Raw genomic sequence first — 56,701 nt, 5'->3', positions numbered from 1 at the left:
CCTGGGAACTGCTGGGTCACCAGTGACTTCCTTTCCGAAGGATCCTCCCGCGTATATCGGCGGTTGTTGCTGAGCTCGCGAGGGCTCCGCACTGGTCGATGCAGAATCGTGACTCGAGAGCCGATCCCTGCTTTCACGCTTCCGGCGCCACGGCCCGCGACACCCGGCGGGCCGCTGTCGGGTGACAACCAAGACTGGACGGTGACCGGCCGCGCTCTGGGCGGATCGCGGCTCGGCCACACTCCTACACCCATTCACGCCGTGTTGCTGGGGAGACCGCCGTGACTGGTGATGCTGTCGACGAGCACCTTCGCGAGGTGTGAGGTCGCGTCAAGTGAGGATCGCCCGGACACGACGGAGGCGGGTCGAGCTTTCGACGCGAAGGTGACTCGCGGGCGCGCAGTGTGCTGGCCTTGCGGTCTCCGGTGGATCCGAGCGCACGGGCGTCGACGAGCACCCAACCCGAGGCGAGCGATCGGGCGATGCCCGGCCAGCCGGCGACAGCGTGGGAGAGCGTGGTGGCGCCGAGGTTCACGCCCGCCGATCAGGCGAACTCGCGATGCGCCTTACGCGCACTTGTCGGTCTTGGCAAGAGCAACGATTGAGGTGACGGTCACCGCTCGGTCGAGCGGAGGGAATTGCCGAACAGTTCCCTTTCCGCGATCAGTGTCATCTCGGTGACATCATCGACGTCCAGCGTGTCGCCGGCGGATGCGTAGGCAGCGCAGAGCTCGTCGCCCAGGGCGCTCAGTTGATCGTCGCTGACGTCGACCAATTCGGGAAATTCCTCCCGTACGGCGACGACGAAAGGGTCTGGTCTCAGCTGGGTGATCGAGACGGTGGCACCGACTCCTAGGAGTGCGCCACCTGCGATGACGCCGGCAATTACACGTGAGCGTCGTGCCTGACGCGCCCGAGAGTCAGGCGCCGCTTTTCCAGATCCGCCGGCACGGACGAGTTCGGTTTCGGGTGTCTCGGCAGCAGTACCTCTCCGCGTGTGCGGCTCTATGGCGGAGACGACCGCGGCGGCCGCTTCGGCACCTGGCGTCGGCGCCACCCGTTCCGTCCAGCCGCCGCCGTCCCACCATCGCAATGCGCCGTCCGGATCGGGGTACCACCCCGCAGGTACGGACCGAGGGATTGAGCTCTCGTTGTTCTCCACATCGCATCAATCGGCGGGCGGGAACGACCGCTGAGTGCTTGGCATGGTCGATTGCAGCAAACCCTCGTGATGGATACCTCGCGGCACCGGATGCTGGTGTAGCAGGGGAACCGTAGAGCGAACCCGGGCCATACCTCCGGGAGCCGCCTGAGGAAGGCTCACGCCCGCAGTGTGCGGCGGGGTACCGACATCGACGGGGGCAGCATCCTCAGCCCATGGCCTCGGCGACCGATGCGAACGACGTGTCGAGCTGGATAGGCCCCGTGTTAGCGGCTGTCTTCACCGGAGTGGTCAGCATCGCGCTGGCCCGAGGAGGAGTGGACGACCGCCTCATGCGGCGCGCGTCGCGATCGCTCGAGCTCGCCGGGCGCGAGCTGCCGCGAGCAGTCCGCTAGCGCTTGCGAGAGTCAGCCACGAAGGACGTCGAGCGTGCACTCCAGCTGCGGGAGGCGAGTCGGGGGTTCAAGGTGCTCGCGTTGGCGACCGGGGGTTCGTGGTCGGCGGTCACCTTTATCCCCTGGTACGTGCAGACGGATGTTGTCGAAGCGGTCCCGTGGCAGGTTCGAAGCCCGTAGATGACGTCGGCGTCGTTGACGCCGTGCGAGAGAAACACATCGAACGAGCCGGCGGCGGACTTGGACTCGCGCAGCAATGTCATTTTCGCGGCACTCGTGGTGAGCGTCGAACGGTTCCGCAGTTCCTGCGTCAGGTAGGTGGCCGGCATCAGCGTGCTCCGAATTCTGCTTCGGGATTGTGCGTGCCGTCGTCGCCTCAGGCGGGGTGGAGGACCAGGGTGATGATCGCGCCGCCCGCGAGGACAATCGGGAGGTACACGAGGTTGGGCCGGTAGTCCGCCTTGCCCTCCGGTGCCGCGAGTGCAGGGGTCATGCCAAACGGTCGGATGTCCGCACCGGCCGTCACAGAACCGTGCGTCACCGCGCTTCGACCAAACCAACCGAGCGGCGCAACTTTCACGGCTCCGACCCGCTCGAGCTCCCACCCACCCCATACAACCACCACCCCGCGCGACCACACCGGCCACACACGCCGCGGTGAGCTCGCCGACTCCGCCGGGTCCCTCGCCGCATCTCGGCCCAAGCACCGGATCACAACGCCCGCGTGCCCCAGCCGTCCAGGCCCACCACCGCGCGACCGTGCCATACCTCACCAACACGCCTAACCAACGTTTCCGCAGGTCAAGGGCGCAGGAATTGCGCGAAGCATGGACACTTAATTTCGCGAAGCACTCGCTCATCCGCTCCCCGGTATCGAACCCGCTGCGCGCGTGCAGCAGGATCGAGGCGTCCAGGGCGTCGCTGCCGGGGTGCATGACGTACGCGCCGCGCTCCGGCGACCAGCAGTTCTGCTCGACCCAGGCGCGGATCCGCTCCGCCTCCGCGCGCCAGCGGTCGGCGTCGCCGGGGATCTGCCCGGCCTCCGCCAGGTGCACGGCGCACTGCAGCGCCTGCCAGCACCCCAGCTTCGAGGTGGTGTGGTGCTGGTCGTCCGGGAGCTCCCACATGCCCGCGTCCGGGCGCTGCCACGCGTCGCACGCCTCGTCCGCCACGGCCGCGAGCAGCCGCGCCGTGTCGGCGTCCAGCAGGTTCCCGGCGTCGACGTAGCCCCGCACGACGGCCAGCACGTCCCCGTACACCCCGAGCTGCCGCTGCCCGTCCGCGCGGTTGCCGGTCACCACCGGGCCGATCCCCCGCCAGCCCGGCACGTCGGTCCGCTCCCGCTCGGGCGGCAGCCCGCCGCCGAGCGTGAAGAACACCTGCAGCCCGTGCTCCCGCACGGTCCGGAGCACCCACGAGATCGAGGCGTGCACCTCCTCCCGGAGCCCGAAGCCGATCCAGGCGTCGAGCGTGTACGCGGCGTCCCGGACCCACGCGTACCGGTAGTCCCAGTTCTTCCCGCCCGCGCGGCTCTCCGGCAGCGACGTCGTCCCCGCGGCGGCGATCGCCCCGGTCGGGGAGTACAGCAGGAGCTTCAGCGCGAGGGCGCTGCGCTGCACGGCCTTGCCCCACGGCCCGTCGTAGTGGAACTCCCGCGTCCAGGCCCGCCAGTTCTCGATCGTGCGGTCGACGCCGCGGTCCACGTCCGCGGGGTCGGGCAGCAGCACCGGCTCACGCTCGGTACCCACGACGGCGACGAGGTGCCGGGAGCCGGCCGTCGCCTCGAAGACGCCGGTGCACGCGCGGTCGTCGGACGTCGTGGTCATCTCGCCGAGCGTCCGCACGGACAGGGTCAGGCCGTCGGCCCGGAGCACCGGCCCGTGCAGCGTCGTCTGCACCCAGGGGGAGGCGGTCCCGAGCACCGTCCCGGGCGCGACGCGCCACGCCATCGGGACGGACCCGGACAGGCCGTCCACGCGGCGGGCGAGCTCCGTCCACGGCAGCCGCCCCGCCACGCCCGTGTTCATCGCGTCGGTCACCCGCACCGAGCCGCCGTCCGTCACGTACGTGGTGACGAGCACGTTCGTGCCGACCACGTACTGGCGCCGCAGCCGGAACGGGACCGTGGGGGCGAGCTCGACCCGCCCGCCCCCGTCCGCGTCGAGCAGCGCGGCGAACACCGGCGGCGTGTCGAGGTCGGGCAGGGGGAACCAGTCGACCCGGCCGTCGTCGGCGACCAGGGCCAGGGTGCGCCCGTCCCCCAGCGCCGCGTACGCGCGCAGGTCCGCGTACCCGTCGGTGCGGGGGGTCGGGTCGCGCAGGTCCTCCGCGGCGGCGTGCCCGGAGCCCTCGGTCGCGTGCCCCGCGTCGCCGTCGAGGTTCTGCAGCCCCGGCTGCTCGGTCACGCGCGCGCCCGGTCCGCCGTCACGGGGTCGGCGTCCCCCCGTTGACGTTCAGCGTCTCGCCGCTGACGTAGCTCGACTCCGGCGACGCGAGGAACACGTACGCGGGCGCCAGCTCGGCGGGCTGCCCGGCACGCTCGAACGGCGTCTGCTTCCCGAAGTCCGGCAGCTTCTCCGGCGGCTGGCCGCCCGCGGTCTGCAGCGGGGTCCAGATCGGGCCCGGGGCGACCACGTTGACGCGGATGCCCTTCGGGGCGAGCTGCTGCGCGAGCGCCTTCGACATCGTGTTGATCGCGGCCTTCGTGGTCGCGTAGTCCACGAGGATCGGCGACGGGTTGTACGCCTGGATCGACGACGTGTTGATGATGCTCGCGCCCTGAGGCAGGTGCGGCAGCGCCTCCTGGATGATCCAGAACATCGCGTGCACGTTGGTCCGGAACGTGAGGTCGAACGACTCCGACGTCAGGTCCGCGAGGTCCTCGACGTACTGCTGCCGCCCCGCGATGTTCGCGACGACGTCCAGCCCGCCCAGCTCGTCGACGGCGGTCCGCACCAGCGAGCGGGCGTACGACTCGTCCGCGATGTCACCCGGGGCCAGGACGATCGTCCGGCCGGCCGCACGCACGACCTCGGCGACGTGGTCCGCGTCCTCCTGCTCCTCGGGCAGGTAGCTGAGCACGATGTCCGCGCCCTCCCGCGCGAACGCGATCGCCACCGCGCGCCCGATGCCCGAGTCACCGCCCGTGACCAGCGCCTTGCGGCCCGTCAGCCGGCCGGTCCCCCGGTAGGTGTCCTCGCCGTGGTCGGCCTGCGGGCGGAGGTCCGCGTCGAGCCCCGGTCCGTCCTGGCTCTGCGCGGGCGGCTCCGGCATCCGGTACTGGGTGATCGGGTCCTGGAAGGTGAACTGGTCGGCCATGCGAGGTCCTCCGTGCTCGGACGGGTGCGAACGCGCCACGCCCGCCGCAGTCGTGCTCGGCGGGCGTGCGCCGCCATCGTCGGACGGGGCCCAGCGGGCCGCAACCGCGGGCGGAGAGCGTCAGAGGTCGACCGGGTCGACCAGGAACCCGGCCATGTCGGCGATCTCCCCGCCGACGTCGGCGTGCACCTCCCGGGCGACCCCGCGGACCACCCGGGCGGCGCGGCCGCGGGCGACGCGGTGCGGCAGCGACGGCCGCTCGGACTCCAGCTGCTCGACGTCCGGGGGCTCCCACCGCACGCGGTACGCGACGACCTCGCCCTGGGCCCAGTCCAGCGCGGACAGCACGACCGGGACGTCCAGCTCCGCGGCGACCTCGACGACGACGATCCCGTCGACCCCGAGGTCGATCTGGACGCCGAACGCCTCGGACGGCGGCGGGTTCGCGCGCATGTGCGCGTCGTAGGCGTCGGCCTCCGCGTGCAGCCGGCGCCGCTCCTCGGGGTCCGCGACGCCCGCACCGGCCCGGTCCCGGGCGACGAGGGCCGCACCCGCCTCCTCGGGCGTGGCGCGCACGGGGACGTCCACGTCCGTCGCGACGCCGGGTCCGTCGAGCCGGGCCCGGGGCGCGACGCGGCGCACCGCGGTGAGGACGACCCTCGGCTCCACCCAACGGTCGGTGAGCACGGCGAGGTCGAGCGCCGCGTCCATCTCGGGCTCCAGGACCACGCCGGACTCGACCCGGAGGGCGCCGCCCAGGCGGCGGGCGGCGGCGACGAGCCACTGGACCACCCGCTGCTCCTCACGGACCGGCCCCGCGGTGCCGAACGCGCGGCGCAGGCCGTCGCGGTCACCGCCGAACGCCGGGCCCTCCGCGCGCTCGCGCGGGCAGTCCACCACCCAGGCGGTCCGGCTGCCGGTCGGCAGCCCCCAGCGCGCGACCTGCGCCGGTTCCAGCGCGTACGGGCCGGTGAGCGTCGAGAGCCTGCCCAGCCGCAGCACCCCCGGCGTCGCGAGCGGCACGGCGCCCCGGGCGGCGCCGGAGGCACGTCGGCCGGACGGCACCCGCGGGGGCCGTTCCCACCGCGCGGACGGGAACCGGCTGGTGGCGAGCACCTCGACCTCGTCCGGAGCGACGCCCTCGGGCAGGACCAGGAGGTGCCGGCCGGGCGGCGGCGTCACGGCGGTACGCGCACCGGCCGCGACCTCGGGCAGCGGGGGGAGCAGGCTGGTCACGTCCGCGACCGTCAGACCTGCGTGCGGTGGAAGTTCTGCCAGGAGCGCGAGGCGGTCGGGCCGCGCTGACCCTGGTAGCGCGAGCCGGTCGCCCCGGAGCCGTACGGCTGCAGCGCCGGCGACGACAGCCGGAAGAAGCACATCTGCCCGATCTTCATCCCCGGCCAGAGCGTGATGGGCAGCGTCGCCACGTTCGACAGCTCGAGCGTCACGTGCCCCGTGAAGCCCGGGTCGATGAACCCCGCCGTCGAGTGGGTGAGCAGCCCCAGCCGGCCGAGGGACGACTTCCCCTCCAGGCGGGCCGCGATGTCGTCGGGCAGGGTGACCTGCTCGTACGTCGCCCCGAGCACGAACTCCCCGGGGTGCAGCACGAACGGCTCGTCGGGGTCGACCTCGACCAGGCGGGTGAGGTCGGGCTGGTCCTGCGAGGGGTCGATGACCGGGTACTTGTGGTTGTCGAACAGCCGGAAGAACCGGTCCAGGCGCACGTCGATGCTCGACGGCTGCAGCATCGCGGGGTCGTAGGGGTCGAGGACCACCCGTCCGGAGTCGAGCTCGGCGGTGATGTCGCGGTCGGAGAGCAGCACGGGACCACGGTACCGACCCGGTGCGGGCCGGAGGGCCTTCCCGGAGGGAGCGCGACTCCGGTAGCGTCGTGACATCGCCCAGGGAGCTGATCCCTGTGGAAGTCGAGGGCCCGGGACCATGTCCGGAGGACATGGCGCTCGGGCCCTACGCACGCCTAGACGTCGACGACCGCGCTGATGATGCCGGACGCACGCCGCCGCCACTCCCCGCCACGCGCCCACGACCAGCCGACGACGTCCGGCACGGACAGCAACGGCTCCTGACCCGCACGCAGGTGCTCGTACCGGAGCGTGTCACGGCACCCCGCGGCGCGGGTGAGCTCGATCAGGTCGCGGCGGTCGCGGGCGTCCTGGGTCTCGTCGGACTCGATCACGAGCCTGTCGCTCCGCCCTGCGATGTCGGCGACGAGCCGGGCGAGGCATGCCCGTCGGCGCTCGATCTGGGTCGACCCCCTGAGGCGGGCGCGCGGTAGAGCGTCGTGGTGACGTCGAGCCGCCCGAGCGCGGACAGGATCGCCCGCCGGCGGCGATCCGGTTCGTGGCGCATGTGCAGGCGGTTCTGCCTCGGGGGCACGAGCGCGCGGACCGCGGACCGCGACGCCGGGACGCGTCCGGGCTCCACCATCGTCGCCGCCAGCAGGTAGTCGGCGGCCTTCGACTCGTCGACGTACACGTGGACCGTCACGGTCGGCAGCCGCGGGTGGGGGCATGCCGGGACGCTAGGCGCCGCCGGACGCGGCTGAGTGGGACCTCTGCTCCGACCGGCCTGCCGTTCCGCCCTGCGCCGGAGGCCCCGAGAGTCCTGGCGGAGCGCCCTCCGACGGGCGCTATGCTGACCGGCGTCGCGGGTGTGGGAGCGCTCCCGCGCGGCAGAGCACCCGACACCGAGAGGCGCAACGATGCGGTACGGCCACTTCGACGACGAGGCACGCGAGTACGTCATCACGACGCCGCACACGCCCTACCCGTGGATCAACTACCTCGGCTCGGAGGAGTTCTTCTCCCTGCTCTCGCACACGGGCGGCGGCTACTCGTTCTACCGCGACGCGAAGATGCGCCGGCTCACGCGCTACCGGTACAACAACATCCCCACCGACGAGGGCGGCCGCTACTTCTACGTCAACGACGGCGGCGACGTCTGGACCCCCGGCTGGCTGCCCGTGAAGGCCGACCTCGACCACTTCGAGACGCGGCACGGCCTCGGCTACTCCCGGATCACCGGTGAGCGCGGCGGCCTGCGCGTCGAGACGCTCTTCTTCGTGCCGCTGGGCGAGACCGCCGAGGTGCAGCACGTGACGCTCACCAACACCTCCGACGCCGAGAAGTCCGTCAGCCTCTTCTCGTTCGTCGAGTTCTGCCTGTGGAACGCCCAGGACGACCAGACGAACTACCAGCGCAACCTGTCGCTGGCCGAGGTCGAGGTCGAGCTGGACGGCCCGAGCGGATCCGCGATCTACCACAAGACCGAGTACCGCGAGCGCCGCGACCACTACGCCGTGTACGGCGTGAACACCCGGGCCGACGGGTTCGACACGGACCGCGACACGTTCGTGGGCGCCTGGAACGGGCTCGGCGAGGCGGCCGTCCCCCGCGCCGGCAGGTCGGCCGGCTCGGTGGCCTCCGGCTGGTACCCGATCGGGTCCCACCAGGTCGACGTCACGCTCGCGCCCGGCGAGAGCCGCTCCCTCACCTACGTGCTCGGCTACGTCGAGAACCCGCACGAGGAGAAGTGGGCGCCGGCCGACGAGGCCGCGGGCGTCAAGGCGCTGCAGGTCGTGAACAAGGAGCGGGCGCACGCGCTGCTCGCCCGGTTCGCGACCACCGAGCAGACGCTGGCGGCGTTCGAGGCGCTCCGCGCGTCCTGGACGGACCTGCTGTCCACCTACTCGGTGCGCTCCACCGACGAGAAGCTGGACCGGATGGTCAACATCTGGAACCAGTACCAGTGCATGGTCACGTTCAACATGTCGCGCTCGGCGTCGTACTTCGAGACCGGCATCGGCCGCGGCATGGGCTTCCGCGACTCGAACCAGGACCTGCTGGGCTTCGTGCACCTGGTCCCGGAGCGCGCGCGGCAGCGCATCATCGACATCGCGTCGACGCAGTTCCCCGACGGCTCCGCCTACCACCAGTACCAGCCGCTGACGAAGCGCGGGAACAACGACATCGGGTCGGGCTTCAACGACGACCCGCTGTGGCTGATCCTCGGCGTGGCGGCCTACATCAAGGAGACCGGTGACACCGGGATCCTCGACGAGCCCGTGCCGTTCGACAACGAGCCCGGCTCCGAGGTCCCGCTGTTCGAGCACCTGACCCGCTCGTTCCGGTTCACCGTCGAGAACCGCGGCCCGCACGGGCTGCCACTGATCGGGCGCGCCGACTGGAACGACTGCCTCAATCTCAACTGCTTCTCGACCGAGCCCGGCGAGTCCTTCCAGACGACCGAGAACCAGGCGGGCGGCGTCGCCGAGTCGGTGTTCATCGCCGCGATGTTCGTGCACATCGGCCCGGAGTACGCGGAGCTCGCGGAGCGCCGCGGGCTCACCGAGCTGGCCGCGAGCGCCCGCGCCGACGTCGAGGCCATGCGCGCCGCGGTGCTGGAGCACGGCTGGGACGGCGAGTGGTTCCTGCGCGCGTACGACTTCTACGGCAACCCGATCGGCACGGACGCGAAGCCCGAGGGCAAGATCTGGATCGAGCCGCAGGGCTTCGCCGTCATGGCGGGCATCGGCGTCGACTCCACCGACCCCGCCGCCCCGGAGCACGCCGCCAGCCCGGCCGTCCGCGCGCTGGACTCGGTCGAGGAGCACCTCGCGACCCCGCACGGCATGGTCCTGCAGCACCCCGCCTACACGAGCTACCAGATCGAGCTCGGCGAGGTCTCCACCTACCCGCCCGGGTACAAGGAGAACGGCGGCATCTTCTGCCACAACAACCCGTGGGTGATCATCGGCGAGACCGTCGTCGGCCGCGGCGAGAAGGCGTTCGACTACTACCGCCGGATCACCCCCGCGTACCGCGAGGAGATCTCCGACGTCCACAAGCTCGAGCCCTACGTGTACGCGCAGATGATCGCGGGCAAGGAGGCGGTCCGGCACGGCGAGGCGAAGAACTCGTGGCTCACCGGCACCGCGGCGTGGAACTTCGTGGCCGTCTCGCAGCACCTCCTCGGCGTGCGGCCGGGGTACGACGGCCTGGTCGTCGACCCGCAGATCGGCCCCGACGTACCGTCGTTCACCGTGACCCGTGTGGCCCGCGGTGCCCGGTACGAGATCACGGTGACCAACTCCGGGACCCCGGGCGCGCGCGGCCGGCTGGTCGTGGACGGCGCGCCGGTCGAGGGCTCGACGGTCCCCTACGCCCCCGCGGGCAGCACCGTGCGGGTCGAGGTCACCGTCTGACGCGCTCGTCCCGCACGCGCTCGTCCCGCACGCGCTCGTCCCGCACCGAGGTCGTCACCCGCGCACGAGGTCGCCACTCCCCCGTGGCGGCCTCGTGCCGAGGTGACGACCTCGGTGCGGGACCGGAGGCGACCTCGGCGGGACGGCGGGACCGGGGCGGCGGACCCGCTATGCTGGACGCGCGTTCCCCCGGCGACGGGGGTCACGCGGGTGTAGTTCAATGGTAGAACTTCAGCTTCCCAAGCTGATAGCGCGGGTTCGATTCCCGTCACCCGCTCCACCGAGGGCCAGGCCGGCAGCGTCCGGACCTGGCCTTCGTCGTCCCCGCCCCCACGCGGCTGAGTGGTCCCCCTACGCAGGCCGGAGCGGGCTGCGGCCGTCGCTACGGTTCCGTCGCCAGCGCCGACGGAAGGGCAGCCATGAACCCCCGCCACATCTCCCGGATCGACCTGCGCCTGCCTCGACGCTGGTGCGGGTGGCGGCCCGGCGACGGCCTCCGGGTCGCGCACCGGGCGGCGGACGCGCTCACCGCCGGACCGGTCGCGGCGGCGCGGCTGCGGTCCGCCCTGGAGGCCGTCGACCGGGTCGTCGCGGGGCACGGCGGCCGGACGGTCCGGGCGGGCGCGTGGGTCCCCGAGCCGAGCGGCGACGTCGTGGCGGGGCTGGCGTGCGAGCTGCTGGCGGACGTGCCCGCGGGACCCGAGGCCGCGGGCACCTACCTGGACCTGGTGCGGCGCCGGGTCCGCCGCTCGCACCGCACGTCGACGCGGGTGGAGTACCACGCGGTCACCCGGCGCGACCTCCCGGCGGGACCGGCGGTCGTCGCGCTGCGGAGCCACGGAGTCCACCGGCGCGAGGTCGTGTGGACCGTGTTCCCGCCGGGCGCCGCGGAGGCCGTCGAGCTGCGGTTCGACACGCTCGACCAGGACCGCTACCCGCACCTCGTCGACGCCGCGCACGGCATCGCCCAGGAGCTCCGCGTCACCCTCACCGCGCCGTGGGCCGCCGGCGTGGCGGGGGGTCGCCCTGGGGAGCACGGCCCGCGCTGACCACGGGGTCGACCCGCCGCTTGCGCAGGTGCTCGTAGACCACGGACGTGCGGACGTCGGCGATCTCGGGGCGTTCGGTCAGCCGGTCGATCACGAACGCGTAGAGGCTCTCGTTGTCCGGGACGGCCACGTGCACCAGGAAGTCCTCGGTCCCGCTCGTGACGAACACCCCGAGCGTCTCGGGCAGGCCCACCACCCACGACCGGAAGCCCTCGATGTTGCGTCGCGACGGCGGCCGGATGCGGACGGCGACGAGGGCCTGCACGGGCCGGCCGATCTCCGCGAGGTCCACCTCGAGCGTCGCGCCCCGGATCACGCCGCGGTCGCGGAGCGCGCGGGTGCGGTCGAGCGCGGTCGTCGGCGCGACCCCCACGGCGGCCGCCACGTCCCGGTTGGTGCGCCGTGCATCGTCCTGCAGCTCCCGCAGGATCGCCGTGTCCAGTGCGTCGAGATCGGCCATGCGGCGAGCGTATCCGTACGACGTACGGGCTCGTTGCGGGGCGTCCGGTGACCTGCCTAGCGTCTCTCGCTGTCAGCGCACGACGGACGCCCGCACCGGCGTCCGGCCGCACCCGAGAGGCCCGCCCATGACCGCCGTCCCCGCCACTTCCGCCGTCCCCGCCGCCACCGTGGGGTTCGACCCCGACGAGATCCGCACCGGCGAACCGACCCGCGCCGCCCGGCTCAAGTGGGTCGTCGTCGTCGACGAGGAGCTGGCGCCCGGCCAGGCCGCCAACGCGGTCGTCTGCGTCACGGCGGCCACCGCGTCGGGCGTCACCGGCCTGCTCGGCCCCGACGCCGCCGACGCGGACGGCACCGTGCACCCCGGGCTCCCGTGGGCGGGCTGCACCGTGCTGGGCGCCTCCCGCGCCGAGCTGGCGGCGGTGCGGGCGAAGGCGCACGCGGCCCCCGGCGTCCACGTGAGCGACATGCCCGCCGCCGCCCAGCGCACGCGCGTGTACGACGAGTACCTGGCGGAGGTCGCCGCCCGCCCCGCCGGGGGGCAGGAGTACCTCGCGGTCAGCCTCGTCGGGCCGCGCAACCGGGTGGACAAGGTGGTGGGGCGGCTGCGCCTGCTCGGCTGAGCGCACCCGCGGCTGCCACACTGGACCCCGCGCCGCCCACGCGGCGATCCCGCGGGCTCGACGCGCCGGGAAGGCGACGGACGCGCGGAGGCGGCGGATGACGGACGTGCTGTCCACCGGCGGCGTCGGCCTGCGCCCGGCCGCCGTGGACCCGCCGGGCGCCGGCCCCGACCGCCTCCCCGCGCTGCGGGAGGCCGCCGACCGGCTGCTCGCGGACCACGGCGTCACCTACGGCGCCCCGGCGGACGACGACGGGGACGGGGACGCCGCCGCGGGCGCCTGGCGCCTCGACCCGCTCCCGGTCGTGCTCGACGACGCGGACTGGGCGCCCCTGGAGGCGGCGCTCGTGCAGCGGGCGGAGCTGCTCGACGCCGTGCTGGCCGACCTCTACGGCCCGCGGCTGCTGCTCCGGGACGACGTGCTGCCGCCCGAGCTCGTCCTCGGGCACCCGGGGTTCCTGCGGGCGGTCGACGGCCTGCACCTGCCGGGCGGGCGCGACCTGGTGCTCACCGCGACGGACCTGTGCCGCGCACCCGACGGCTCGTGGGTCGCGGTGTCGGACCGCACGCAGGCGCCGTCCGGCGCGGGCTACGCGATGGAGGACCGCCGCGTCGTCGCCCAGGTGCTGGCCGACGTGTACCGGCAGACCCCCATCGCCCGGATCGGCCCGTTCTTCCACGCCCTGCGCCAGGGGCTCGCGCACGCCGCCCCGCCCGGGGACCGGGAGCCGCGGGTCGTGCTGCTCACGTCCGGCGCGTCCTCCGCGACGGCGTTCGACCAGGCGTACCTCGCGTCGATGCTGGGGCTGCCGCTCGTCGAGGGCAGCGACCTGGTGGTCCGCGACGGGCGCCTCTGGCTGCGGGGGCTCGGCGGGCGGGAGCCGGTGGACGTGGTGCTGCGCCGCGTCGACGCGGACTGGTGCGACCCGCTGGACCTGCGCGCCGGGAGCCGCCTCGGGGTGCCCGGGCTCGTGCGCGCGGTGCAGGCGGGCACGGTGAGCGTCGTGAACCCGCTGGGCGCCTCGGTGCTGGAGAACGCCGGCCTGCTGGCGCACCTGCCGGCCCTCGCCCGGACGGTCCTCGGGCGGGACCTGCTGCTGCCGCAGGCCGCCACCACGTGGTGCGGGCGCCCCGAGGGGCTCGCGTACGTGCTCGCGCACCTGGACCGCCTCGTGCTCGAGCCGGTCGCCCGCGGGACCGACCCGGTGCCGGGCTGGACGCTCGACGCCGCCGCCCGCGAGCGCCTGCGCGACCGCATCGCCGCCGAGCCCGCCGCGTGGGTCGGGCAGGAGCCCGTCGGGGGCGCCCCGCGGGACCGGGCGGCGGCGCGTTCGCGGTCCGCGGTGCTGCGGACGTTCGCGGTCGCGGCACCCGACGGCTACCGCGTCATGGCCGGCGGGCTGGCGCGGCTGGCGCCCGACGGCGACCACCCCGTCGTGTCGCACGCGCACGGCGCCGTGGCGCGGGACGTGTGGGTGCTGTCCGGCGGTGCCGACCCGGCGCCGGACGAGGCGGCGGGCGACGCGCCGGACGAGGCGCCGGACGGCGCCGGCACGGCCGCCCGGGCGGGCAGGGCCCCCGGGAGCGGCATCGCGCCGCGCTCGGCGGAGAGCCTGTTCTGGCTGGGCCGGTACACCGAGCGGGCCGACGGCACCGTCCGCGTCCTGCGCGCCGTCGCCGACCGCTGGGACGACTTCCACCGCACGCCCGCCAGCCCCGGCGGCCGCGCGCTCGCGGTGCTGCTCGACGCGGTCGGCGCCCGCGCGCCGGGGTCGTCCGACGACGACCGCCCGGACCTGCACGCCCTGCTCGTGGACCGCGCCCTGCCGGGCAGCGTCGCGTTCGCGGTCCGCCGGCTGGCCGAGGCGCAGGCCGTGGTCCGGGACCAGATGTCGGCGGACCTCTGGCTGCCGCTGGCCAGCATGGCCCGCACGCTGGCCGCCCAGCGGCGCACCGCTGCCGCCGGCACCCCCCGGCCGACCGACCTGCGCGCGGCCCTCGACCGCATGCTGGAGGCGCTGCTCGCGGTCGCGGGGATCGAGGGCGAGGGGCTGGTCCGGGACGTCGGGTGGCGCCTGCTCGACGCCGGCCGCCGGCTCGAGCGCGCGCAGGCCCTCGTCGCCGCACTCGCCGCCACGGTCACCGCGCCGCGACCGCCGGACGTCGAGGCGCTCGTGCTGGAGTCGGTGCTCCTCGCGCACGAGTCGGCCATCACCTACCGGCGGCGCTACCAGACCCGACCCGCAGTCCCGGGCGTGCTGGACCTGCTGCTGCTGGACGCGGACAACCCGCGGTCGCTCGCCTACCAGCTCGACCGGCTGCGGGACGACCTGGCCCGGGTGCCGGCCCCCGCGGGCGCGACGGAGCAGCAGGACCGGCTGCTCGCCGACGTCCGGGACCTGCTCGCGGAGCTGGACCCCGTGGCGGTGGGCGCGACCGCGGTCGTCCCCACGGCCGCCACGGCGGCACCAGCCACCGGGCGCGAGCGGCTCGCCGAGATCCTGGACTCGCTCGCGTGGCGGCTGCGTGCGGTCGCCGACGAGGTCGCCCGGGTGCACTTCGCGCAGCCCGCCCCGGCGCGGTCCGTGGCCGAGGAGTGGGGCGTCGGCGTCTCCCCGCAGGACCGGCCGGGGACGGGCGCGTGACCGGCCGCCGGTACGAGCTCGTCCACACGACGACCTACCGCTACCCCGGTCCCGTGACCACCTCCTACGGCCGGGCGCTCCTGCTGCCGCGCGACCTGCCCGACCAGCGGCGCCACACCGCCGCCGTCACCGTCGACCCCGCCCCCGCCGACGCCGCCGAGCACCGGGACTGGTTCGGCAACACCTCGTCGTACTTCGCCGTCACCACCCCGCACACCACGCTCACCGTCACCGCCGCCGCGACGCTCACCGTGACCCGCCGGCGCGCCGAGGCGGCCACGCTCCCGGGGCTCGCGTGGGAGGCGGTGGCGCGCCTGGTGGCGGACGGCGGGACGGGCCCGGACGGCGTGCCGCTCGTGGACCGGCGGGAGGCGGTGCTGCCGTCGCGGCACGTCCTGCCGTCGGACCCGGTGCGCGCGTGGGCGGCGGCGTCGTTCACGCCCGGGCGCGCGTACCCCGAGGTGCTCGCGGACCTCGCGCACCGCATCCGCACGGAGCTGACGTACCGGTCCGGGTCCACGACGATCGCCACGACGCAGGCGGAGCTGCTGGACTCGCGCGCCGGCGTCTGCCAGGACTTCGCGCACCTCATGCTCGCCGCGCTGCGGGCGCACGGGCTGCCCGCTCGCTACACGAGCGGCTACGTCGAGACCCTGCCGCCCCCGGGCCGGCCGAAGATCCGCGGCGCCGACGCGTCGCACGCCTGGGTGTCGGCGTGGGTGCCGGGCGCAGGGTGGGTGGAGGTCGACCCGACCAACGACCAGTTCGTCGGGGACCGGTACGTCGTGCTGGGCTGGGGGCGGGACTACGGCGACGTGCCGCCGCTGCGGGGGGTCATCTTCACGGAGGGCGGCGGCGCCCGCCCGGAGGTGTCGGTGGACCTGCACCCCCTCGACGCGGACCCCGGCGCGTCGTCCGACCCCGCGGCCGTCCCCAGGCCCTGAGCGGTCTCCGGCCGGCGTCCACCGGGCGTGCACACGGCGTCCACAGGCCGCGCCCTCCTGTCACGCTCGGCCCGTGACCCCGTGCACAAGCTGGGGACAACTCCTGTGGACTGAACCGGACATATCGCCCTATGGGGTGGTCGGGAGGGCCATTCGGGCGACGCCGCCCTGTGGACAAGTGGACAGGCCTGTGGGCAACCGTCGCCGCGCACCAAGAAGGGCCCCTCGGAGTAAGCGTCCGAGGGGCCCTTCCCTGACCGTCGTCCTCTCGTCCCCGACGGGTCGGGGACCGGCGACCGCGCTGACGGTGCGGCTCCGTCCCGGCACCCGGTGGCGACCCCAGGGGGACACCGCCGCGGGCGGGACGGCGACGATCCGGCCTTCGGGCCTCCTACGAACCGCTGCGTCGTCATCCGCAGCCCTCCAGGTCGCCCTGGCGGGGTGGTCCGTCGTTCTCCGTCCGGCCTCGACCCCGCCGGTGACGCCGCCGCGCGAGCCCCGTCGAGCGGGTCCTCCCGCGGCGGGCAGTACGTCCGCCGAGATCGATGGAGCAGTTCTAGTCCCGCCCTCCGGAGCGCCGCAAGGGTCTGACGGACCGGATTCTCGTCCACCGCGCCGTGCACATGTTGTCCACAGGCTCACCCGCGTGAACGTGCGGAGATCACAGCCCTGTGCACAACATCTGTGGACGACGGAGACGCCGGCGCGCCTCCGCAGCGGGCTCGCGGCACGCCCGTAGCGTCGCCCGCAGAGCGAGGCCCCTCGGAGTAAGCGTCCGAGGGGCCTCGTCGCGTTCGCCGTCCACGACCCGGCGCGAGCCGCGGTCGCCGCCGGGTCAGGCGTGCACGTCGTGCAGGTGGTGCACCACGTCGTGCAGGAAGTACTGCCCGAGCGTCGTCACGGTGAACGACGAGCCGTTCGACCGGCGGCCCGACCGGTCCCACTGGTCGGGACGGACCGCGGCGAACCGGGCGGCCAGCGCGGCGGCGGCGTCGGCGAGCTCGTCGGCGACGCGGCCCGGGTCCTGCAGGTCGTACCGCTCGGCGACGGCGGTGGCGTCCTGGTCCCAGTTCGGGAACTCCGGGTCGTCCTGCTCCAGCATCAGCCGCAGCCGCTCGCCGAACACCCGGTGCACGTCGCGCACGTGGGCGCCGTACTCGAGGGTCGACCACACGGTCGGGGCGGGCCGCTCCCGCACGTCGAGCCGGTTCAGCGCCGCGCGCCACCGCGGGACGAGGTCGTGCACGGTGCCGGCGATGTCCGGTCCCGCGACGTCCGCCCCGGTGAAGCCGCACTCGGGGCAGCGCTCCCGGAGGACCCAGGTCCAGTCCTTGGCGTCGGGCTCGGCCGGGGTGTACGCGTCCGCGGCGGACGGGGGCTGGTCGGGTGCGGGGGCGGCGTCTGCAGTCACCACCGCACGCTAACCCGCGCGGCCTGCGGCACGGGAGCCCTTCCGCCGACCCCCGCCACCGGAGTACAACAGAGGGTAGGCAATCCTTACTTCCTCCGGTAGGTTCTGACACGACGTCATATCGACGTCCCGCCGACCCGCCCGGGAGCCTTGATGACCGCCACGCACGACCTGCCCGTCGCGGTGCCGCACGCCGTCCTCGCGGGGACCGGGGACGCCGCGGAGACGCCCCCGTCGCCCCTGTCGCTCCTGCTGCGCGAGGGGACGCGCGCGGAGCACGAGGCGGCCGAGGGCGCCGCCTTCGTCGACGACCTGCTGACCGGCCGGCTCACGGTCGCGGCGTACGTCGACCTGGCCCTCCAGCTCCGCACGGTCTACGTCGCGCTCGAGGAGGTCGCCGACGACGTCCGCCGCACGCCGGAGGGCGCCGGCGTCGTGTTCGACGAGCTGCGCCGCGCCCCGGCCATCGCCGCCGACCTGGAGCACCTCGTGGGTCCGGGGTGGCGCGCGCAGGCCGCTCCCCTGCCCGCGACGGCCGCGTACGCCGAGCGCATCCGCGCCGGCGGCTCCTCCGTCGGGCGCTACGTGGCGCACTCGTACACGCGCTACCTCGGCGACCTGTCGGGCGGGCAGGTCATCGGCCGGATGGTGCAGCGGCACTACGGCGTGGCCGACGCGGGGGTCGGGTTCTACGCGTTCCCGCAGATCCCCAAGCCCAAGCCGTTCAAGGACCTGTACCGCGAGCGCGTCGACGCCCTGGGGCTCACGACCGCCGAGCGGGAGGCCGTGGTCGAGGAGGCCCGCGCCGCCTTCCGGCACAACCGCGCCCTGTTCGCCGCGCTCGGCGAGGTGCACCGGGCGGCCTGACGTCCGGTTCGCCCCGACTTCCGCCCCGGGTGCTGACGTTCCGTGCGAGAATGTCAGCATGCCCAAGATCATCGGCGGCTCGCTGCACGAGCACCGCGAGCAGACGCGGCTCAAGCTGTTCGGCGCGCTGTCCCGGCTCATGGCCGAGCGGGGGTTCGACGCGATCACGCTGGCGGACATCGCCCAGGCGGCCGGCGTGGGGCGCACCGCGGTGTACAACCACTTCGCCGACAAGGAGTCGATGCTCGTCGGCTTCATCATGCACGAGACGGCGCAGTACGTGGCGGCCCTCGAGGCGGAGCTCGCCGGCGTCGACGACCCCACCGACCAGCTGCGCGCCTACGTCCGCGCCCAGTGCGTCCTCAAGCGCGACTACCACCTGGCGCCCGGCCCGGACCTGCGGTCGGTGCTGTCCCGCAGCACGCAGCAGCGGGTGCGCGAGCACGTCGTCATGGTCGAGGCCATGCTCCGGCGGATCCTCGCCGCCGGCATCGAGTCCGGCGAGTTCCCCGAGCAGGACCTCGGCACCACGGTGTCGCTGGTCAACGCGTGCCTCAGCAGCCGCGCCCTGCCGGAGGAGGGCCCCGCCCGGGACCGCGCCATCGAGTCGACCGTGCTGTTCGTGCTGCGCGCCGTCGGCGCCGGCGACCGCGTCCGCGCACGCGTGCCCGAGGCCGTCCCCGCCTGATCCACCCGCACCAGGACGGGCCGTTCACCCGCACGGCGGCGCCCGTCCGGTGCGCCCGCGTGTGGCCGCGGCCCTGACGGGCGATGATGGGCGCGTGACCGACGCCCAGCCGCCGGCCCGGACGAGCGCGCCCCGCGGTGACGGGGACGACGCCCGGCACTTCGCGCTGCTCGCGCACCGCCTCGGCGGCTGCACCACGCTGCCCGAGGTCCACGAGGCCGCCGTCGTCGCGGCGCGGGACGTCCTGGGCGCCGGGGTCGCGGCCATCGCCCGCGTCGAGCAGGACGACTGGGAGGTCCAGGCCGCCGAGCCGGCCGACGAGGTCGCCGCCGCGCAGGACGCCCTGAAGGACGGGGAGGCCGTGCGCGCCCTCGTCCGGCACCAGGAGACGTGGCTCTCCGTGCCGGGCGACGACCCCGTGCGGCCGCACCCCGCGCTCGCCGCCCCGGTCGTGGTCAACGGCGACCTGTGGGGGCTGCTGTGCGCCGTCCGCGACGAGCGCGCCGGGGCGTTCACGCCCGACGACGCCGCCCGCGGCGAGGTGCTCGGCGCGCTGGTCGGCGCGCACGTCGCCCGCCTGGACCTGGCCGAGCAGGTGCGGCACCTCGTCTCGGACGACGCGCTGACCGGGCTGAGCACGCGCCGGGTCGCCGACGAGGCCGCGCACGCCGCCATCGCGTCCGGCGACGAGACCTGCATCGTCATGTGCGACGTCGACGGCCTGAAGCGGGTGAACGACGAGCTCGGGCACGACGCCGGCGACGAGCTGCTCCGCAGCGTGGCCGGCGTGCTCCGCCGCGCGAGCAGCGGGCTGCCCGGGTCCACCGCCGCCCGCATCGGCGGCGACGAGTTCTGCATCGTGACGTCGGGGATCCCGCGGACGACCGTCGTGCAGGTGATGGACGCGACCGTCAACGACAGCGCGCTGCCGCACGGCGCCTCCCTGTCCTACGGCATCGCGTCCTCCGCGCGCGGCTCCCTGGGCGCCGCTCCGACGCCCCGGTCGCTGTTCCGGCGCGCCGACGCCGCGCAGTACCACGCCAAGCGCTCCCACGCGGCGGCGCGCGCCCGCCAGTACCGGGCCGACGACCCCGGCGCCGTGCTCAGCCGCACCGTGTCCGCCGCCGTCACCGCGCTCGCCGCGACCGGGCCGGCGGTGCTCACCCGGCTGTGCGCCCTCGCGGCCGCGACCACCGAGGCGATGGGCGGGTCCGGGTGGTCCGTCGCGCGCGAGCCCGGGCCCGAGGGCGAGGGGCGGGTCGTCGTCGCGCGCGGCGGGACGTCGTCGCTGCACGTGAGCGGCATGCGGCAGCTGGAGCTCACCCGTGGCCCCTGGACGGCCACCGTCGAGTCCACCCTGCCCGCGACGGACGACGGCACCGTCGAGTCGACGCTGGACACGCTGGTGTCGCTGGCGGTGCTCGGCGCGTCCTGACGACCGCCCGAGCGCCGGCCGGTCGGCGGGCGCGGGGGTCGGCGCGCGCGGCCGAGGTCGTCAGTCGTGCACGAGGTCGTCAGTCCTGCGGGACGACCTCGTGCCGGTGTGACGACCTCGGGCCGGCTCGGCGCGCCGCGTCAGCCGTGCAGCGGGAGCGTGAGGGCCGCCGGGGCGCCTGCGGCGACCCGCACCGGCACGCCCCAGTCCTGGGAGTTCAGGTGGCAGGCGGGGAACTCGATCGCCGGGTCGGCGTCGCAGCTGGCCGCGCGGGCGGTCACGTGGAGCACGCCCTCGCCGACCTCCGGGTTGATCCGCAGCGTCCGGGTGAGCGGCACGTCGTCGCCCGCGCCGTCGAGCAGCAGCTCCGGCGGGGTGGCCGACACGCGCAGCATCGTGGAGGCCCCGTACCGGTCGTCGTACTTCTGCCCCGCGGCGGGGGTGAACACGACGTCGAGCGCGAGCTCCCCGGGCGCGATCTCGGTGACGGGGCGCTGCGTCCGGTGCGCCCCCGCGTCGAGGACCTCGCCGGCCACCGTCGCGGGCAGGGCGACCCGGGTGAGCCGGTGCGCCGCCGACTCGACGACCAGCAGCGTTACGCCGCCCGCCTCGGGGTCGGTCTGCACGACGATGCCGCTGGGCTCCGCGAGCCCCGTCGCGAGGGTGCTGACCTCCCCCGGGGTGCCGGCGTCGCCGGGCGCGAACCGGCGGACCGCGCCGTTGTAGGTGTCGGCCACCACCACGGAGCCGTCGGGCAGCACCGCGACGCCCAGCGGGTGCTGCAGCAGCGCCTGGTCGGCGGACCCGTCCCGGTGCCCGAAGTCGAACAGCCCCTCCCCGACGGCCGTGCCCACGGTGGCGGCGGCGTACGCGTCGGCGGGCCCGACGCGACCGGCGTCCGGGGCCTCGACGCCCGGGTCGATCCAGCGCAGCGCCGACACCTCGGAGTCCGCCAGCCACAGCCGGCCGCCCGGGGCGAGGGCGACGCCGGACGTCTGGGCGAACCAGGCCTCGCGGGGGTCGCCGTCGACGAGACCCTCGTTCATCGTCCCGGCGACGGGCTCGACGGCACCGGCCACGGGGTCGAACGCCCAGAGCTGGTGGTTGCCGGCCATCGCGACGAGCGCCGTGCCGGTCTGCGGGGACCACGCCACGTCCCACGGGGACGACAGCGGCACCGACGTGGCCGGGCGGGGCGCGCCGTCGGTGCGCCACAGGTCCGTGCGCCCGGGCAGCGGGGACGGCACGGTCGGCTCCCCGACCAGGTACTGCGCGCCCGTGCCCGCGACGGTCGTGACCCGGCCGTCCGACAGGCGCACCCCGCGCAGGGCGTGGTTCACCGTGTCGGCGACCAGCACGTCGTACCCGACCGCCGCGGCGACGTCCTCCGGCAGCAGCGCCAGCCCGTTCGGCTCGCTGAACCGGGCGTCCCCCGGCTCGCCGTCCACCAGCCCGCGCTCGCCCGACCCGATGCGGCGCAGCAGCGTCTCGCCGTCGGCGGCGAGCTCCGCCACCGAGTGGTGCCCGGCGTCGGCGACCAGGAACGTCCCGCCCGGCAGGGCGACGGCCTTGGCGGGGAACCGCAGCGTCCCGGCGGTCGGCTCCGGCGGGACGTACGGGCCGGCGCCGCGGTGCAGCGTGCCCTTCGCGTCGTGCTCGGCGACGAGGTCCTCGACGAGCCGCTCGACGTTGCTCTGGTGCCCCTCGCCCGCCATCTGCGCGACGACGTAGCCCTCGGGGTCGATGACGACGAGCGTCGGCCAGGCGCGGGCCGTGTAGGCGGACCAGGTCACCAGCTCGGGGTCGTCCAGGACGGGGTGGTGCACCTCGTACCGCTCGACGGCCGCGGCGAGGGCCACCGGGTCGGCCTCGTGCACGAACTTGGGCGAGTGCACCCCGACGATCACCAGGACGTCGCGGTACCGCTCCTCGAGCTCGCGGAGCTCGTCCAGCACGTGCAGGCAGTTGATGCAGCAGAACGTCCAGAAGTCGAGCAGGACGATCTTGCCGCGGAGGTCCGCGAGCGCGACGTCCTGGCCGCCGGTGTTGAGCCAGCCGCGGCCGACGAGCTCGGACGCGCGGACCTTCGGGAGACGGGTGCTGCTGGTGGTCACGGGGACAGTCAACACGACGCGCGGGGACGGTATGCCGCTCCGTCCGGAGCGCGAGCGGACGGGTCGCCGGGCACGCCGCCGCGGTCAGGCCTGCGCCTCGACCACCCCGACGACGCGCACCCGCACGGCGACCCCGTCGACCGCGGCGGGCAGCCCGGCGGCGTCGGCACGCGACGCGACGCTGACCTGCAGCCGGTAGCCGTCGTCCCCCCGGGCCAGCCCGATGCCCCGGACGCCGTCCCGGCCGCCCAGGTCGCGTCGCAGGTGCTGCTTGGCGGCGCGGGCGCGGTCGATGTCCGCCATGCGCCGTCACCGCCCTCGCCCCTCGTGCCGGCCGCGGCGGGGCGTCAGGCGGCGGGCGAGCCCACCAGCCGGGCGCCGAGCGCCGTGAGCACGGCGTCGACCGGGTTGACGTACGTCAGCCCGGTGCCATTCTCGCCCCCGGTCTCGGACCCCGCAAAGAGCAGCCCCAGGGCGACGCCGTCCGCCCGGTAGACGAGCGAGCCGGAGTCCCCGCCGCGCGAGAACGGGCCGGACCCGGTGGACTCGACCTCGATCTGGTCGTCGAAGCGGAGCTCGCCGAGCTCCTCGCCGTAGCCGACGACGACGTCGTCGAGCTCGATGGCGGTGACCCGCCCCTGCGTGACGGCGGTGGTGCGGCCGATCTTCGCGACGCTCTCCCCGCCGACCGCGACCGCCGTCCGCGTCACGGCGCCGACGGGGTAGGTGGGGTCGACGGCCGGGTCGTCCAGCAGCGCGACCGCGCAGTCGACGGTGCCGGTGCGGCCGGGGGCGAGCGGCACGGTCGCCGCGAGCGTGCCGACGCGGTCCGCGGGCGCGGTGCCGCCGTCCGCCGGACCAGGCTGGAGGACGAGGTCCCCCACCCGGGCGCGCGGTGAGCCGGCGAGCACGTGGTAGTTCGAGAGCGCGTGGACGGCCCCGGCGACGGTGACGAACGCGCCGAGGGTGCCGGCGCTGACATCCACGTGCGCGATCGAGACCCCCGGGCGCAGCGGGCGGACGCGCCCCGTCTCGCCCACGGCCTGCGCGGTCGCGACGGGCGGCCGCGGGGTCGGGATGCCGGTCTCCGTGCCGGCGGCGAGCGCCCGGATGCGCCCCGTCCGCCGCACGTCGGCGACGGGCCCGACCTGCTCGGCGACGCGCCGGGCGACGCTGCGGACGCCGGGCACGCCCAGCCGGTACCGCACGGCCACGCCGTACGAGCCGTCGAGCCGCGGGGCGAGCCCCAGGGCGACCGCCGCCGGACCGGGGGCGTCCACGGCGGACGCCTCCGCCACCACGCCCCGCTGCGCGAGCTCCGCCACGTACGCCGCGAGCTGCCGCTTCAGCCGGCGCGCCTCGTCCTGGTCCATGCGTCCTCCCCCTGCCGGCCCTGCACCGGCGGACCCATCCTCACGCCGACCACCGACACCCCCGGCCCCCTCGCGGCGGAGCGTCCGGCCCGACCCGCCGCGGCGTGCCCGGCCGAACGCTCCGCCCCGGGGGGCGCGAGGAGCGGGTCAGACCGCCGGCGGGGGCGGCGGGGTGCGGCCCTCGTAGCGCTCGACGACCTCGCGGTGCGACGTGTTCGCCCGCTGCCGGGTGAGCACGAGGGCGAGGATCAGCGCGAGGATCCCCGCACCCATGCAGATGTAGCCGATGACCGTGAGGTCGACGTTCGCGATGTTGTCGCTCACGCCGAACGCGAGGATCGCGCCGATGACGATCAGGGCGATACCGCCTCCGATGCCCATGGTCGGACTCCTTCCACCGGCCCGGGCGCGGATGCCCGGGTCTGGGGACGAGTGTGGCGTCGGACCTGCGATCACGCGCGCCGAGCCACCGTCACGAGGGACGAGCCGTCCGGTTGCTCAACACACGGGTTGAGCAACGCCGGGGTGTCCGACCGGCCCGGCCGGACACCCCGGGCTGCGTCAGCCGAGCACCTCCGGCAGCGGGGGCAGCTCGTCCCCGGACAGGCCGAGCACGTGCTCCGCGAGGAACGCGTCGACCACCTGGTACCAGACCTTCGCGTGCTGCGGCGTGAGCACCCAGTGGTTCTCGTCCGGGAAGAACAGGAACCGGTGCGGCGTCCGCCCGTCCTCGTCGGCCGCCAGCGCCGAGCGGGACAGCAGCTCGTACCAGAGCCGCAGCCCCTCGCCGATCGGCACCCGGTAGTCCTTGTCGCCGTGCACGACCAGCATCGGGGTGACGATCTTGTCGACCGACAGGTGCGGGGAGTTGGCCAGCGCCATCTCCGGCGTCATCTCCCGCTCCCAGTAGAAGGAGTGGTCGGTCGTCGGACCGAACTGGTCGAGCGCCCACAGGCTGGCGTGCGTGACGATCGCGCGGAACCGGTCGGTGTGCCCGGCGACCCAGTTGGCCATGTAGCCGCCGAACGAGCCGCCCATCGCCGCGGTGCGGGTCTCGTCGACGTCCGCCCGCGCGACGGTCGCGTCGGTGACCGCCATCAGGTCCGTGAACGGCGCGGAGCCCCAGGCGCCCCACCCGCGCTGGACGAAGTCCTGGCCGTAGCCGGTGGACAGCGCGGGGTCGGGCAGCAGCACCGCGTAGCCGCGGGCCGCCATGATCCAGGGGTTCCACCGCCACGACCAGGCGTTCCACGACCCGAGCGGCCCGCCGTGGATCCACAGCAGCAGGGGCGCGGGCGACGCGGCCGACGCGCCGTCGGGCAGCACGAGCCACGCGCGCACCTCCGCGCCGTCCTCGGCGGTCGCGGTGACCTCCGTGAGCGTGCCGGGCAGCTCGGGCAGCGGCGCCGGCGCGGGCAGGGCGACGGCCTCGACCGGGGCGCCGGTGGCGAGCGCGGCCGCCAGGTCGACGCGCACGGGGTGCGACGGCTGCGTGTACGACGTGCGGAGCGCGTACAGGCTGCGGCCGTCGGGGCTCACCTGCAGCTCGTTGAGCACGGCGTCGTCGGCGGTCACCCGCGTCACCGCGCCGGAGTCGAGCGCGACGTGGAACACCGGCCCGCGGCCGAGGTCGTCGGCCTGGACGAGCAGCCCCGCGCCGTCCCGGGTCCACACGACCTCGTGGGGCCAGCGGTCCCAGTCGGGGGCCACGCGCTGCGGCTCGGCGCCCGCCGTCGTCAGGTCCAGCACCCACAGCTCCACGCGCGGCGCCTCGGTCGGCGTGGTGATCGTCTCGCGGACGTAGGCGACGCGACGGGAGTCCGGCGAGACCACCGGGGAGGAGACGTCGGCCGCCGGGTCGTCGACGAGGACCCGGCGGGTGCCCGTGGCGACGTCCACGGCCACCAGCTGCTGCCGGACGGCTCCGCGCGCAGCAGCGCGGGTCCAGGACGTCACCAGCGTCCGCCCGTCGGGCGACAGCACCGCGTCCTGGTGCTGCAGGGCGACGCCGGCGTCCGGCGCGAGGTCCCGCAGGTCCAGGCGGGGCGCGGGCGCACCGGCCTCCGGCGACGCGGCCACGGTAGTCAGGTCGCCGGCGAACAGGTGCGGCGCGGCGGGACCGAGGTCGTGGTCCCAGTACCGCACCGGGTACGTGCTGTGCAGGATCGCGCTGACCTTGGCGTCCTTGCGGGCGGCGATCAGGCGCTCGTCCTCGGCGTCGTCGGTCGCCCGCGGCAGGACGTCGGAGGTGACGACCACGACGGGCGCGTCCTCCGCGACGACGACGCCGCCCACGCCCGCCTTCCGGCCGGCGACGACCCGCGCCTCGGCACCGTCGGCGGGGAGCAGCCACAGCGCGGCGGGCGGCTCGTCGTCCGGTGCCTCCGCGTCCGCGTCGGGCCGCGCGGAGGTGAACAGCAGGTCGCCGGTCGAGGCGAACCGGGCGGACGACTCGCCCTTCGCGGACCGCGTCAGGCGCCGCGCGGGCCGGATCCCCTCGGGGTCGACCTCCCAGAGGGCGGTGACGTAGCGGGTGCGCTTCGCGTCGAGCGTCGACACCGCCGTGACGAGCCGGGTGCCGTCCGGGGACAGCGCCAGGCCCGACATCCGGGGCAGGGCGACGTAGGCGTCGAGGTCGTGGAAGGGGGTGGGCGGCGTGGGGTCAGCTGCGGCGTCGGTCACCCCGCCGTCCTATCACGACCGGCCCGGCTCGCTCTCGGGAGCGGCCTGGCCGTCCCCTGCCTCGCCCCGGGCGGGACCGGCCGCGGCCCGCCCGTCCCGCGCCGCCAGCCGCGCCAGCATGGCGTTGTACTCGTCCATCTCCACGTCGCCGTCGCGGTCGACCTTGCGGTCCCGGCGCTTCGCGGTGCGGTCGTCGTCACGCGCCCAGGCGAACGCGACGCCGATCGCGAGCGCGAGCGTCGGCAGCTCGCCGATCCCCCACGCCACGCCGCCGCCGCGCTGCTGGTCCTCGATCGCCGACGGGCCCCACTCGCGGCCCAGCAGGCCGAACCACTCGGGCACCAGCAGCACGTCGCCGGACGTGAGGGCGACGCCGAAGAACGCGTGGAACGCCATCGTGGCGAACAGGAGCAGCAGCCGCTGCGGGTACGGCGGTCGCTGCGGACCGGGGTCGATGCCGACCAGGGCGTTGACGAACAGGTACCCGGCGAGCGAGAAGTGCACGACCATCACGTAGTGGCCGACCTCGGAGGTCAGCGCCCACGCGAACACGTCGGTGTAGTAGAAGACGATCATCGACCCGGCGAAGTTCACCGCCGCGACGACCGGGTTCGCGAAGAACCGCCCCCAGGGGCTGTGGACGAGCAGCAGCAGCCACTCCCGCGGCCCGCGCGACGCGTCCGGCCCGGCCTTCCCCGCGCCGGACCGCGTCCCGCGCGACGGCAGCGCCCGCAGCGCGAGCGTCACCGGCGCCGAGAGGGCCAGCAGCACCGGCACGACCATCGCCAGGATCATGTGCTCGACCATGTGGGCGCTGAACAGCACGTGCCCGTACATCGCCGGGCCGCCGGAGGTCGTCCAGAAAAACAGCACCATCCCCGCGCCCCACGACACCGTGCGCAGCCAGGGCCACGTGTCGCCGCGCCGCCGCAGGCGCAGCACCCACCGCACGTAGACGACCAGGCCGGCGACGGCCGCGGACGCCAGCAGGACGTCCCACCGCCACTGCGTCACCCAGCTGAGCGTCGTCGGCTCGGGCGGCAGGGCGTGGCCGGTGACGATCTCGGCGGGCGTCGGGTCGGTGATCGCCTCGTCGGGGACCGGCGGCGGGGACGCGCCCAGCGCCACGGCCACCCCGGACACCGCGCCCATGACCGTCAGCTCCACCAGCACGAGGCGCCAGAACAGCCACGTGGCGGGGGCGCGCTGGTCGCCGGCCAGCCGGGACACCACCCGGCGCCGGTGCGCCAGCCCGAGCAGCCCGAGGACACCGAACAGGGCGATCTTCGCGAGCAGCAGCACGCCGTACCGGGAGCCGAGGTCGGACCACGAGCCCACGCGGATGATCGAGTTCACCGTGCCGGACACCGCCACCGCGGCGAAGCACCAGCCGGCGATGACGGAGAACCGGGCGACCGCCGGCGCGAGGTCGGACCCGAGCCGGTGGGCGAGCGGCGACAGGGCGGTGAGGGTGCCGATCCACAGCGCCGCGCCCAGGAGGTGCAGGAACATCGAGGAGGTCGCGAGGTCGTGGCTCGCGGCACCGGCCGCGTGGCCGGTCTGCGCCGCCTGCCACAGCGCGACGACGACGATCGCGGCGATGCCGGCGGCACGGAGCGGCGAGGTCGTCATGAGCGCGAGCGCCGTGACCACCGCCGCGGCGACCGCCACGAACAGCAGGACCCGCCCGAGCTCGAACTGCGTGACGAACTGGCCGAGCTCCCCGCCGAACGCCGGGTCGGTGAGCGGCAGCCCCGCGACGTTGGCGTAGGTCAGGACCAGCTCGACGACGGCGGCGAGGGTCCACACCGCGGCGGCGACCGCGGTGATCCCCGAGGCGGCGCGCGCCACGGCGCCGTCCTGCCGGCGGACGAGCACGGTGATGAGGAGGACGAGCCCGCCCAGGGTGGCGGACGCCGCGAGCTCCGAGGCGGTCGACGCGACCGGGAGCCCCCACCGCACGAGCGCGCCCGGGTCCCGCAGGGCCGTCGGGGCGGCCGCACCGGTGAACGCCACGCCCGCGACCACGGCCGCCAGCGCGGCGACGACGAGGGCCGCCAGGCGCAGCCACCGCTCGGGGCCGCCCGCGGGCTCCGTCCCGCGGGTCGTGCGCGCGGGGCGGGGTGCGGCCGGTGCAGCGGCGACGCCGGGAGCCATCAGTCCTCCGCCCGGCCGTCCCTCGGCCGGCGCCGCTCACGCACCACGAACACCGTCACGGCGCCGGCGGCGAGGACCGCGACGGCGATGGCGACGAGGACGCCCGCCTCGAGGCCGGCGTCCTCGTCCTCCGCGAGCTCCTGCTGCGCGGAGGCGGTCACCTCGGGGGACGGGGCGGCCGGCTCCGCGGTCGCCTCGGCCATCGTCGTCATCGTGGGCTCCGGGGTCTCCGGCGCGGCCGTGGCCGACGCGGCCGACGCCGTGAAGGCCAGCTCCCCGGACAGCGGATGCCCGTCGGCGGAGGTGACGCGCCACTGCACGGTGTAGTCCCCGGCGGGCAGGCCGTCCGCGAGCGCCTGGGAGACCGTGGTGTCGACCAGCTCCGGGGTGCCGGTGCTCACCGTGCTCCCGTCGGGTCCGAGCACGACGATCTCCGTGCCGAGCGCCTGCGCGGGCTGGTCGAAGGTCAGCGTCACGTGGGTCGGCGGCGTCGCGACGGTCGACCCGTCCGCGGGGTCGGTGCCCTGCAGGGCGTTGTGGGCGTCGGCGCGCGTCGCCGTCGCCAGCACCGCCGCGAGCCCGAGCAGCACGGCGAGCAGCAGCGCGGCGACGCGAGGCGCGACGGCCGGGGCCGGGCGGGCCACCGCGCGGGCGCGGACGGGACGGGAGGGGACGGCGGGCGCGGACCGGCGCTCGGGAGACATCACCCGCCCATCATCTCCCGGGTCCCGGCGGACCGCTCCGCGGGCGGAGCACCGGCGGGGGTGATGTCGGTGGTGTGCGTCATAGTGGCGGCCTGCACGTGCCGCCGGCCTCCCGCCGGCACACCCGGTCCGGCCGGCACCCGCTCTCCCCGCTCCTCCCCGGGAGGTCCACCGTGACCCCGTGCAGCGCGCCGGCGAACCCGGCCTGTGGACGACGGCGTCGGGGCCGGGTCCCGACCCTAGGGTCGAGAAGGTGACGACCCCGATGCTCGCCGACCTCGACCCGGACCAGCGCCCGCGCGAGCGGATGCTGCGGCTGGGCGCCGACGCGCTCTCGGACGTCGAGCTCGTCGCGCTGCTGCTCGGTTCCGGACGTCGCGGGTCCAGCGCGCTGGACACCTCCCGCGACCTGCTGGCGGCGCACGGCGGGCTGACCGGTCTCGCGCGGGCCGACTCCGCCGCGCTCCTCGCGACGCCCGGCGTGGGACCGGCGAAGGCGACGCGGGTGGTCGCCGCGCTCGCGCTCGCCCGCCGGTTCGGCACGTCGACCGACCGCCGGGAGACCGTGCGGACCCCCGCCGACGTCGCGCGGATCGCCCGCCCGCTGCTGCGGGGCCCCGCGGACGGCCGGGTCGTGGCGGTGGCGGGCGACCGCGCGTCCCGGCTGCTCGGGGCCGTCGTCGTACCGGGCGCCGACGCGCACGCGGCGCCGTTCGCCGTCCGGGAGGTGCTGGCCGAGACGCTGCGCCGCGGCGGCGTGACCCTGGCCCTCGCGCACCGGCACGACCGCGGTGACCCCCGCCCGCACCCGGCGGACCTCCTGGCGACCGCCGCGGTCGCCCAGGCCGCCGCGGTCACCGGCGTCCGGCTGCTCGACCACCTCGTCCTCACCCCCGACGCCTGGACCAGCGCGGCACCCGGTGCAGCACCCGGCGCCGAGAGCGCGGCAGGATGAGCGGCGTGACCGACCTCGAGCAGCAGCCCCTCATCCGGATCGCCGCGGCGGTCATCGTCGACGACGCCGGCCGGTGGCTGCTCGTCCGCAAGCGCGGCACGACCGCGTTCATGCAGGCGGGCGGCAAGATCGAGCCCGGCGAGGACCCGCGCGCGGCCGTGGTCCGGGAGGTCGGCGAGGAGCTCGCGGTGGTCGTCGACCCGGCGCGCGTGCGCGACCTCGGGCGGCGCGACGCGGCTGCCGCGAACGAGCCCGGCCACCGGCTGGAGGCCCACGTGTTCGCGGTCGACGGGGTGACCGGCGCGGTGGCGACCGCGGAGATCGAGGAGGCGGTGTGGGTGACGCCCTCGGAGGCCGCCCGGCTCCCGCTCGCGCCGCTCACCGTGGACCTGCTGGCGGCCGCCGGCGCCTAGGGCGTCAGCGCGACGACTCCGACGAGGGCCGCGGGCGGTAGTGGAGCAGCAGGACCCCGTTGCCGAACCGGCGCTCGTCGAGGAGCTCGAGGCCGAGACCGGCGTCGGTCGGGAGCGCGGGCTTGCCGCCGCCCACCGTGACCGGCCAGACGAACAGGTGGCACTCGTCGACGAGCCCCGCGCCGAGCGCCTGCGCCGCCAGGTCGGCGCCCCCCACGGTGAGGTCACCGCTCGCCTCGGCCGTGAGCCGGCGCACGGCGTCGACGTCGAAGACGCGCTCGATCGACGTGCGAGCGGTCGGCACCGTCGTCAGGGTCGTGGAGTAGACGATCTTGCGGGGTGCCTGCCAGACGGCCGCGAACTCCGCCGAGAGCTCGGACTGCGCCGCCAGCTCGGGCATGGTCTCCCAGCCGGCCATCGCCTCGTACAGGCGGCGCCCGTACAGGAACGTCTCGACGGGCCGGATCAGCTCGGTGTACGCGGCGAGCAGGCCGTCGTCCATCGGGCCGAAATCGAAGGCGCCTCGGCGGTCCTCGATGTAGCCGTCGAGGGACATGTTCGTGATGTACGTGAGCGTGGCCATCTGCTACCCCCTCGGAGACGATGGCACGGAGCATCCCACCGCCGGCGGGGCGCGGGAAGAGGTTCTTGCGGGTCTCCGCCGCTCACGGCACCTCTTTCACGTGGGAGGTGGGTGCCCGACGACGCGGACTCGCACCCGGCTGACGGCGGCTCAGTCCCGTGCCTCGCGACGCGCGCGCTGCTCCCGCTTGAACCGCTCGATCAGCTGCTCCTCGGTCATGGTGTCCCGCCAGTCCACGGGCTGCTCGCGCACCCCGGCACGCGGTCCGCGGTTCCGTCCTGCCGCCAGTCGCGTCACCTGATCGATGAAGAGCTCCCGTGCCTCGGCCAAGGACGCGGACCTCCCCACGAGAGTCTTCCGCCCCATGTCGGCGTACCGGACCTCGTAGCGCTCAGCGGTGAGCCGAAGATCCACGTACTCGCTGCTGAGGACCGTCGGAAAGCCATCGACGTGGAAGTCGAGGCCTTCCAGGAACCCCATACCCAGGCACTCGGCCCGAATAGTCGCGAGCGCCGCGTGGTCGGCCTTGTCCTCACTCACCGTTCACACCTCCCGGAGTCGAAGGCGCCACGGCGGTCTTCGATGCGTCTGGTAGCGGGCCAGCTTCTCCGCGGGTGACAGCGCCAGCCACTCGTCGATGCTGTCGTACAGGTCTCCGCCGCTCACGGCACCTCTTCCGCGCCCGCTGCCGGCCTGACGACCTCGGTGACCGTCGGCAGCCGACCCTTGTCGCTGCTGATGTCCCCCGGTCGCAGGGGGCGTCCTCGACGGCGGACGGCGTCGTCGAGCGCTCGGGCGTGGAGCGCGGCGATCTCGGCGCGTCGCTCGTCCTCGCTCATGCCGTCCAGCACGTCGGAGCTCCAGGTGCTCGGGGCCGGACCGGCGTCGTGATCTCCGCTCTCCGCGGTCATCGACTGCCCCTTCCTGGCCCACGAAGCGGAGAGAGCAGCGTAGCCGCGGCTTCCGCGCGACGGCCGCGGCGGACCACGCGCAACGCTCCGGAAGGACGCCGCGGGCGACGCGGCCTAGGGTCGGCGGCATGGCCCGATCCATCGCGACGACGCGCACCGTCGACCTGCCCGAGCTCCTCGACTTCGTCCGCCCTCGGCACCACCTGCTCCTGGTGACCACGCGGCGCGACGGCCGGCCGCAGGTCTCACCGGTCAGCGGCGGGGTCGACACCGAGGGCCGCATCGTCATCTCGACGTACCCGGGGCGCGCGAAGACCGTCAACGCCGAGCGCGACCCGCACGTGTCGGTCTGCGTGCTGTCCGACGACTGGAACGGCGCCTGGGTGCAGGTCGACGGCGACGCCGAGGTCCTGCACATGCCGGACGCGGAGGACGCCCTGGTCGACTACTACCGGTGCATCGCGGGCGAGCACCCGGACTGGGACGAGTACCGCGCGGCGATGCGGGTGCAGGGCAAGAGCCTGATCCGCGTCACGCCGACCCGCTGGAGCCCGATCGCGACCGGCGGGTTCCCGGCCGACGTGGCCGCCCGGCTCGACGGCTGACACCCGACCCGGCAACTGCGCCTGCCCGGTCGGGTGTCAGCGCGGCGGGCCGTACTTCCGCTCGAACTCGGCCAGGTACTCCTCGTCGCTGAGGCCGGCGCCCCAGTGCACGACAGGCCGGGTCTGCCCGGCGTACGGCCCGCGCCCGCGCCCGGCGGCGAGCCACGCGACCTCCTCGACGAACTGGGCGGCGACCGCGTCCACGGTCGCTGCAGTCGCCACCGTCCGGTGCCGGCCCATGTCGACGTAGTCGACGGTGCACGCGCCGGGTTCGGCGCGCAGCTCGACGTGCTCGCTGCTGAGCGAGGTCGGGAAGCCGTCGACGTGGAAGTCGAGCCCCTCGACGAACCCGCTGGCGAGGCACTGCTCGCGCAGCTCGGCGAGCCGGGGGTCGGCGGGGGTGGTCGGGCTCACGGGCTGACCTTCCGGAGGATGCCGACGGCGACCAGGCCACCGTGCCAGGGGGCTTGCCTTCCCGCTCGGAGCGCTACACGGCGCCCGGACCGAAGTCGTGCTCGAACGCCGCCACCGCCTCGTCGTAGGACAGGGGCGGGACGGTCTCGCTGCGGGAGCGTCCCGCATACGGTCCTCGCCTGCGCCCCGCCGCCAGCCACGCCACCTCCTCCAGGAAGACGTCTCGCACGCTCTCGATCGTGGCGCGTTCCGCGATGACGCTCTCGCGACCCATGTCCGAGGAGAGCGCCTGCCATCCGGAGGGCGCCTTGACGAGGACGATCAGCTCGCTGCTCAGCGGCGCGTGCGAGCCCTCGATGAAGAAGTCGACCCCGCTGACGAAGCCGCGCGCGAGACACTCGTCGTAGAGCTCGCGAGCCGCATGACCCGCGGGCGGGGGCGTGGCGTCGCTCACGCCGGGCAGGCTACCCGCGCCTGCTCTGCGCTCCGGGACTGCGACACGATCCTCCGCCTGCCCGTCACCCCCAGACGAGCGCCTGGGCCGGGTCCGCCAGCACCGCCGCGACGTCCGCCAGCACCAGCGACCCCAGCGCGCCGTCCACCAGGCGGTGGTCGACGCTGAGCGCGAGCTGCGTGACGTGGCGGATCTTGATCTTGCCCTTGTGCACCCACGGCTGCTCGCGGATGGCGCCGAACGCGAGGATCGCCGCCTCCCCCGGGTTGAGGATCGGGGTGCCGGTGTCGATGCCGAAGACGCCGACGTTGGTGATCGTGATGGTGCCGTCGGACATGTCCCGCGGCGTGGTCTTGCCGGCGCGGGCGGTGGACGTGAGGGACGCGAGGCCCTCCGCGAGCTCATGCAGGCCGAGGCGGTGCGCGTCCTTGATGTTCGGGACGACGAGGCCGCGGGGGGTGGCCGCCGCGATGCCGAGGTTCACGTAGTGCTTGTAGACGATCTCCTGGGCGGCGTCGTCCCAGGACGCGTTGACGTCCGGGTGCCGGCGCACGGCCATGAGCAGCGCCTTCGCGGCGATGAGCAGCGGCGTGACGCGGACGTCCGCGAACTCGCGGTCCTCGCGCAGGCGGGCGACGAGCTTCATGGTGCGGGTGACGTCGACGGTGTGGAACACGGTGACGTGCGGCGCGGTGAACGCGGAGGTGACCATCGCCTCGGCGGTGCGCTTGCGGACCGACTTCACCGGGACGCGCGTCTGCCGGCCGTCGGGCGACACGGTGCCGGACGCGAGCCACGGCTGGTCGTCGCCGGCGTAGGTCGCGAGGGTGCGGGGCTCGGCGCTCGCCTGCTGGGCCAGCACGTCCTCGCGGGTGACGATGCCGCCCGGGCCGGTGGGCTGCACGGAGTCGAGGTCCACGCCGAGGTCCCGGGCGAGCTTGCGCACCGGGGGCTTCGCGAGCGCGTGGCCGTTGGCGCGCCCCGGCGGCCCCCGACCCCCCGGACGGCGCCCGCGGAGGAGTCCGGTCCCGCCGCGCCGGCCACGGGGTCACCCTCGGCGGAGGTGAACCGCGCGCGACGCCGGGTCGGCGCGGAGGCGGTGCCGTACCCGACGAGCACCGCGCCGCCGGCCTCCTCGTCAGCGGGGGCGGCGGCCCCCGACCCCCCGGACGGCGCCGCGGCCGCGACCGGGTCCGCGTCCGACGTCGGCCCGGACACCTCGACCTCGGGGCCGGCCCCCACGGCGCCGGGCGCCCCGCCGGCAGGTGCCTCCCCGGACGGGTCGGTGTCGATCTCGATGATCGGCGTACCGACCTCGACGGTCTCGCCCTCGGCGACGAGCAGCCGGGTGACGACCCCGGCGTACGGGCTCGGCAGGTCGACGAGCGACTTCGCGGTCTCGATCTCGACGATCGTCTGGTTGATCGCGACGGTGTCCCCGACGGCGACGTGCCAGGCGGCGATCTCGGCCTCGGTCAGGCCCTCGCCGGCGTCGGGGAGGCGGAACTGCTGGTAGGACGGCACGGGTGCTGCTCCTCGGGTGGTGCGGGAGGCCGGATGGGGCGGTCGGCGGTGGCTCAGTGCGCGAGCACGCGGTCGACGGCGTCGAGGACGCGGTCGAGGCCGGGCAGGTACTCGTGCTCGAGCTTCGCGACGGGGTACGGGGTGTGGAACCCGCCGACGCGGAGCACCGGCGCCTCCAGGTGGTAGAAGCACTCCTCCGTGACCCGCGCGGCGACCTCGGCCCCCGTCCCGTACAGGACGGGCGCCTCGTGGACCACGACGCAGCGGCCGGTGCGGCGCACCGACGCGGCGACGGTCGTGATGTCGAGCGGGGAGATCGTGCGCAGGTCCACGACCTCGACGCTCCGGCCCTCGGCGGCGGCCGCGTCGGCCACCTTCAGCGCGGTGGCGACGGTCGGGCCGTGCGCGACGAGCGTCACGTCGGTGCCGGGGCGCAGCACGCGGGCGCCGTCCATCGTCGACGGGGCGGTCAGCGCGTCGGCGTCGGTGTCGACGTCGCCCTTGTCCCAGTACCGGCCCTTGGGCTCGAAGAACAGCACCGGGTCCGGCGAGGCGATGGCCTGCTGGATCATCGTGAAGGCGTCCTGCGGGTCCGACGGGCTGACCACGCGGAGCCCGGCGGTGTGCGCGAACAGCACCTCCGGGGACTCGCTGTGGTGCTCGACCGCGCCGATGCCGCCGCCGAACGGCACCCGGATGACGACCGGGAGGGTGAGGCGGCCGCGGGAGCGGTAGTGCATCTTCGACAGCTGCGTCGTGATCTGGTCGAACGCCGGGAAGATGAACCCGTCGAACTGGATCTCGCAGACCGGGCGGTAGCCGCGCAGCGCGAGGCCGATCGCCGTGCCGATGATGCCGGACTCCGCGAGCGGGGTGTCGACCACGCGCTCGGTGCCGAAGTCCTTGGCCAGCCCGTCGGTCACGCGGAACACGCCGCCGAGGGGGCCGATGTCCTCGCCCATGAGCAGGACCTTCGGGTCGCGCTCGAGAGCCTTGCGCAGGCCCGTGTTGATCGCCTTGGCGAACGTCATCCGCTGCGTCACCGGTGGTCACCTCCCGAGAACGAGGCCTCGTACTGCTCGAACCAGGCACGCTCGGCGTCCACCACGGCGTGCGGGGTCGCGTACACGTGCTCGAACATCGTGCTGGTTTCCGGCCGGCCGAGCGCGCGGGTCGTGGTGCGGATCCGCTCGCCCAGGGCGTCGGCCTCCGCGGCCAGCTCGGCGCGGAAGGCGTCGGACAGCTCGCCCGTGGCGACGAGGTGCGCCTCGAGCCGGTCGATGGGGTCCCGCTGCCGCCAGTAGTCCTCCTCGGCGGAGGACCGGTACCGCGACGGGTCGTCGGACGTGGTGTGCGCGCCCATCCGGTACGTGAACGCCTCGACGAGGGTCGGGCCGCCGCCGGACCGGGCGCGCTCGAGGGCCTCCGCGGTGACGGCGTAGCAGGCCAGGACGTCGTTGCCGTCGACGCGGACGCTCGGCACGCCGAAGCCGGGGCCGCGGGCGGCGAGCGGCACGCGCGCCTGCTTGGTGGTCGGCTCGGAGATCGCCCACTGGTTGTTCTGCAGGAACAGCACGAGCGGCGCGTTGTTCACCGCCGCGAAGACGAGCGCCTCGCTGACGTCGCCCTGCGAGGTCGCGCCGTCGCCGAAGTAGGTGACGACGGCGGTGTCCCGCTCGGGGTCGCCGGTGCCGACCGCGCCGTCGCGCTGGACGCCCATGGCGTACCCGGTCGCGTGCAGCGTGTGCGAGCCGATCACCAGGGTGTACAGGTGGAAGTTGAACTCCTCGGTGTCCCAGCCGCCGTGGTCGACGCCGCGGAACAGCCGCAGGACCTGCGTGAGGTCCAGGCCGCGGGTGTGCGCGACGCCGTGCTCGCGGTAGGAGGGGAACACGTAGTCCTGCGGGGCGAGCGCGCGGCCGGAGCCGATCTGCGCGGCCTCCTGGCCGAGCGACTGCGCCCAGAGGCCGAGCTCGCCCTGCCGCTGCAGCGCGGTGGCCTCGGTGTCGAACCGCCGGACCAGCACCATGTCGCGGTACAGACCGCGCAGGGCCTCCGCGTCGAGGTGCGCGACCCGGTGCGCGTAGTCGGGGTGGTCCACGCGCTCGCCCGCGGGCGTCAGCAGCTGGACCAGGCCGTCGTCGGTGAGCGGACCGCTGGGGCTCACGCGGTACTCCTTCGCCTGGGGGGCGCCCTCGGGGACCGGGGGCCTGTCTAACCTACGCCAGCGTAGGCTACGCAACCGTAGGTCCACGGTCCCGGGCCCCGTCAAGACGGGACGGCCCCCGTTGTGGGGTCCCGACAACCCCCGCCACGCCGCGCCTCAGCGCTGGGGCAGGCGCACGACCTCGACGAAGAACTCGTCGATCTGGCGGACGACCTCGATGAACCGGTCGAAGTCGACGGGCTTGGTCACGTAGGCGTTCGCGTGCAGGGAGTACGACCGCACGACGTCCTCCTCCGCCTCCGACGTGGTGAGCACGACGACCGGGATGCTGCGCAGCGCCTCGTCGTTCTTCATCGCCTCCAGGACCTCGCGCCCGTCCATCCGCGGCAGGTTGAGGTCGAGCAGGACCAGGTCGGGGGTGGGGGCGTCGGCGTGCTCGCCCTCCTTGCGCAGGAACGCCAGCGCGCTGACGCCGTCGGACACGACCTGCAGGCGGTTGGCGACCTTGTTGTCCTCGAACGCCTCGCGCGTCATGAGGACGTCACCCGGGTCGTCCTCGACGAGCAGGACGTCGATGACCTTGCCGGTGCGTGCCACGTTCACTCCGATTCCTGGGCGGCCTGCGCCGCCACGGGGACCTCGGCCGGGACCGCGGCCGGCAGCGTCCAGCGGATGCTGGTGCCGGGCCCGTCGGTCTCGCCGAGCCAGATGCGACCGCCGTGGTACTCGACGATCTTCTTGCACAGGGCCAGGCCGATGCCCGTCCCCTCGTACACGTCCTTGGGGTGCAGCCGCTGGAAGATCACGAAGACCCGCTCGGCGTACTGCTGGTCGATCCCGATGCCGTTGTCGCGGCACTCGAGCTCCCACGAGTCTCCCACCTGCGACGCCGTGATCCGGACGGTCGGGACGCGCTCGGGGTCGCGGAACTTGATCGCGTTGCCGACCAGGTTCTGCAGGAGCTGCACGAGCAGCGCGCGCTCCCCCCGGACGACCGGCAGGGGGTCGTGGGTGACGACGGCGCCGGACTCCTCGACCAGGTGCTCCAGGTTCTCGAGTGCGCCCGCGAGCGCGTCCTCCAGGGGCACGTCGGCGAGCTCGCCGCCGATCCGGCCGACCCGCGAGAAGCCGAGCAGGTCCTGGATGAGCTGCTGCATCCGCTTCGCCCCGTCCACCGCGAAGGCGATGTACTGGTCGGCGCGCTCGTCCATCTGGCCGCCGTACCGCTTCTGCAGCAGCTGCGTGAACGACGCGACCTTGCGCAGCGGCTCCTGCAGGTCGTGCGACGCGACGTAGGCGAACTGCTCCAGGTCCCGGTTGGACCGGCGCAGCTCCTCGGCCTGCTCGGTGAGGCGGTCGTGCGCCTCGGCGATCTCGGCGCGCGAGCGCTCGACCTCCTGCACCTGGACGACGAGGCCCAGGCGCATCCGCTCGACGTCGGCGGCCAGGCCCGCGATCTCGCCCGGGCCGGTGGACGTGACGGGGTGGTGCAGGTCCCCCTCGCTCACCGCGCGCGCGTCGGCGGCCAGGGCGTCGAGCGGCTCGGTGATCCAGGACCGCAGCGTCCGCCAGAGCACCGCGCCGGCGACGAGGCCGGCGATCACCAGCGCGACCAGGGAGCCGATGACGATCCGGGTCCACGCCGCGAGGTCCGAGGCCGCCTCGTCGCGCCGGTCGCGCAGCACGTCGAGGTAGTCCTCGACCGCCGCCCGCGTCCGGTCGAACAGGACCCGGCCCTGCTCGATCTCCTCTGGCGTGACCGCGGCCGGCCCGTCCTCGGCGACCGCGGCGATGGTCGGCCGGGCCCACTCGGCGTCCCACTGCTCCGCGGCCTCGACCGCCACGGCGGCGGCGTCCTCGACTCCCGGGTCAGAGCCGGCCGCGGCCCGCGTGACGGCGGCCAGCGACGAGCCCGAGTCCATCGCGCGCTCGTACGGCTCCAGCGTGCCCTCGAACCCCGTGAGGGCGTAGCCCCGCACGGCCGTCTCGGCGTCGACCAGGCGCGTGTACGCGGTCTCGCCCTCGGTGATCGCCGTGAAGTACCGGTCGGTGACGGCCTCCTGGGCGTCGAGCATCCGCCACAGCGCGATGCCCGAGCCCACGAACACCAGGCCCAGGACCACCCCCGCCGCGACCAGCGCGAGCCCGAGCCGGCGGTGCAGCGTGACGCCGGTGCGCGCGGGGGCGGGCCTCGCGGCGGTGGACGCCCCGGGCAGGGTCGCGGTCACCGCGCGTCCCCGTCCCAGCCGAGCACGACGAGCGCGGTGTCGTCGACCAGCTCGCCGCCGTGCCGCCGCCGGACCTCGTGCAGGACCTCGTCCACCACGCCGGCGGGCACCGTGCCGAGCGCGTCGTCCACCAGGGCCAGCAGCCCCTCCTTGCCGATCCGCTCCTGCGTCCCGCCGATGGTCGCCTCCAGCACCCCGTCGGTGTACATCATCAGGCGCCACCGGGGCCCGAGCTCCAGGCGCCGGGGCCGCCAGGTGCCGTCGACGGGGATGCCGAGCGCGCGCCCGCGCAGCTCCGTCGGCAGCAGCACGGACGGGCGGCCGGCGGCCGGGTCGCCGAGCAGGAACGGCACGGGGTGGCCGGCCAGGTACAGGTCCGCGGCCGTGCGGTCGGCCGACACCTCGATCATCGACATCGTCGTGAACACCTCGTCGCGCGCCCGCTCGGACGCCAGCACCCGCTCCAGCAGCGGCAGCAGGTCCGCCGTGGGGGTGTCGGCCAGCACGAGCGTCCGCCACGCCGTGCGCAGCACCGCCCCGAGCGCCGCCTCGTCCGGCCCGTGCCCGCACACGTCGCCGACCACGGCCAGGACGCTGCGGTCGGGGCGCTCGACGACGTCGTAGAAGTCGCCCCCCAGCACGCCGTCGCGGCCGGCGCGGTAGCCGACCAGCACCTCCAGGCGGTCGTCGCGCACGGACGGGCGCGGCAGCAGCGCGCTCTCGAACCGGACGGTCTCCTCCGCGCGGACCATCGAGCGGTACAGGGCCCGGTCCGCGGCCTGGAGCCGGCGGCGCTGGACGGCGTACCGCACGGACCGCCCGAGCAGCTCGCCGTCGACCTCGCCCTTGACCAGGTAGTCCTGGGCGCCCGCGGTGACGGCCTGCAGGCCGGTCTCGGTGTCGGTGCGGCCGGTGAGCACGACGACCGCGGGGGCGCCGGCGGCCAGGAGCCGCTCCAGGGCGCCGAGACCGACGGAGTCCGGCAGGCCCAGGTCGAGCAGCACGCAGTCGACGTCGAGGCGCGCGGTGGCCTCGTCCAACGTGCGGGCGCGCTCCAGGCGGACGTCGAGCCCGGCGTCGGCCAGGTGCTCCTCCACGAGGACCGCGTCGCCGTCGTCGTCCTCGACGAGCAGGATCGCGATGGGTCCGTCGTCGGTGAGGCCGATGGGGTCGCCGGAGCGGGCGGTCCAGGACGGGGCGTGCCCGTCCGGGGTCGTGCTCTGCGTCACCCGTCCACCTCTCTGCGCTGCCCGCAGCATAGGCGCCGGTCGGGCGCAGGCGGGCAATTCGGACCGGCCTCCCGGGCGCCGGCGGCGGGCCCGGGGCGCCCGCGGGTCAGCGCCGGAAGTCGCGCGCCACCTCGAGGACGACGTCCGTGGCCTCCGGCTCGCCGACGCTGATCCGCACGCCGTCCCCGCCGAACGGCCGGACGAGCACGCCCGCCCTGCTGGCCTCCTGGGCGAACCGTGCGGCGTCGTCGCGCAGGTCGAGCCACACGAAGTTCGCCTGGCTGTCCGGCACCTCCCAGCCGTGCGCGCGCAGCCCCGCGAGCATGCGGGTGCGCTCGCGGACGATGCCGTCGACCCGGGCGAGCAGCTCGTCGGTCGCCCGCAGCGACGCCACCCCCGCGAGCTGCGCGAGGTGCGACACGCCGAACGGCGTCGAGGCGGACCGGATGCCCGCGGCGAGCCGCTCGTCCGCGACCGCGAAGCCCACCCGCAGGCCCGCGAGCCCGTACGCCTTGGAGAACGTCCGCAGGAGCACGACGTTCTTGTGCGCCGCGAGCACGGCGAGCCCGTCCGGTGCCTCGGGGTCGCGCACGAACTCGACGTACGCCTCGTCCAGCACGACCAGCACGTCCCGCGGGACCGCGGCGAGGAACGCGTCGAGCTCGTCGGCGTGCACCGCCGGGCCGGTCGGGTTGTTCGGGGTGCAGACCAGGACCACGCGGGTGCGGTCGGTCACCGCGGCGGCCATCGCGGGGAGGTCGAGCCGGCCGTCCGCGCGGACCGGCACCGGCACGCCGACGGCCCCGGCCAGCGTCACCGCGATCGGGTACGCCTCGAACGAGCGCCACGGGTGGACCACCTGGTCCCCCGCGTCGCAGAACGCCGCCAGGACGTGACCGAGGACCGCGACCGAGCCGCAGCCCGCGACGACCTGCCCCGGCCGCACGCCGAGGTGGTCCGCGACCGCCTCGGTCAGCTCCGTGGCGTACATGTCGGGGTAGCGGTTCACGTCCACCGCGCCGTCGGCGATCGCCGCGACGACCGACGGCAGCGGCGGGTACGGGTTCTCGTTCGAGGACAGCTTGAACGCCGCCGCCCCGACGGGGACCCGGGCACCCGGGACGTACGGCGGCAGGCTCGCGAGGGCGGGGCGCAGGGGGACGTGCTTCACGCCGCCAGGATGCCACCGCGCGGGCCGCCGCCGGCACGGGCGGCCACCCCTCGGGCGCCCCGCGACCGCGCCGCCCGCCGACGGGCTGCCGCGCGGACGCCCTCGATGGCAGGATCGGCGCATGAGCTTCGTGCTGCGCGTCCTGATCAGCGGTGTCGCCCTGTGGCTGGCCGAGGTGCTGCTGTCGGGCATCACCATCGTCGGCGCCGACACGACGTGGGGAAGGGTCGGCGTCATCCTCGCGGTGGCCCTGGTGTTCGGGATCGTGAACGCGGTCGTCAAGCCGATCGTGAACGTGCTGTCGATCCCGCTCTACATCCTCACGCTCGGCCTGTTCACGCTGGTGGTCAACGCGCTGATGCTCATGCTGACGGCGTGGATCACCGAGCAGACGTCGTGGGGCCTGCGGATCGACGACTTCGGCGACGCGTTCCTCGGCGGGCTCATCGTGTCCGTCGTGTCCTTCGCCCTGAGCGTCGCGATCCCGCGCAGCCGCGAGAGCTGACGACTTCTCCGGCGGCACCGCAGGTCGCGGCGGCGCCGTCACCCGACCGGGGTAACGCCCTCTTGCCGACCCCGGGAAGCCCTCCTACGGTCGATGTCACCGGGGCCACACCGAGGTGGTGCGGCCCACGGCGTGAGCCCGCGGGGGGAGCCACCATGACGACGCGAGAGCCGGACGCACCGCGTGTGCGCTCGCTCGCGTCGCGGTGGCTCCGGCGCGGCCTGTACGCGGCGGGCGGGCTGACGCTCGCCGGTGCCGCGATGGTCGGCCTCGCACCCGCCGCCTCCGCCCAGGACGCGCCGCCCCCGCACGGCCCCGGCGCGGGGCTGCCCGGCGGCGTCGCCCAGGGCGCGGGCGCGGTGGTCCACCCGTCGTCGCGCCGGTCGTGCAGGCCGTCACGCCGCCCCCGGCCGCGCCCGCGCCTCCTGCGGCACGGCCCGCGGCGCCCGCGCCTCCTCCGGCACGGCCCGCGGCGCCGCGCCGGCCGCGCCCGCCGCCCGGCACCGCCGGCCCCGCACCCGCCGGCCCCGCACCCGCCAGGCCCGCGCCGCCGGCACCGCCCGCCTCCGCCGCGCCCGCCAGCCCCGGCACGCCCGCGGCGCCCGCCGCCCCTGACACGCCCGCTCCGCCGGCCACGCCCGCCGCGACCGGGCTCGGGCACGCGCTCGCCGCGGTGGCCACGCCGGTCGCCGACCACGTCGTGCAGCCCGCCGCGGCCTCGGTCCGCCCGCTCGTCGACGCCGTGGCCGCGACCGTGGTGGCGCCCGTCGCCGAGGCCACGCAGCCGCTGTCCCCGGTGCTCGGCCCTGTCGGCTCCGAGGTCGTGGCACCGGCGGCCACCCACGTGCCGGCGTTCGTCCGCGACCTCGTCGGCCCGCTGGTGGACCCGGTCGCCGGGACCCTCGGCCCGGCGCTCCGGCCCCTGGCCGGCCCCGTGGGCGGCGTGCTCGGCCCGGTGCTCGGCGCGGTCGACGGCACGCCCGTCGGCGGGCTGCTCGACCCGCTGCTCGGCGTCCTGGGCCCCGTCGTGGGTGCCGTCCCGCCCACCGGGCCGACGGTGCTCGGCCCGCTGCCGACGTCCCTGGTCGGGCCGGTCCTGGGCGCTGACGCCGCGTGGTGGTCCACCGCTCGCGACCACGGCGCCCCGGGTGCGCCCGGGACGCCCGCCACGGGCGTCGACTCCCCGTCGGCCACCAGCGCCTCCGTCGACCCCGCCGCCACCGGCGACGACCAGGGGTCGGGGGCCTTCCCCGTGGGCGGCGACAGCCGCCCCGGCGCGCCCGCGCCGAGCGCCCCGGCGCCGACCGGCTCCGGCGGCTCCGGCACGCCGCTGCGCTCCCCCGCCACGCCCGACGTGCTGGCGGTCCTCACCGCCGCCGCCCTGGTGCTCGGCGGCTCCCGGCTCCTCGCCGTGGCCCGTGGCCGCGTCGAGCTCCCCCTCCGCCTGCGAGAGGTCCCCGTCTTCCCTGCCTGAGTCCGGCCCCCGCGCCGGTGGCGTCCTCCGCCACCGCAGCGCGCACGGCCAGCGCGTCCCACCGTGGCGCACCGACTCATCGCAGGGAGAACGACCATGCACGCATCCATCCGACGGGCGTGGCAGACCACGCTCCTCGCCGGCGGCCTCGTCGTCGTCGGAGCCGTCGCGGCGCACGCCGCCGAGGACGACGGCATCCTGTCCGGCACCGACGTCGCCGCCCCGGCCGGCGTCTCGGTCGACGTCACGGGCCTCGCCCTGGGCGTCCTGGGCGACGCGACGTCCACCACTGCGGTGGCGCCGAGCGCCCCCGCGCCGGCACCCACGGCCACGGTCACCGGTGGTGACGCCTCGGGCGTCGCCTCGGGCACCGCGGTCGCCGCGCCGGTCCAGGTCCCGGTCGACGTCTCGTCCGTCGCGGTCGGCGTCCTCGGCGACGCGTCCACCACCGCCGCGGCGCCGACGGCGGCGCCGGCACCGGCCGCGCCGACCGCCACCGTGGCGCCGAGCGACAGCGACGGCGTCGCCTCCGGCACGGCCGTCGCCGCGCCCGTCCAGGTCCCGGTCGAGGTCTCGTCCGTCGCGCTCGGCGTCCTCGGTGACGCCACGACGACAGGCGCCGCCGGGGCGCCCGCCACGGGTGCGACGACCGGCGCGCCGGCCGCGACCGTCCAGGACGGCGACTCCGACGGGGTCGCCTCCGGCACCGCGGTCGCCGCGCCGGTGAGCATCCCCGTGACCATCGGGGACGTGGCGCTCGGCATCCTCGGTGACGCCTCGACGACCGGCGGGTCGGCGGGCACGGCGGCCCCGTCCGCGCCGAGCGCCGCGGTCGAGACGGGCGACTCCGACGGGGTCGCCTCGGGCACTGGTGTCGCCGCGCCGATCTCCGCGCCCGTCACCGTCGACGGCCTGGCGCTGGGCGTCCTCGGCGACGCGGCCACGACCGGCTCCGGCTCCACGACCGGCTCCGGGGAGACTGCGCCGACCGTCGTCAGCAGCCGCCTGGTCCCGCGCCTCCTCGCCGCTGCCCCGGTCGCCGTGCCGGTGACGGTCGGCGACGTCGCCCTGGGCCTCGCCGGCGACGCGACCGTGCCCGCCGGCGTCGGGACGGGGACGGGCAGCACCGTTCCCGGCACCGCCACCCCGGGCACCACCGCCCCCGGCACCACCGCCCCGGGCACCACCGCGCCGGGCACCACGGCCGGGACCGGCACGCCCACCACGGGCACGCCGACCACGGGCGTCACCGCCGGCGGCACGACCACGGGCACCGCGACCGACGGCGGCGCGACCACCGTCACCGACGCGGCCTTCCGCTCGGCGGTCCTCGCGGCGGGCGACCTCGCCGCCGGGCTCGAGTCGTCGACCGCGGCCGCGGCGGGCGCGACGGCTCCGGCGGCGCTCGCCCCGACGGGCGCCCCCGCCGGCCTCGTCTCGATCGCGGCGGTGGCCCTCGTCGGCCTCGGCGTCCTGCTCCGCCGCCTCCCCCGCGTGGTGCTCACCTGACCACGGGGCTCTGATCCCATCGACCGGTGGCGGGTGCGGGACCTCCGCCGGTCGATGGTCCGCTGACACCCCTGACCTCCCGCACCGACCGGGCCGCACGCAGGCCCGTCGTCCGTGGCGAAAGGAGCCACACAGCGAGCGACCACCGGCCGGTGACGGGTGCGGGCCCGTCACCGGCCGGAGGCCTGCCCGCGGGGGTCCGCGAGGACGTGGCGGCTCAGGAGGCGCGGAAGGACTGCGCCATCTCGCGCTGCTGGTCGAGCACGTCGCTCATCCGCGCCTGGACCTCGTCCATGCGGCGGATCGTCGTGCTGATGGACTGGATGCCCCGCGACACGGCGGCGGTGTTCGCCTGGATGTCCGCGACCTGCTGCTCCACGCGGGCGGTCGCGGACGACGTGCCCCCGGCGAGGTCCTTGACCTCCGTGGCGACGACGGCGAACCCCCGGCCGGCCTGCCCGGCGCGCGCCGCCTCGATCGTCGCGTTGAGCGCCAGCAGGTTCGTCTGGTCGGCGATGGACGAGATCACGCGGATGACGTCGCCGACCGCGGACGACGACTCCTCGAGCGTCCGGACCTCCTCGGCCATCGCGGCGGTCTGCGAGACGGCCTCCTCGGCCACCCGCACGGCCTCCGCGGCGCTCTCGGAGAGCTGCGCGACGCTGCCGAGCAGGGCCTCCGACGCCGCCCGGTCACGGGCCGACGCGCGCAGGATGTCCAGCCGCTGCGACACGAGGCGGGCGACGTTGCGCAGGGACCCGCGCCGGCTGTCGCTCAGCTCGATGGTCTGGGTCGTGAAGAAGTCCATCGTGCCCAGGACCTCGTCGCCGACGATCACGGGGATGCACACGCCCGACCGCACGCCGGCGCGCTGCGCGGCGGGGGCCCGCACGCAGTCGGTGAGCTCGCCGAGGTCCCGCACGAACACCAGGTCCCGGGCCCGCCACGCGCGGCCGGCCAGGCCCACGCCCTCCGCGAAGCTCGCGGCCAGGGTGACGCGCCGGAACTCCTCGCCGGCCGTCCCGGACTCGACCGCGAACCGCAGGACGCGCGCCTCGGGGTCGACGGCCCAGTAGGAGCCGTAGTCCCAGCCGAACTCCTCGCGGACCGTGTCGAGCGCCGTCTTCAGCGCCTCGCCCTCGTCGCGGCACGCGCCGACCTTGGCCACCGAGGTCGTCACCGCCTGCTGGTCGCGCGCGACCTGGGCGATCGCGTCCGCGGCGCTCTGGGCGACGAGCGCCTGGGACACCGTCCGCGCGAGCACGTCGAGCACCAGCACCTGGTCGGGGCCCGCCGCCCGGACCTGACGCGACAGGAAGTCGAGCACGGCGACGACCTTGCCCTCGCGCCACAGCGGCATCGTCATCGCGCCGCGCGCGCCGCCCCGCAGGAAGACCTCGCCGCGCTCGCAGTTCGAGCGGTGCTGCTGCAGGTCCGCGACGGGCAGGACGCCCTCGCGCTGCCACGCGAGCCCGCACAGGCCCACGCCCTTGCGCATGCGGTAGCTCGGGGACATCTCGGTCAGCTCACGGGACAGCTCGCCGCTCTGGGCGGCGAAGACCAGGTCACCGCTCGCCTCGTCGACCTGCCACGCGGACGCGTAGTCGTAGCCCAGGCCGGTGCGGATGGCCTCCAGGACGTCGAGGAAGCCGCCCTCGCCGCTCAGCGTGCCCAGCGCGCGGACCACGTCGTCGAGGGCCCGCAGCTCCCGGCGCACGTCCGCCGTCTCCGGAGCGGCCTCGACCGCGCGGCCCCGTCGCCCCATCAGTCCCGCCATGTCGTTCCCCTCGCGTCGCTCACCGTGCCCCCGGCGTCCGCTCGCACGGCATCCCCCTGAGTGGCCTGCCGATCGGTCGTGCGGCGACATTGCTGAGGGATACACGCGAACGCCCGCGACGGCGCTGGTCAGGCGCGCGCCCGGGGCGCCGTGCGCGTCCGTGGGAGGATGCGGCCCATGCCCGCGCACGACAGCAGCCCGTCCGCCGCCGCCCGCACCTCCCTCGCGGACGCCCGGCCGCCGATCGCCCTCGGCCCGCTCGACGGCCGGTACCGCCGGACCGTCGCGTCGCTGGTCGACCACCTGTCCGAGGCGGCGCTGAACCGCGAGCGCGTGCACGTCGAGGTCGAGTGGCTCATCCACCTCACCTCCCACGGCGTCGTCCCGGGCGCGCCCGCCCTGTCGGACGCCGAGCGGGCGTACCTGCGCGCGGTGGTGACGGACTTCGACGCCGACGACGTCGCCCGGCTCGCGGAGATCGAGCGCACGACGGTGCACGACGTGAAGGCGGTCGAGTACTTCCTCAAGGACAAGATCGCCGCCGCCCCGGGCGTGCTGGGCGAGACCGTCCTGCCGTCCGTGTCGGAGCTCGTGCACTTCTGCTGCACCAGCGAGGACGTCAACAACCTGTCCTACGCCCTGATGGTGCGGGGGGCGGTGCACGACGTGTGGCTGCCCGCGGCGCACGGGCTCGTCGACGACCTCGCCGCCATGGCCCGCGACCTGGCGGACGCCCCGCTGCTGGCGCTCACGCACGGGCAGCCGGCGACCCCGACCACCCTCGGCAAGGAGCTCGCCGTCCTCGCGCACCGCCTGCGGCGCCAGCTGCGCCGCGTCGAGGGCGCGGAGTTCCTGGGCAAGCTCAACGGCGCGACCGGCACCTACGGGGCGCACGTCGTCGCGGTGCCGGGCGCCGACTGGCCCGAGGTCAGCCGGACGTTCGTCGAGCACCTCGGCCTCACGTGGAACCCGCTGACCACGCAGATCGAGTCCCACGACTGGCAGGCCGAGCTCTACGCGGACGTCGCGCGGTTCAACCGCGTCCTGCACAACCTGGCCACCGACGTGTGGACGTACATCTCGCGCGGGGTCTTCATCCAGATCCCCGTCGCCGGCGCGACCGGGTCCTCGACCATGCCGCACAAGGTCAACCCGATCCGGTTCGAGAACGCCGAGGCGAACCTCGAGCTGTCGTGCGCCCTGCTCGACACCCTGGGCGCGACGCTCGTGACGAGCCGCCTGCAGCGGGACCTCACCGACTCGACCACCCAGCGGAACATCGGGCCGGCGTTCGGGCACTCGCTGCTCGCGATCGACAACGTCCGCCGGGGGCTCGGCGCCCTGTCCGTGGACCGCGCGCTGCTGGAGCGGGAGCTCGACCAGAACTGGGAGGTCCTGGGCGAGCCGGTCCAGTCCGCGATGCGCGCCGCGTCCGTCGCCGGGGTGACCGGCATGGAGAACCCGTACGAGCGGCTCAAGGAGCTGACCCGGGGCCGGCGCCTCACGGCCGAGGACATGCGGGAGTTCATCGGCGGGCTGGGCCTGCCGGCCGACGTGACCGAGCGGCTGCAGGCCCTGACGCCCGCCGGCTACACCGGCCTGGCCGCCGAGCTGGTCGCCTACCTCGACCGCTGAGCGCGCGCGTTCGGGCTGAGGCTCAGCGCCCGGCGGGCACCGCGTCGGAGGCCGCAGCACGGGCGGTGGCCGGCACCGTGACCGCCGCCAGGTCCGCGAGCGCCGTCGCGTAGGCCGCCACGTCGCCCGCCCGCGCGGCCTCGCGTGCGCGGACGGTCGGGCCGTGCAGCGCGGACCGCACCCGGCGGCGCAGCGCCCGGGCCGCGCGCTCGTCCAGCCCGTCGACGGCGGCGGCGAGCTCCTCGTGCACCCGGCGGCGCTCGGCGACGACCGGCGGGTTCCACTGGCGGGTGCGCAGGTCGCGCTCGAAGGTCGCGGCCTGCTCGGCGACGAGCGCGCGGGCCTCGGCGACGGTGGCGGAGTGGCCGTCGGGCGCGTGCTCCGCGACGGTCGTGAGGCTGACCAGCCGGACGCCGGGCAGCTCGCCGACGGCCGGGTCCACGTCGTGCTGCAGGGCCAGGTCGACGACGGCCAGCGGCCGGGCGCCGACGGCCGCCTCGGCGGACCGCGCACGGACCAGGGCGTCGACGTCGAGCACGGCCCCGGACGCCCCGCTGCACGCGACGACCAGGTCGACCCCGGCGAGGCTGGCGGCCAGGTCGTCGGTCGCGGCGGTGACCCCGCGCTGCGCCGCGAACTGCCCGGCCCGGCCGCTGGCGGAGTACACGAGGACCTCGCCGCAGCCGCGGGCCTTGAGCGCGGCGAGGCTCGCCCCGGCGTAGGAGCCGGTGCCGATGAGCAGGCACCGCACGTCCGCCCAGTCGGGCAGCCCGTCCTCGACCAGGTCCAGCGCGACGCCCACGACGGAGCGGCCCGCGGCGCCCAGGCCGGTGCGGTGCTCGACCGCGCGCGACGTGCGGGAGGCGGCCTGGAACAGCCCCTCGAGGTCGGACGTCGTGGTGCCGTCACGGCGGGCGGGGGGGCGGGGGGGGGGGCCCCCCCCCGCGGCCCCCCCCGCCCCCCCCCCCCCCCCCCCCCCCCCCCCCGCCCCCCCCCCCCCCCGCCCCCCCCCCCCCCCGCCCCCCCCCCCCCCCCCCCGCCCCTCCCCCCCGCGCGCCCCCCCCCCGGCGCGCGCGGCCGCCCCGTCATCCCCCCCGCCGACCCCACCGCCGCAGCCGCCGAGCTCGTCGACGCCCTGCGCGCCGCGGGCGCGCTGTGACCGGCCACCCGGCCCAGAAGGAGCCTGAGATGAACGAGAGCACGCACGTCCTCGTGCTGGTGGACGGCGACGCCGCCGTCGGCGGTCCGCTCGCCGTGGCCCGCGCCGCCGCGGACGCCGCCGCCGGCACGGTGACCGCCGTCGTCGTCGGGCCGCGCGCGGTCGCCGACCAGGTCGCCGCCCTCGGCGTCGACCGGGTGCTGTGGACCGGCGAGCCCGGCCCGTCGGTGCCCGTCGAGGCCTCCGCCGCCGCGGTGGCGGAGGTCGTCGCCGGCCTCGCGCCGCGGCTCGTGGTCGCCCCCGCGCGGGACGCCGGGCGGGCGCTCGCGGGCGCCGTCGCCGCCCGGTGCGGCGCACCGGTGCTGACGGCGGTCACCGCGGTCACGCCGGCCGCCGACGGCTCGGTGACGGTGCAGCGCGACGTGCACGGCGGCATCGCCTCGCGGACCGAGCACGTCACCGGAGGTCCCGCCCTGCTGACGGTCCCGCCCGGCGGCCCTGTCGTGGCCGGCGAGCCGGTGCCCGTCGAGCAGGTCGAGGCGCCGGCAGCCCCCGGCGTCCGGGTCCGCGAGCTGCGTGCCTCCGGCCGTGCCGCCGTCGACCTGGGCGCGGCCCGCACCGTCGTCGGCATCGGCCGCGGGCTCAAGGCGCGCGAGGACCTGGCGGTCGTCGAACGGCTCGCGGCGGCGCTCGGCGGCGAGGTCGCCTGCTCCCGGCCGCTGGCCGAGGGGCACGACTGGCTGACCAAGGACCGGTACATCGGGATCTCCGGGCAGCACGTCGCCCCCGACCTGTACGTCGCCGCCGGGATCTCCGGCCAGGTCCAGCACATGGTGGGCGTGGCCGGGGCGAAGGTCGTCGTGGCGATCAACTCCGACCCGGACGCGCCGATCTTCGCCCAGTGCGACCACGGCGTCGTCGGCGACCTGTACGCGGTGCTGCCGGCCCTGGCCGCGGCGCTGGAGGCCTGAGCGCCGTGACCACGCAGCCAGAACCGGACTTCGACGTCCTGGTGGTGGGAGCGGGGCCGGCCGGGTCCGTCGCCGCGCACCGGCTGGCGAGCGCCGGTCTGTCCGTCGCCCTGCTGGAGCGCGGCGAGGCACCCGGCGCCAAGAACCTGTCCGGCGGCGTCCTCTACGGCCGCGTGCTGGACCAGGTCTTCCCCGGCTTCGCCGACGAGGCGCCGGTCGAGCGCCGGATCACCCGCCACGTCACGACCTTCCTCACCCCGGACTCCTCGGTGTCGCTCGACTACGCGTCGCAGCGGCTCGCCGAGCCGGTGAACGCGGTCACGGTGCTGCGGGCGAGGTTCGACCCGTGGCTCGCCGAGCGGGCGGAGGAGGCCGGCGCGTACCTGATGGCGGGCGTCCGGGTCGACGAGCTGCTCACCGAGCCCGCCGCCGGCGCGCCCGGCGGGGTGCGCGTGGTCGGCGTCCGGGCCGGGGAGGACGAGCTGCGCTCGCGCGTCGTCGTCGCCGCGGACGGCGTCAACTCGTTCCTCGCCCGGGCCGCGGGCCTGCGGCCGCAGGAGCCGCTCAACCACCTGGCGGTCGGCGTGAAGTGCGTCGTGCGGCTGCCACGGACCGTCATCGAGGACCGCTTCGGCCTGACCGGGGACGAGGGGGCGGCGCACGCGCTGGTCGGCGACTGCACCCGGGGGGTCGGTGGCGGGGCGTTCCTCTACACCAACACGGAGTCGCTCTCGCTGGGCGTCGTCCTCCGGCTGGACGACCTCGTCACGTCCGGGCACACCGCCGCCGGGATCTTCGACCACCTGGTCGAGCACCCCGGCCTGGCGCCCCTGCTCCGGGACGGCGAGATGGTCGAGTACGGCTCCCACCTGGTGGCCGAGGGCGGGATCGACATGCTCGGGACCCTCGCGACCGACGGGCTGGTCGTCGTCGGCGACGCCGCGGGCCTGACCATCAACTCGGGGCTGACCGTGCGGGGGATGGACCTCGCGATCGGCTCCGGCATCGCTGCCGGTGACGCCGTCGCGGAGGCGCTCGCGGCGGGGGACGTCACCGCCGGCGGCCTCGCCGGGTACCGGCGCCGGATCGACGAGGGATTCGTCGGCCGGGACCTGCGCACCTACGCCCGGGCGCCGAAGTTCCTCGAACGGCCACGGATGTACGGCGCCTACGGGGAGCTGGCAGCCGACCTGTTCCACGACGTGTTCAGCCTCGACACCACGCCCCGCAGGCACCTGGCGGCGGTTGCCCGGTCGGCCCTCGGGCGGTCCGGGATCGGGATCCGGCAGGTGCTCAGCGACGGATGGGCGGGGGTGCGTGCCCTGTGAAGGCCACATCGGTACCCGAGCGGCTCGGGACGAACCGGTACGACGTCGACGAGGAGGAGTCGCACATCGTCGTCGACCAGGAGCTGTGCCGGACCACCGGGACGGGCGCGCGGATCATCGCGGTCTGCCCCGCCGGCGTCTACTCCGAGCGCGACGGGCAGATCGACGTCGAGTACGCGGCCTGCCTGGAGTGCGGGACGTGCCTCGCGGTCGCGTCGCCCGGGGCGCTGACGTGGCGGTACCCGCGCGGCGGGTTCGGGGTGCGGTTCCGCGAGGGGTGACCCGCGACGGGCGCGCCCGGCCGCTCAGGCGCCGGGCGCGTCCGCGGGCGTGTCGACGGGCAGCGGCGCCCGGGCGACCGCCGCGAGCTGCAGGTCCACCAGTCGCTCGATGTACGCCGGCAGCGTGGACCGGACCCGGTCGAGCAGGTGCGGCGGCGTGACCAGGACGTGCATGAGCACCGACCCCTCGATCGCGTCCAGCAGGTGCACCACGGAGGCGCCGGGGGGCAGCTCGCCGTCGTCGATGGCCCGCTCCACCCGGTGCCGCTCGCGCAGCACGAACCGCGTGATCGCCTCGTGCCGGACGTCGGCGAGCGGCTCGGGGAACGCGCGCGCCTCGACGTACAGGCGCAGCATCGCCAGCCCGTCCTCGCCCAGGTACAGGTCCGCGCGGCGGTGCGCGTGCTGGATCAGGAAGTCGCGCAGCGACTGCTCCGCCGGCGGGGACGAGCCGTCCGGGCCCCCCGCGCCCTCCCCGTCGTCCGAGGCGTCGGGCCCCGGGGCCTGGACGTGGCTCAGGGCGTCCGCCAGCATCGCCGTCTTGTCCGGCCACCGCAGGTACAGGGACGACTTCCCGACCTTGGCCCGGGTGGCGACCTCGGCGATCGTCAGGCCCGTCCAGCCCTTCTCGCCGAAGATGTCGAGCACGGCCCGCAGGGCCCGCCGCTCGAGGTCCGCCGCCCGGGGTCGCCCCGGCGGGCGCTGGTCGTCGGGCTCGGTCACCGACCGAGGGTACGTCCGTCGCAGGCAGGGCGGGGACGGGACCGCCCGCGGGGTCCGGCGGTGGGTGGACCCCTCACACGACGGACGGCGCCCGGGTGGACGCCGTCGCCGAACGGACGAGCCGGAGGTGATCAGGCGTGCAACGAAGCAGTCGTGACGGGATCGAGCCCGGTCGACGCGTCCTCACGTGGACTGGTCGCGCGTGGGTGCCTTCGGGTCGTTCTGTTGTGGCTCCATGACACCTCGGCCGCGCGACGGAGGGAAGCCCTGGCGGTGAAGTGCCTGCTGGCGCGATCCCGGTGACCGGATGGCGAGACGGGTGTCCGCGCGCTGACCCGTCAGGCGGGGCCGGTCCGTCGCGCCCGTGCCACGACGAGGAGCGCGACGGCCAGCACGACGGCGCCCGCCGCCACCGTCGCCCGCGCCGACCGGGTCGCCCCGAGCCGGCGGACGAGCACCCGGCGGCGGAAGACCAGCGGGGTCCACCCCTCCTCGGCCGCCATCTGGCGCAGCGCCCGGTCCGGGTTCACGACGTAGCCCCGGCCGACCGCCCGCAGCATCGGCGCGTCCGTCGCGGAGTCGGTGTAGGCGGACGACGCCGCGAGGTCGTAGCCCTGCCGCTCCGCGAGGTCCCGCATCGCCTGGGCCTTCGCCGGACCGTACGCGTAGAACGCGATGTCCCCGGTGTAGCGGCCGTCCTCGACGCCCATGCGGCTGGCGATCACGGCGTCGGCGCCGACCAGGTCCGCGATGGGCCGTACGAGCTCCTCGCTGGAGGCCGACACCACCACGACGTCCTCGCCCGCGGCGTGGTGCCGGGCGACCAGCTCGAGCGCCTCCGCGTACAGCACCGCGTCCACCGCCTCGTGCAGGTTCTCGGCCACGATCGCCGAGACCCGCTCGACGTCCCAGCCCGCGACCATCGCCGACAGCTGCGCGCGCACCCGCTCGGTCCGGCCCTCGGTGGCGCTGCCCAGGAGGAACGCCACCTGCGCGCCCGCGGACCGCAGCATCGCGCGGCGGCTCAGCAGCCCGCCCAGCAGGAACGGGCGCGCGAACGCGGTGGCCGCCGAGGTGGCGATCAGGGTCTTGTCGAGGTCGAAGAAGGCCGCGGCGCGTCGCTGCGGCGCGGACGTCGACGGCGTGGCGCTGCTCTGGCTCATCTCGGCGGTGTCCTCCCTGCTCCGAGGGTATCGAGGCGCGCCGAGCCGACCACAGGACGCGGTCGGCTGCGTGGTCCCCAGGTCCGGTGCCCGGAGCCGCCGTGGTGCGGCGGCGGTGGGGGAGCGTCGGCGCTGCGGGGCGCGGACGGACGAGGGAGGACGCGTGGGACGGGCAGGACGGGCGGGCCACGGTCGGGGGATGCGGACCGACGAGGGGTGGGGGTCGGGGGTGGTGGGCGCGCGCGGCGGCGCGGGCGCGACGGTGACAGCCGCACTGCTCGCGGCGGAGCTGGCCCGGCGCTCGACCGCGGTGCTCGTCGAGACCGGGCCGGGTCCCTCCGTCGACACCGTGCTCGGGCTGGAGGCGCACCCCGGTCTGCGCTGGCCCGACCTCACCGGGGCGCGCGGGGCCGTGGACGCGACGCTGCTCGCCGGCAACCTCATGCGCTGGGGCCCGTGCTCGGTGCTCCCCGCCGACGACGACCGGCCGGGGCTGCCGCCGCCCGACGTGCTGCCGGACGTGCTGGAGGCGCTCGTCGCCGGGCACCGGTCCGTGGTCCTGGACCTCGACCGCTCCGCGCTGCTGACGGGGACGGGGGTCGCCGACCTCGTCGACGCCTGCCGCTCGGTGCTCGTGGTCGTGCCCCGGGACGTGCCGGGCGTCGCGGGCGCGCGGGTCCTGCACGCGCTGCTGACCGGTCGACAGACCCGGGTGGGTGTCGTCGCGCGCGGGCCCGCGCCCGGTGGGCTCGGCCCGGCGGAGGTGGGGCTGGCCGTGCACCTGCCGGTCGTGGGCTCCCTGCCGTGGTCCCCGGGTCTCGGCGCGGCCGTCGACCGGGGCGCCGGACCGCAGCCGTCCCGTGCCGTCCGCCGCGCGGTCACCCACCTCGCGGGGCGGCTCGGATGACGACGCCCAGCACCGGGGCGCTGGTGACCGTGGTCCGCCGCCGGCTGGCCGAGGAGGGGGGACCCGTGACCGCCGCGCGGGTGGCCGCGGCGCTGCGCGACAGCGGGCAGGTGCTCGGGGCGACCGCACTCGCCGAGCTGGAGCCCCTCGTCCTCGCCGAGCTGCTCGGCGCCGGCCCGCTGCAGCCGCTGCTCGACGACCCCGGCGTGACCGACGTCCTCGTGAACGGACCGCAGGACGTCTGGGTCGAGCGGCACGGCGGCCTCCAGCGCGCGGCCGTCGACCTGGGCGACGTCGCGCACGTCCGCGAGCTCGCGGTCCGGCTCGCCGCGGCCGGCGGGCAGCGGCTGGACGACGCACGCCCCGCGGCCGACGCGCGGCTGCCGGACGGCACGCGGCTGCACGCCGTCCTCCCGCCGGTCGCCGACGGCTGCACCCTGCTGTCCCTGCGCGTCCTGCGGCACCGGCCCTTCACGCTCGACGAGCTCGTCGCGTCCGGCGCCGTCGCGCCGGGTGTCGACGACGTCCTGCGCGGCCTCGTGCGCGCCCGCGCCAACCTGCTGGTGTCGGGCGCGACCGGCACCGGCAAGACGACGCTGCTCTCGACGCTGCTGTCGCTCGCGGACCCCGGCGAACGCATCGTCTGCGTCGAGGAGGCCGGCGAGCTCGCCCCCCGGCACCCGCACGTCGTCCGGCTGCTCGCCCGGCGCCCCAACGTGGAGGGCGCCGGCGGTGTCGACCTCGCCGACCTCGTCCGCGAGTCCCTGCGGATGCGGCCCGACAGGGTGGTGCTCGGCGAGTGCCGGGGCGCGGAGGTGCGCGAGGTGCTGAGCGCCCTGAACACGGGCCACGACGGCGGGTGCACCACCGTGCACGCGAACGCCGCGACCGACGTCCCCGCGCGCCTCGAGGCGCTCGGTGCGCTCGCCGGGCTGGACCGGGCCGCGCTGGCGGCCCAGGCGGCGAGCGCCTTCCACGCCGTGGTGCACCTGCGCCGGGACGGGGGCCGGCGCCGGGTGGCCGAGCTGGCGGTGGTCGAGCGCGCGCCCGGCGACGGCGCCCTCGTGGTCCGGACCGCGCTCGCGGTCGGAGCCCGGGGGCAGGTCGGCGCCGGCCCCGGTTGGGCCGTGCTCGCCGCCCGGGCCGGGCTGACCGACGCGCGCCGGGGGGCGGGGCGACCCGGGTGAGCACCGGCGCGGGAGCGGCGGCGGTGGTGGCGGCGGCAGAAGGGAGCCGGCGGGTACGGCGACTGCGCGAGGTAGTGCGGGACGTGCACCGCGAACCCCATGGCGTCGTGCCCGGACTGGCCGAGCCGGATCTCCAGGAGCGAGCCGGCGTCGGCCGGCACCTGCACGGTCCCGAA

The 56,701-nt window shown here is 75.7% G+C and carries 53 protein-coding genes, 1 tRNA gene and 2 pseudogenes (1 of these 56 cut by a window edge); 21 read left to right on the top strand and 35 right to left on the bottom strand.

Annotation, left to right across the window (positions count from 1 at the left end):
• The 8 genes from QNH85_RS02735 to QNH85_RS02700 all read right to left on the bottom strand — a co-directional run.
• Nucleotides 1-20: the 5' end (the start) of an Ltp family lipoprotein gene (locus QNH85_RS02735; protein WP_282944433.1), read on the bottom strand. The gene continues 781 nt to the left of window position 1, outside the view; the window shows 20 of its 801 coding nt (coding positions 1-20); its start codon is at nt 18-20; the stop codon falls past the left edge of the window.
• A gap of 593 nt (nt 21-613) precedes the next feature.
• On the bottom strand, nt 614-1,162 hold the full coding sequence (locus QNH85_RS02730; RefSeq protein ID WP_282944432.1) for a DUF2510 domain-containing protein: 549 nt from the start codon (nt 1,160-1,162) through the stop codon (nt 614-616).
• 391 nt (nt 1,163-1,553) lie between these two features.
• The gene (locus tag QNH85_RS02725) at nt 1,554-3,962 is read right to left on the bottom strand and encodes a glycoside hydrolase family 15 protein (RefSeq protein ID WP_282944430.1); all 2,409 of its coding nucleotides are present in this window, start codon (nt 3,960-3,962) and stop codon (nt 1,554-1,556) included.
• 19 nt (nt 3,963-3,981) lie between these two features.
• Nucleotides 3,982-4,875, bottom strand: a complete 894-nt coding sequence (locus QNH85_RS02720) for an SDR family oxidoreductase (RefSeq protein ID WP_282944428.1) — start codon at nt 4,873-4,875, stop codon at nt 3,982-3,984.
• 120 nt (nt 4,876-4,995) lie between these two features.
• Nucleotides 4,996-6,111 carry a hypothetical protein gene (locus QNH85_RS02715; protein ID WP_282944426.1) on the bottom strand — a complete coding sequence of 372 codons (1,116 nt, stop codon included), beginning with the start codon at nt 6,109-6,111 and terminating at the stop codon, nt 4,996-4,998.
• 11 nt (nt 6,112-6,122) lie between these two features.
• Complete coding sequence (dcd, locus tag QNH85_RS02710) at nt 6,123-6,698, bottom strand: dCTP deaminase (protein ID WP_213282323.1); 576 nt, start codon at nt 6,696-6,698, stop codon at nt 6,123-6,125.
• Nucleotides 6,699-6,853: 155 nt separating this feature from the next.
• A complete protein-coding gene (locus tag QNH85_RS02705; protein WP_282944424.1) occupies nt 6,854-7,072 on the bottom strand; it encodes a hypothetical protein in 219 nt (72 codons plus the stop codon).
• Complete coding sequence (locus QNH85_RS02700; protein WP_282944422.1) at nt 7,069-7,383, bottom strand: hypothetical protein; 315 nt, start codon at nt 7,381-7,383, stop codon at nt 7,069-7,071. Before QNH85_RS02700 ends, QNH85_RS02705 begins: the two co-directional genes overlap by 4 nt.
• 214 nt (nt 7,384-7,597) lie before the next feature.
• Between QNH85_RS02700 and QNH85_RS02695 the strand changes: the two genes are divergently transcribed.
• The 3 genes from QNH85_RS02695 (at nt 7,598) to QNH85_RS02685 (ending at nt 11,148) form a co-directional block, all read left to right on the top strand.
• Nucleotides 7,598-10,099: a glycoside hydrolase family 94 protein gene (locus QNH85_RS02695; RefSeq protein ID WP_282944421.1), complete on the top strand. Its 2,502-nt coding sequence runs from the start codon at nt 7,598-7,600 to the stop codon at nt 10,097-10,099.
• A gap of 206 nt (nt 10,100-10,305) precedes the next feature.
• A tRNA-Gly gene (locus tag QNH85_RS02690) sits at nt 10,306-10,379 on the top strand.
• A gap of 139 nt (nt 10,380-10,518) precedes the next feature.
• The gene (locus tag QNH85_RS02685) at nt 10,519-11,148 is read left to right on the top strand and encodes a hypothetical protein (protein ID WP_282944419.1); all 630 of its coding nucleotides are present in this window, start codon (nt 10,519-10,521) and stop codon (nt 11,146-11,148) included.
• Here the strand turns inward: QNH85_RS02685 and QNH85_RS02680 are convergent.
• Nucleotides 11,087-11,608, bottom strand: coding sequence for an Lrp/AsnC family transcriptional regulator (locus QNH85_RS02680; RefSeq protein ID WP_282944417.1), 522 nt, complete (start codon nt 11,606-11,608; stop codon nt 11,087-11,089). The genes QNH85_RS02685 and QNH85_RS02680 overlap by 62 nt on opposite strands.
• Nucleotides 11,609-11,735: 127 nt before the next feature.
• Here QNH85_RS02680 and QNH85_RS02675 point away from each other — a divergent pair, with 127 nt between their 5' ends.
• The 3 genes from QNH85_RS02675 to QNH85_RS02665 all read left to right on the top strand — a co-directional run bounded on the left by QNH85_RS02675 (nt 11,736) and on the right by QNH85_RS02665 (nt 15,821).
• Nucleotides 11,736-12,233: a DUF2000 domain-containing protein gene (locus tag QNH85_RS02675; RefSeq protein WP_282944415.1), complete on the top strand. Its 498-nt coding sequence runs from the start codon at nt 11,736-11,738 to the stop codon at nt 12,231-12,233.
• 97 nt (nt 12,234-12,330) lie between these two features.
• Entirely contained in the window at nt 12,331-14,877 is a 2,547-nt protein-coding gene (locus tag QNH85_RS02670; RefSeq protein ID WP_282944413.1) for a circularly permuted type 2 ATP-grasp protein, read from the top strand.
• Entirely contained in the window at nt 14,874-15,821 is a 948-nt protein-coding gene (locus tag QNH85_RS02665) for a transglutaminase family protein (protein WP_282944412.1), read from the top strand. Before QNH85_RS02670 ends, QNH85_RS02665 begins: the two co-directional genes overlap by 4 nt.
• Before the next feature lie 835 nt (nt 15,822-16,656).
• Here QNH85_RS02665 and QNH85_RS02660 read toward each other — a convergent pair.
• A complete protein-coding gene (locus QNH85_RS02660; RefSeq protein ID WP_282944411.1) occupies nt 16,657-17,232 on the bottom strand; it encodes a DinB family protein in 576 nt (191 codons plus the stop codon).
• Between the two features lie 153 nt (nt 17,233-17,385).
• Between QNH85_RS02660 and QNH85_RS02655 the strand changes: the two genes are divergently transcribed.
• The 3 genes from QNH85_RS02655 (at nt 17,386) to QNH85_RS02645 (ending at nt 20,222) form a co-directional block, all read left to right on the top strand.
• Entirely contained in the window at nt 17,386-18,099 is a 714-nt protein-coding gene (locus QNH85_RS02655) for a biliverdin-producing heme oxygenase (RefSeq protein WP_282944410.1), read from the top strand.
• Nucleotides 18,100-18,157: 58 nt separating this feature from the next.
• Nucleotides 18,158-18,787 carry a TetR/AcrR family transcriptional regulator gene (locus tag QNH85_RS02650; protein ID WP_282944408.1) on the top strand — a complete coding sequence of 210 codons (630 nt, stop codon included), beginning with the start codon at nt 18,158-18,160 and terminating at the stop codon, nt 18,785-18,787.
• A gap of 94 nt (nt 18,788-18,881) precedes the next feature.
• Nucleotides 18,882-20,222, top strand: a complete 1,341-nt coding sequence (locus QNH85_RS02645; RefSeq protein WP_282944406.1) for a GGDEF domain-containing protein — start codon at nt 18,882-18,884, stop codon at nt 20,220-20,222.
• Nucleotides 20,223-20,362: 140 nt separating this feature from the next.
• Here QNH85_RS02645 and QNH85_RS02640 read toward each other — a convergent pair whose 3' ends face one another.
• From QNH85_RS02640 to QNH85_RS02610, 7 genes are all read right to left on the bottom strand, one after another.
• Nucleotides 20,363-22,336, bottom strand: a complete 1,974-nt coding sequence (locus QNH85_RS02640) for an NHL domain-containing thioredoxin family protein (protein ID WP_282944404.1) — start codon at nt 22,334-22,336, stop codon at nt 20,363-20,365.
• An 84-nt stretch (nt 22,337-22,420) separates the two neighbouring features.
• The gene (locus QNH85_RS02635; RefSeq protein WP_282944403.1) at nt 22,421-22,639 is read right to left on the bottom strand and encodes a hypothetical protein; all 219 of its coding nucleotides are present in this window, start codon (nt 22,637-22,639) and stop codon (nt 22,421-22,423) included.
• 44 nt (nt 22,640-22,683) lie between these two features.
• Nucleotides 22,684-23,709 (bottom strand): chymotrypsin family serine protease, encoded by a 1,026-nt coding sequence (locus QNH85_RS02630; protein WP_282944401.1) that lies wholly within the window; start codon nt 23,707-23,709, stop codon nt 22,684-22,686.
• Between the two features lie 147 nt (nt 23,710-23,856).
• A complete protein-coding gene (locus tag QNH85_RS02625; RefSeq protein WP_213282338.1) occupies nt 23,857-24,090 on the bottom strand; it encodes a DUF6458 family protein in 234 nt (77 codons plus the stop codon).
• 180 nt (nt 24,091-24,270) lie between these two features.
• Entirely contained in the window at nt 24,271-26,391 is a 2,121-nt protein-coding gene (locus QNH85_RS02620) for a S9 family peptidase (protein ID WP_428830345.1), read from the bottom strand.
• A gap of 12 nt (nt 26,392-26,403) precedes the next feature.
• Entirely contained in the window at nt 26,404-28,548 is a 2,145-nt protein-coding gene (locus QNH85_RS02615) for a bifunctional copper resistance protein CopD/cytochrome c oxidase assembly protein (protein WP_282944399.1), read from the bottom strand.
• A complete protein-coding gene (locus QNH85_RS02610; RefSeq protein ID WP_282944946.1) occupies nt 28,548-29,252 on the bottom strand; it encodes a copper resistance CopC family protein in 705 nt (234 codons plus the stop codon). Before QNH85_RS02610 ends, QNH85_RS02615 begins: the two co-directional genes overlap by 1 nt.
• Nucleotides 29,253-29,505: 253 nt before the next feature.
• Here QNH85_RS02610 and QNH85_RS02605 point away from each other — a divergent pair, with 253 nt between their 5' ends.
• Together QNH85_RS02605 and QNH85_RS02600 are read left to right on the top strand one after the other, a co-directional pair.
• Nucleotides 29,506-30,207, top strand: coding sequence for a JAB domain-containing protein (locus QNH85_RS02605; protein ID WP_282944398.1), 702 nt, complete (start codon nt 29,506-29,508; stop codon nt 30,205-30,207).
• A gap of 5 nt (nt 30,208-30,212) precedes the next feature.
• The gene (locus tag QNH85_RS02600; protein ID WP_249669220.1) at nt 30,213-30,620 is read left to right on the top strand and encodes an NUDIX hydrolase; all 408 of its coding nucleotides are present in this window, start codon (nt 30,213-30,215) and stop codon (nt 30,618-30,620) included.
• 4 nt (nt 30,621-30,624) lie between these two features.
• On the opposite strand, the gene QNH85_RS02595 is transcribed toward QNH85_RS02600, so the two are convergent.
• The 4 genes from QNH85_RS02595 to QNH85_RS02580 form a co-directional block, all read right to left on the bottom strand.
• Nucleotides 30,625-31,203, bottom strand: a complete 579-nt coding sequence (locus QNH85_RS02595; protein ID WP_282944395.1) for a dihydrofolate reductase family protein — start codon at nt 31,201-31,203, stop codon at nt 30,625-30,627.
• A 150-nt stretch (nt 31,204-31,353) separates the two neighbouring features.
• Entirely contained in the window at nt 31,354-31,743 is a 390-nt protein-coding gene (locus QNH85_RS02590; protein WP_282944394.1) for a hypothetical protein, read from the bottom strand.
• Nucleotides 31,744-31,746: 3 nt separating this feature from the next.
• A complete protein-coding gene (locus tag QNH85_RS02585; RefSeq protein WP_282944392.1) occupies nt 31,747-31,869 on the bottom strand; it encodes a hypothetical protein in 123 nt (40 codons plus the stop codon).
• On the bottom strand, nt 31,866-32,114 hold the full coding sequence (locus QNH85_RS02580; protein WP_282944391.1) for a hypothetical protein: 249 nt from the start codon (nt 32,112-32,114) through the stop codon (nt 31,866-31,868). Before QNH85_RS02580 ends, QNH85_RS02585 begins: the two co-directional genes overlap by 4 nt.
• A gap of 128 nt (nt 32,115-32,242) precedes the next feature.
• Between QNH85_RS02580 and QNH85_RS02575 the strand changes: the two genes are divergently transcribed.
• Nucleotides 32,243-32,719, top strand: coding sequence for a PPOX class F420-dependent oxidoreductase (locus tag QNH85_RS02575; RefSeq protein ID WP_282944390.1), 477 nt, complete (start codon nt 32,243-32,245; stop codon nt 32,717-32,719).
• Nucleotides 32,720-32,755: 36 nt separating this feature from the next.
• Here the strand turns inward: QNH85_RS02575 and QNH85_RS02570 are convergent, their stop codons facing one another.
• The 9 genes and pseudogenes from QNH85_RS02570 to hisC all read right to left on the bottom strand — a co-directional run bounded on the left by QNH85_RS02570 (nt 32,756) and on the right by hisC (nt 41,906).
• Nucleotides 32,756-33,133: a hypothetical protein gene (locus tag QNH85_RS02570; RefSeq protein ID WP_282944388.1), complete on the bottom strand. Its 378-nt coding sequence runs from the start codon at nt 33,131-33,133 to the stop codon at nt 32,756-32,758.
• A gap of 73 nt (nt 33,134-33,206) precedes the next feature.
• Nucleotides 33,207-33,587, bottom strand: a complete 381-nt coding sequence (locus QNH85_RS02565) for a hypothetical protein (RefSeq protein ID WP_282944386.1) — start codon at nt 33,585-33,587, stop codon at nt 33,207-33,209.
• A 64-nt stretch (nt 33,588-33,651) separates the two neighbouring features.
• Nucleotides 33,652-35,111: pseudogene (locus QNH85_RS02560) on the bottom strand (dihydrolipoamide acetyltransferase family protein).
• Between the two features lie 53 nt (nt 35,112-35,164).
• A complete protein-coding gene (locus tag QNH85_RS02555) occupies nt 35,165-36,142 on the bottom strand; it encodes an alpha-ketoacid dehydrogenase subunit beta (RefSeq protein ID WP_213282452.1) in 978 nt (325 codons plus the stop codon).
• A gap of 8 nt (nt 36,143-36,150) precedes the next feature.
• A complete protein-coding gene (gene pdhA / locus QNH85_RS02550; RefSeq protein WP_282944384.1) occupies nt 36,151-37,278 on the bottom strand; it encodes a pyruvate dehydrogenase (acetyl-transferring) E1 component subunit alpha in 1,128 nt (375 codons plus the stop codon).
• 156 nt (nt 37,279-37,434) lie between these two features.
• Nucleotides 37,435-37,875, bottom strand: a complete 441-nt coding sequence (locus tag QNH85_RS02545; RefSeq protein ID WP_213282354.1) for a response regulator — start codon at nt 37,873-37,875, stop codon at nt 37,435-37,437.
• A 2-nt stretch (nt 37,876-37,877) separates the two neighbouring features.
• A complete protein-coding gene (locus QNH85_RS02540; protein WP_282944380.1) occupies nt 37,878-39,506 on the bottom strand; it encodes a sensor histidine kinase in 1,629 nt (542 codons plus the stop codon).
• The gene (locus tag QNH85_RS02535) at nt 39,503-40,735 is read right to left on the bottom strand and encodes a PP2C family protein-serine/threonine phosphatase (protein ID WP_346016287.1); all 1,233 of its coding nucleotides are present in this window, start codon (nt 40,733-40,735) and stop codon (nt 39,503-39,505) included. The genes QNH85_RS02540 and QNH85_RS02535 overlap by 4 nt, the downstream gene beginning before the upstream one ends.
• Before the next feature lie 106 nt (nt 40,736-40,841).
• Complete coding sequence (gene hisC, locus QNH85_RS02530) at nt 40,842-41,906, bottom strand: histidinol-phosphate transaminase (protein ID WP_282944378.1); 1,065 nt, start codon at nt 41,904-41,906, stop codon at nt 40,842-40,844.
• 121 nt (nt 41,907-42,027) lie between these two features.
• Here hisC and QNH85_RS02525 point away from each other — a divergent pair, with 121 nt between their 5' ends.
• From QNH85_RS02525 to QNH85_RS02515, 3 genes are all read left to right on the top strand, one after another.
• Nucleotides 42,028-42,411, top strand: a complete 384-nt coding sequence (locus tag QNH85_RS02525) for a phage holin family protein (RefSeq protein WP_282944376.1) — start codon at nt 42,028-42,030, stop codon at nt 42,409-42,411.
• Between the two features lie 673 nt (nt 42,412-43,084).
• Nucleotides 43,085-43,885: a hypothetical protein gene (locus QNH85_RS02520; RefSeq protein WP_282944374.1), complete on the top strand. Its 801-nt coding sequence runs from the start codon at nt 43,085-43,087 to the stop codon at nt 43,883-43,885.
• Between the two features lie 96 nt (nt 43,886-43,981).
• Nucleotides 43,982-45,394, top strand: coding sequence for a DUF320 domain-containing protein (locus tag QNH85_RS02515; RefSeq protein ID WP_282944373.1), 1,413 nt, complete (start codon nt 43,982-43,984; stop codon nt 45,392-45,394).
• Between the two features lie 217 nt (nt 45,395-45,611).
• On the opposite strand, the gene QNH85_RS02510 is transcribed toward QNH85_RS02515, so the two are convergent.
• Complete coding sequence (locus tag QNH85_RS02510) at nt 45,612-47,171, bottom strand: GAF domain-containing protein (RefSeq protein ID WP_282944372.1); 1,560 nt, start codon at nt 47,169-47,171, stop codon at nt 45,612-45,614.
• A 177-nt stretch (nt 47,172-47,348) separates the two neighbouring features.
• Between QNH85_RS02510 and purB the strand changes: the two genes are divergently transcribed.
• On the top strand, nt 47,349-48,806 hold the full coding sequence (gene purB / locus QNH85_RS02505; RefSeq protein WP_282944371.1) for an adenylosuccinate lyase: 1,458 nt from the start codon (nt 47,349-47,351) through the stop codon (nt 48,804-48,806).
• 22 nt (nt 48,807-48,828) lie between these two features.
• Here the strand turns inward: purB and QNH85_RS02500 are convergent, their stop codons facing one another.
• Entirely contained in the window at nt 48,829-49,608 is a 780-nt protein-coding gene (locus QNH85_RS02500; protein ID WP_282944370.1) for a glutamyl-tRNA reductase, read from the bottom strand.
• A gap of 386 nt (nt 49,609-49,994) precedes the next feature.
• Here QNH85_RS02500 and QNH85_RS02495 point away from each other — a divergent pair, with 386 nt between their 5' ends.
• From QNH85_RS02495 to QNH85_RS02485, 3 genes are read left to right on the top strand one after another with little or no spacing between them, the layout of a single operon-like run.
• On the top strand, nt 49,995-50,936 hold the full coding sequence (locus QNH85_RS02495; RefSeq protein WP_282944369.1) for an electron transfer flavoprotein subunit alpha/FixB family protein: 942 nt from the start codon (nt 49,995-49,997) through the stop codon (nt 50,934-50,936).
• A 5-nt stretch (nt 50,937-50,941) separates the two neighbouring features.
• Nucleotides 50,942-52,264, top strand: a complete 1,323-nt coding sequence (locus tag QNH85_RS02490) for an FAD-dependent oxidoreductase (protein WP_282944367.1) — start codon at nt 50,942-50,944, stop codon at nt 52,262-52,264.
• Nucleotides 52,261-52,545, top strand: coding sequence for a ferredoxin family protein (locus QNH85_RS02485; protein WP_282944366.1), 285 nt, complete (start codon nt 52,261-52,263; stop codon nt 52,543-52,545). The genes QNH85_RS02490 and QNH85_RS02485 overlap by 4 nt, the downstream gene beginning before the upstream one ends.
• Nucleotides 52,546-52,569: 24 nt before the next feature.
• Here the strand turns inward: QNH85_RS02485 and QNH85_RS02480 are convergent, their stop codons facing one another.
• The gene (locus QNH85_RS02480; protein WP_282944364.1) at nt 52,570-53,268 is read right to left on the bottom strand and encodes a TetR/AcrR family transcriptional regulator; all 699 of its coding nucleotides are present in this window, start codon (nt 53,266-53,268) and stop codon (nt 52,570-52,572) included.
• Between the two features lie 338 nt (nt 53,269-53,606).
• Complete coding sequence (locus QNH85_RS02475; RefSeq protein ID WP_282944362.1) at nt 53,607-54,431, bottom strand: HAD family hydrolase; 825 nt, start codon at nt 54,429-54,431, stop codon at nt 53,607-53,609.
• 199 nt (nt 54,432-54,630) lie between these two features.
• Between QNH85_RS02475 and QNH85_RS02470 the strand changes: the two genes are divergently transcribed.
• Nucleotides 54,631-55,338, top strand: a complete 708-nt coding sequence (locus QNH85_RS02470) for a CpaE-like family protein (RefSeq protein ID WP_282944360.1) — start codon at nt 54,631-54,633, stop codon at nt 55,336-55,338.
• The gene (locus QNH85_RS02465; protein ID WP_282944358.1) at nt 55,335-56,525 is read left to right on the top strand and encodes a TadA family conjugal transfer-associated ATPase; all 1,191 of its coding nucleotides are present in this window, start codon (nt 55,335-55,337) and stop codon (nt 56,523-56,525) included. The genes QNH85_RS02470 and QNH85_RS02465 overlap by 4 nt, the downstream gene beginning before the upstream one ends.
• Nucleotides 56,526-56,569: 44 nt before the next feature.
• Here the strand turns inward: QNH85_RS02465 and QNH85_RS02460 are convergent.
• Nucleotides 56,570-56,701 (bottom strand): annotated as a pseudogene (locus tag QNH85_RS02460) (PAC2 family protein); the annotation flags it as partial.

Source organism: Cellulomonas endometrii, from assembly GCF_949769265.1.
GTDB lineage: Bacteria > Actinomycetota > Actinomycetes > Actinomycetales > Cellulomonadaceae > Cellulomonas > Cellulomonas endometrii.
This window is presented reverse-complemented; position numbering and strand designations above follow the sequence as displayed.

Coding starts and splice junctions, on each gene's coding strand:
- QNH85_RS02595 (WP_282944395.1), bottom strand. CDS start 31,203: ATGGCCACGCTCACGTACATCACGAACATGTCCCTCGACGGCTACATC.
- QNH85_RS02495 (WP_282944369.1), top strand. CDS start 49,995: ATGAACGAGAGCACGCACGTCCTCGTGCTGGTGGACGGCGACGCCGCC.
- QNH85_RS02615 (WP_282944399.1), bottom strand. CDS start 28,548: ATGGCTCCCGGCGTCGCCGCTGCACCGGCCGCACCCCGCCCCGCGCGC.
- purB (WP_282944371.1), top strand. CDS start 47,349: ATGCCCGCGCACGACAGCAGCCCGTCCGCCGCCGCCCGCACCTCCCTC.
- QNH85_RS02465 (WP_282944358.1), top strand. CDS start 55,335: ATGACGACGCCCAGCACCGGGGCGCTGGTGACCGTGGTCCGCCGCCGG.
- QNH85_RS02680 (WP_282944417.1), bottom strand. CDS start 11,608: ATGGCCGATCTCGACGCACTGGACACGGCGATCCTGCGGGAGCTGCAG.
- QNH85_RS02695 (WP_282944421.1), top strand. CDS start 7,598: ATGCGGTACGGCCACTTCGACGACGAGGCACGCGAGTACGTCATCACG.
- QNH85_RS02470 (WP_282944360.1), top strand. CDS start 54,631: ATGCGGACCGACGAGGGGTGGGGGTCGGGGGTGGTGGGCGCGCGCGGC.
- QNH85_RS02625 (WP_213282338.1), bottom strand. CDS start 24,090: ATGGGCATCGGAGGCGGTATCGCCCTGATCGTCATCGGCGCGATCCTC.
- QNH85_RS02685 (WP_282944419.1), top strand. CDS start 10,519: ATGAACCCCCGCCACATCTCCCGGATCGACCTGCGCCTGCCTCGACGC.
- QNH85_RS02555 (WP_213282452.1), bottom strand. CDS start 36,142: ATGACGTTCGCCAAGGCGATCAACACGGGCCTGCGCAAGGCTCTCGAG.
- QNH85_RS02655 (WP_282944410.1), top strand. CDS start 17,386: ATGACCGCCACGCACGACCTGCCCGTCGCGGTGCCGCACGCCGTCCTC.
- QNH85_RS02720 (WP_282944428.1), bottom strand. CDS start 4,875: ATGGCCGACCAGTTCACCTTCCAGGACCCGATCACCCAGTACCGGATG.
- QNH85_RS02575 (WP_282944390.1), top strand. CDS start 32,243: ATGGCCCGATCCATCGCGACGACGCGCACCGTCGACCTGCCCGAGCTC.
- QNH85_RS02675 (WP_282944415.1), top strand. CDS start 11,736: ATGACCGCCGTCCCCGCCACTTCCGCCGTCCCCGCCGCCACCGTGGGG.
- QNH85_RS02475 (WP_282944362.1), bottom strand. CDS start 54,431: ATGAGCCAGAGCAGCGCCACGCCGTCGACGTCCGCGCCGCAGCGACGC.
- QNH85_RS02670 (WP_282944413.1), top strand. CDS start 12,331: ATGACGGACGTGCTGTCCACCGGCGGCGTCGGCCTGCGCCCGGCCGCC.
- QNH85_RS02610 (WP_282944946.1), bottom strand. CDS start 29,252: ATGTCTCCCGAGCGCCGGTCCGCGCCCGCCGTCCCCTCCCGTCCCGTC.
- QNH85_RS02510 (WP_282944372.1), bottom strand. CDS start 47,171: ATGGCGGGACTGATGGGGCGACGGGGCCGCGCGGTCGAGGCCGCTCCG.
- QNH85_RS02650 (WP_282944408.1), top strand. CDS start 18,158: ATGCCCAAGATCATCGGCGGCTCGCTGCACGAGCACCGCGAGCAGACG.
- QNH85_RS02515 (WP_282944373.1), top strand. CDS start 43,982: ATGCACGCATCCATCCGACGGGCGTGGCAGACCACGCTCCTCGCCGGC.
- QNH85_RS02525 (WP_282944376.1), top strand. CDS start 42,028: ATGAGCTTCGTGCTGCGCGTCCTGATCAGCGGTGTCGCCCTGTGGCTG.
- QNH85_RS02635 (WP_282944403.1), bottom strand. CDS start 22,639: ATGGCGGACATCGACCGCGCCCGCGCCGCCAAGCAGCACCTGCGACGC.
- QNH85_RS02630 (WP_282944401.1), bottom strand. CDS start 23,709: ATGGACCAGGACGAGGCGCGCCGGCTGAAGCGGCAGCTCGCGGCGTAC.
- QNH85_RS02580 (WP_282944391.1), bottom strand. CDS start 32,114: ATGACCGCGGAGAGCGGAGATCACGACGCCGGTCCGGCCCCGAGCACC.